Source organism: Enterovibrio qingdaonensis, assembly GCF_028683135.1.
GTDB lineage: Bacteria > Pseudomonadota > Gammaproteobacteria > Enterobacterales > Vibrionaceae > Enterovibrio > Enterovibrio qingdaonensis.
Map to the genome: position 1 here is coordinate 1 of NZ_JAJUBB010000028.1, position 53,922 is coordinate 53,922.

37 protein-coding genes and 1 other annotated feature are annotated in these 53,922 nt (G+C 47.9%); of the genes, 17 read left to right on the forward strand and 20 right to left on the reverse strand.

The features are described from left to right. Positions 1–33: 33 nt before the first annotated feature. The 7 genes from LRP49_RS23010 to xerD all read right to left on the reverse strand — a co-directional run bounded on the left by LRP49_RS23010 (position 34) and on the right by xerD (position 9,866). Positions 34–1,368 (reverse strand): sigma-54-dependent transcriptional regulator, encoded by a 1,335-nt coding sequence (locus tag LRP49_RS23010; RefSeq protein WP_274145712.1) that lies wholly within the window; start codon positions 1,366–1,368, stop codon positions 34–36. 413 nt (positions 1,369–1,781) lie between these two features. Next, a complete protein-coding gene (locus LRP49_RS23015; protein WP_274145714.1) occupies positions 1,782–3,191 on the reverse strand; it encodes an amidohydrolase in 1,410 nt (469 codons plus the stop codon). A gap of 207 nt (positions 3,192–3,398) precedes the next feature. Beyond that, the gene (gene lysS / locus LRP49_RS23020; RefSeq protein ID WP_274145715.1) at positions 3,399–4,913 is read right to left on the reverse strand and encodes a lysine--tRNA ligase; all 1,515 of its coding nucleotides are present in this window, start codon (positions 4,911–4,913) and stop codon (positions 3,399–3,401) included. A 26-nt stretch (positions 4,914–4,939) separates the two neighbouring features. Further along, a protein-coding gene (gene prfB, locus LRP49_RS23025; protein WP_274145716.1) for a peptide chain release factor 2 occupies positions 4,940–6,038 on the reverse strand; the annotation gives its coding sequence in 2 pieces (ribosomal slippage) (positions 4,940–5,962 and positions 5,964–6,038; 1,098 coding nt in all). Between the two features lie 186 nt (positions 6,039–6,224). Next, entirely contained in the window at positions 6,225–7,952 is a 1,728-nt protein-coding gene (gene recJ / locus LRP49_RS23030) for a single-stranded-DNA-specific exonuclease RecJ (RefSeq protein ID WP_274145717.1), read from the reverse strand. A gap of 167 nt (positions 7,953–8,119) precedes the next feature. Continuing rightward, positions 8,120–8,854 carry a bifunctional protein-disulfide isomerase/oxidoreductase DsbC gene (gene dsbC, locus LRP49_RS23035; RefSeq protein WP_274145773.1) on the reverse strand — a complete coding sequence of 245 codons (735 nt, stop codon included), beginning with the start codon at positions 8,852–8,854 and terminating at the stop codon, positions 8,120–8,122. A 115-nt stretch (positions 8,855–8,969) separates the two neighbouring features. After that, the gene (gene xerD / locus LRP49_RS23040) at positions 8,970–9,866 is read right to left on the reverse strand and encodes a site-specific tyrosine recombinase XerD (protein ID WP_420791659.1); all 897 of its coding nucleotides are present in this window, start codon (positions 9,864–9,866) and stop codon (positions 8,970–8,972) included. Between the two features lie 187 nt (positions 9,867–10,053). Between xerD and fldB the strand changes: the two genes are divergently transcribed. Then, positions 10,054–10,572, forward strand: a complete 519-nt coding sequence (fldB, locus tag LRP49_RS23045; RefSeq protein WP_274145719.1) for a flavodoxin FldB — start codon at positions 10,054–10,056, stop codon at positions 10,570–10,572. A 65-nt stretch (positions 10,573–10,637) separates the two neighbouring features. On the opposite strand, the gene brnQ is transcribed toward fldB, so the two are convergent. Continuing rightward, positions 10,638–11,942, reverse strand: a complete 1,305-nt coding sequence (gene brnQ / locus LRP49_RS23050) for a branched-chain amino acid transport system II carrier protein (protein ID WP_274145720.1) — start codon at positions 11,940–11,942, stop codon at positions 10,638–10,640. 296 nt (positions 11,943–12,238) lie between these two features. Between brnQ and LRP49_RS23055 the strand changes: the two genes are divergently transcribed. The 3 genes from LRP49_RS23055 (at position 12,239) to LRP49_RS23065 (ending at position 16,089) form a co-directional block, all read left to right on the forward strand. Beyond that, entirely contained in the window at positions 12,239–12,943 is a 705-nt protein-coding gene (locus LRP49_RS23055) for a tRNA1(Val) (adenine(37)-N6)-methyltransferase (RefSeq protein WP_274145721.1), read from the forward strand. A 112-nt stretch (positions 12,944–13,055) separates the two neighbouring features. Then, positions 13,056–14,309, forward strand: coding sequence for an ATP-dependent RNA helicase SrmB (gene srmB / locus LRP49_RS23060; protein WP_274145723.1), 1,254 nt, complete (start codon positions 13,056–13,058; stop codon positions 14,307–14,309). 235 nt (positions 14,310–14,544) lie between these two features. Continuing rightward, positions 14,545–16,089, forward strand: a complete 1,545-nt coding sequence (locus tag LRP49_RS23065) for an alanine/glycine:cation symporter family protein (RefSeq protein ID WP_274145725.1) — start codon at positions 14,545–14,547, stop codon at positions 16,087–16,089. A 68-nt stretch (positions 16,090–16,157) separates the two neighbouring features. On the opposite strand, the gene yaaA is transcribed toward LRP49_RS23065, so the two are convergent. Both yaaA and LRP49_RS23075 read right to left on the reverse strand, forming a co-directional pair. Further along, positions 16,158–16,931: a peroxide stress protein YaaA gene (gene yaaA, locus LRP49_RS23070; protein ID WP_274145727.1), complete on the reverse strand. Its 774-nt coding sequence runs from the start codon at positions 16,929–16,931 to the stop codon at positions 16,158–16,160. A 111-nt stretch (positions 16,932–17,042) separates the two neighbouring features. Beyond that, complete coding sequence (locus tag LRP49_RS23075; protein WP_274145729.1) at positions 17,043–18,488, reverse strand: alanine/glycine:cation symporter family protein; 1,446 nt, start codon at positions 18,486–18,488, stop codon at positions 17,043–17,045. Between the two features lie 608 nt (positions 18,489–19,096). On the opposite strand from LRP49_RS23075, the gene LRP49_RS23080 reads away from it, so the two are divergent. Beyond that, complete coding sequence (locus LRP49_RS23080) at positions 19,097–19,279, forward strand: DUF3545 family protein (protein WP_274145731.1); 183 nt, start codon at positions 19,097–19,099, stop codon at positions 19,277–19,279. A 147-nt stretch (positions 19,280–19,426) separates the two neighbouring features. Here the strand turns inward: LRP49_RS23080 and LRP49_RS23085 are convergent, their stop codons facing one another. The 3 genes from LRP49_RS23085 to nfo all read right to left on the reverse strand — a co-directional run bounded on the left by LRP49_RS23085 (position 19,427) and on the right by nfo (position 21,733). Beyond that, positions 19,427–19,960 carry a hemerythrin domain-containing protein gene (locus LRP49_RS23085; RefSeq protein WP_274145733.1) on the reverse strand — a complete coding sequence of 178 codons (534 nt, stop codon included), beginning with the start codon at positions 19,958–19,960 and terminating at the stop codon, positions 19,427–19,429. Positions 19,961–20,144: 184 nt separating this feature from the next. After that, positions 20,145–20,825, reverse strand: a complete 681-nt coding sequence (gene ung / locus LRP49_RS23090) for a uracil-DNA glycosylase (RefSeq protein ID WP_274145735.1) — start codon at positions 20,823–20,825, stop codon at positions 20,145–20,147. A gap of 41 nt (positions 20,826–20,866) precedes the next feature. Next, positions 20,867–21,733 (reverse strand): deoxyribonuclease IV, encoded by an 867-nt coding sequence (gene nfo, locus LRP49_RS23095; RefSeq protein WP_274145737.1) that lies wholly within the window; start codon positions 21,731–21,733, stop codon positions 20,867–20,869. A 334-nt stretch (positions 21,734–22,067) separates the two neighbouring features. Between nfo and grcA the strand changes: the two genes are divergently transcribed. Next, complete coding sequence (gene grcA / locus LRP49_RS23100; RefSeq protein ID WP_067420127.1) at positions 22,068–22,445, forward strand: autonomous glycyl radical cofactor GrcA; 378 nt, start codon at positions 22,068–22,070, stop codon at positions 22,443–22,445. Positions 22,446–22,511: 66 nt separating this feature from the next. Here the strand turns inward: grcA and thrC are convergent, their stop codons facing one another. Genes thrC through thrA form a run of 3 tightly spaced genes read right to left on the reverse strand, consistent with a single transcriptional unit; the run spans position 22,512 to position 27,212 of the window. Then, positions 22,512–23,795 (reverse strand): threonine synthase, encoded by a 1,284-nt coding sequence (gene thrC, locus LRP49_RS23105; RefSeq protein ID WP_274145740.1) that lies wholly within the window; start codon positions 23,793–23,795, stop codon positions 22,512–22,514. Continuing rightward, complete coding sequence (gene thrB, locus LRP49_RS23110) at positions 23,792–24,751, reverse strand: homoserine kinase (RefSeq protein WP_274145742.1); 960 nt, start codon at positions 24,749–24,751, stop codon at positions 23,792–23,794. Before thrB ends, thrC begins: the two co-directional genes overlap by 4 nt. A gap of 1 nt (position 24,752) precedes the next feature. Then, complete coding sequence (gene thrA / locus LRP49_RS23115; protein WP_274145744.1) at positions 24,753–27,212, reverse strand: bifunctional aspartate kinase/homoserine dehydrogenase I; 2,460 nt, start codon at positions 27,210–27,212, stop codon at positions 24,753–24,755. A gap of 88 nt (positions 27,213–27,300) precedes the next feature. Continuing rightward, positions 27,301–27,419: a sequence feature (Thr leader region), on the reverse strand. 244 nt (positions 27,420–27,663) lie between these two features. Here thrA and aceK point away from each other — a divergent pair. Together aceK and LRP49_RS23125 are read left to right on the forward strand one after the other, a co-directional pair. Next, complete coding sequence (aceK, locus tag LRP49_RS23120; protein WP_274145746.1) at positions 27,664–29,379, forward strand: bifunctional isocitrate dehydrogenase kinase/phosphatase; 1,716 nt, start codon at positions 27,664–27,666, stop codon at positions 29,377–29,379. A gap of 220 nt (positions 29,380–29,599) precedes the next feature. Beyond that, entirely contained in the window at positions 29,600–30,073 is a 474-nt protein-coding gene (locus LRP49_RS23125) for a hypothetical protein (protein WP_274145748.1), read from the forward strand. A gap of 50 nt (positions 30,074–30,123) precedes the next feature. Here the strand turns inward: LRP49_RS23125 and LRP49_RS23130 are convergent, their stop codons facing one another. Continuing rightward, complete coding sequence (locus LRP49_RS23130) at positions 30,124–30,618, reverse strand: putative 4-hydroxy-4-methyl-2-oxoglutarate aldolase (protein WP_274145750.1); 495 nt, start codon at positions 30,616–30,618, stop codon at positions 30,124–30,126. Positions 30,619–31,448: 830 nt separating this feature from the next. Here LRP49_RS23130 and arcA point away from each other — a divergent pair. Further along, positions 31,449–32,168, forward strand: coding sequence for a two-component system response regulator ArcA (gene arcA / locus LRP49_RS23135; protein WP_274145752.1), 720 nt, complete (start codon positions 31,449–31,451; stop codon positions 32,166–32,168). A gap of 51 nt (positions 32,169–32,219) precedes the next feature. Here the strand turns inward: arcA and arcB are convergent, their stop codons facing one another. From arcB to mnmL, 3 genes are all read right to left on the reverse strand, one after another. Beyond that, positions 32,220–34,565, reverse strand: coding sequence for an aerobic respiration two-component sensor histidine kinase ArcB (arcB, locus tag LRP49_RS23140; protein ID WP_274145754.1), 2,346 nt, complete (start codon positions 34,563–34,565; stop codon positions 32,220–32,222). A 109-nt stretch (positions 34,566–34,674) separates the two neighbouring features. Then, a complete protein-coding gene (locus LRP49_RS23145) occupies positions 34,675–36,420 on the reverse strand; it encodes a sensor domain-containing diguanylate cyclase (protein WP_274145756.1) in 1,746 nt (581 codons plus the stop codon). A 136-nt stretch (positions 36,421–36,556) separates the two neighbouring features. Next, entirely contained in the window at positions 36,557–37,483 is a 927-nt protein-coding gene (gene mnmL / locus LRP49_RS23150; RefSeq protein ID WP_274145758.1) for a tRNA modification radical SAM protein MnmL/YtqA, read from the reverse strand. Between the two features lie 579 nt (positions 37,484–38,062). Here mnmL and gltB (LRP49_RS23155) point away from each other — a divergent pair. The 8 genes from gltB (LRP49_RS23155) (at position 38,063) to LRP49_RS23190 (ending at position 53,888) form a co-directional block, all read left to right on the forward strand. After that, a complete protein-coding gene (gltB, locus tag LRP49_RS23155) occupies positions 38,063–42,610 on the forward strand; it encodes a glutamate synthase large subunit (RefSeq protein ID WP_274145760.1) in 4,548 nt (1,515 codons plus the stop codon). After that, positions 42,603–44,072 carry a glutamate synthase subunit beta gene (locus LRP49_RS23160; protein WP_274145763.1) on the forward strand — a complete coding sequence of 490 codons (1,470 nt, stop codon included), beginning with the start codon at positions 42,603–42,605 and terminating at the stop codon, positions 44,070–44,072. Before gltB (LRP49_RS23155) ends, LRP49_RS23160 begins: the two co-directional genes overlap by 8 nt. A 500-nt stretch (positions 44,073–44,572) precedes the next feature. Next, on the forward strand, positions 44,573–49,039 hold the full coding sequence (gene gltB / locus LRP49_RS23165; RefSeq protein ID WP_274145765.1) for a glutamate synthase large subunit: 4,467 nt from the start codon (positions 44,573–44,575) through the stop codon (positions 49,037–49,039). 11 nt (positions 49,040–49,050) lie between these two features. Continuing rightward, entirely contained in the window at positions 49,051–50,469 is a 1,419-nt protein-coding gene (locus LRP49_RS23170; protein WP_274145766.1) for an FAD-dependent oxidoreductase, read from the forward strand. A gap of 217 nt (positions 50,470–50,686) precedes the next feature. Continuing rightward, entirely contained in the window at positions 50,687–51,388 is a 702-nt protein-coding gene (mtnN, locus tag LRP49_RS23175; protein ID WP_274145767.1) for a 5'-methylthioadenosine/S-adenosylhomocysteine nucleosidase, read from the forward strand. Continuing rightward, the gene (locus LRP49_RS23180; protein WP_274145769.1) at positions 51,388–52,353 is read left to right on the forward strand and encodes a cobalamin biosynthesis family protein; all 966 of its coding nucleotides are present in this window, start codon (positions 51,388–51,390) and stop codon (positions 52,351–52,353) included. The genes mtnN and LRP49_RS23180 overlap by 1 nt, the downstream gene beginning before the upstream one ends. Then, positions 52,350–53,174 carry a vitamin B12 ABC transporter substrate-binding protein BtuF gene (gene btuF / locus LRP49_RS23185; RefSeq protein WP_420791658.1) on the forward strand — a complete coding sequence of 275 codons (825 nt, stop codon included), beginning with the start codon at positions 52,350–52,352 and terminating at the stop codon, positions 53,172–53,174. Before LRP49_RS23180 ends, btuF begins: the two co-directional genes overlap by 4 nt. 102 nt (positions 53,175–53,276) lie before the next feature. Then, a complete protein-coding gene (locus LRP49_RS23190; protein WP_274145771.1) occupies positions 53,277–53,888 on the forward strand; it encodes a TRIC cation channel family protein in 612 nt (203 codons plus the stop codon). Positions 53,889–53,922 lie beyond the last annotated feature (34 nt).

Here is a 53,922-nt window from a genome sequence, read left to right on the forward strand (position 1 = left end):
CCCAACGAGGGCGGCTTTTTATTGGCTGTTCAATTAGCGAAAGCTACGAGGCGCTGGAATCAAACTGTGTTTATTGAGCAAGCGGTACATGGTTGCACGAGACACGCCCAACTCTTTTGCCGCCGCAGATACCTGACCATTATTACTTTCAAGCACAGCTAGCAAAGCATCACGTTCTGACTCTTCACGAATTTTGCGTAAGCTTTGCTTATAATCACCTTGACGTGGTAGGTCGAGGTGCTCAGCTTCAATCACCAAGTTATCTGCAAGAAGTACCGCACGTTTAACCTGATTGATCAGCTCGCGCACATTACCTGGCCAGCTGTAGTTGGTCAGGATCTTATTGCCTTCTTCCGAGAACGTGCGCGCTTGCGTGTTGTATTGGCGAGCAAACTTCAACAGGAAGTGCTCTGCAAGCTCTGGAATGTCTGCGCTGCGCTCTTTCAGTGAAGGGACAGAAATCCGCAGTACATTGAGGCGATAGAACAGATCTTCACGGAAATGCCCTTCAGCCACAGCTTTCTCCAAATCCATATGTGTCGCTGCAATCACGCGGACATCGATTTCTTTCGCGTACTTGTCATCGTGCGACTCCACCGTCCCATCTTGCAGAAGGTGCAGCAGGTTTGCTTGCAGGTTTAGCGGCAAATCACCAATTTCATCGAGGAACAGCGTGCCTTGGTGGGCTTGTTGCACTTTGCCTTCATTAGCACCATCACCAAAGAGCTCGCTCTGAATCAATTTCTCTGGCAATGCGCTACATTTCACCGACACAAATGGGCCTTTCGCACGGGTCGATGCGTTGTGTATCGCCATACCCACCAGTTCTTTACCTGTGCCGCTTTCGCCGTTAATTAAAACGGAGACATCCGTAGGTGCCACACGTCGCACCTGGTCGCGTAGCTTCTTCATGACGGAGGTTTTACCCAGTAAACCCATATCACTGTGATCGCCAAGTTGCGGCCAAACGTGACGCTCCAGCTTCAACATACCCAATTGGTGTCCGATGGTGCTCATCAATTGGCTATCGGGAATTGGAGAGGTAAAGTAATCAATACAGAAGCTGACAATAAATTGGCAGATCGCATCGTTGTTGAGTTGATCTTCACGAATCAGTGCAAGCCAGCGAACTTGTTTATTGCGATTTACCAGCGATGCGACACCATTCAAGCTAAAATCATCGTGGCTTATATCAACTATACCAATACAAGGACCGATATCTTGTAGTAAGGTTTGAGCTGCTCTGAGATCATAACAACGGTGACAACGCCACCCTGCTTGCTCCAGTGTTGCCAACCATGGTTCGTACGTTCCTCCAACTACCACGAGTGAGCTTGGAACTGCCTCAGATCTGAATTGCATACCCATAACGCCTGCCTTTAGTCATCCATTAACGACATGTGTTCAAAATGTTGTGAGTATCATTATATTTTGTAAGACAACGCCGTCTGTCTCATTGTAGATACAACATGAGTCTCATATCTTCACTCATCCCAAAAAAGACACTTTTCTATCATTATTTACTGACGACCACGGCGTGAAGAGATGATTAAAATGCACTGAAAATCAACGCATAAGCAACTCCTCTCCTTTTCTAGCGATACGCAACAAAAAGCGGAACACAATCCATTTCTCATTAATGAGAAAAAATCAAAATGCTCTAAATTTTCTTAGATCATAGACTATGCCCCGATTTCGTGAGGCTATGTAACGGGTATTTAAAAAGAAAACCGCGTCATTATAAGACGCGGTCTTTGGTGTAAGGCAGGGAACAGTAAAGTTTACTGAACGATCTCTCCGCTCTCAATTACGGTTTGTCTCACTTTGTCTGCGAATTGCAACGCTTCTTTGCGCACAGCATCTTCATCAACAGTCTTAATGTCTCGATCTTGCATCAGAACCTGACCATCAACGATTGCGTGTTTCACATTTGTCGCATAAGCAGAGTACACCAACGCAGAGTATGGATTGTAAACCGGCACCATGTTCGGTGCTTTTGTATCGACAACGATGATGTCAGCCAGTTTACCCGTTTCCAGCGAGCCGATTTTGTCTTCCATGTGCAGTGCACGTGCGGCTCCTATGGTCGCCATTTCAATCACTTTGACTGGCGGCATAGCAGCACGGTCTTTATTCACGAGCTTGTGTACTTTCGCCACTTGATTGAACTCGTCAACGGTGCTCAAGGTGTTACCTGACATTGGTCCATCGGTTCCCAGACCAATACGCAGACCGTCGTCAAACATCTGCAGTGCAGGTGATACACCTTTCGCTGACTTGATGTTCGCACTCATGTTGTGCGCGATACCCACATCGTGCTTTTTCAGCAGGGCAATGTCTTCATCATCCACATTGATCACGTGTGCGCCGACCAAATTCGGCGTTAGTGCACCGATGTCAGCCATGTATTCCACAGGCGATTTACCACCGCTGCGCTCAGCAATCACTTCGTTTTCGCGATCCGATTCCGCTAGGTGAATCATCACGGGTACATCATGCTCAAGCGACAGCTTGGTGATCTTTTGCAGTACTTCAGTGGTGTTGGTGTAAGGCGCATGTGGCGCAAATGCGGGAGTAATACGTGGGTGGTCTTTATATTCTTCAATGAAGTTCAGCGCGTACTGAATCCCTTCTTCCGCGTTCGCCGCATCAGCGACCGGAAACTTAATCACGGTTTCGCCCAAGATCGCGCGCATGCCGATTTGGTCAACCGTCTTCGCCACTTCGTCTTCGAAGTAGTACATGTCGGCATAGGTGGTTACACCGCCTTTTAGCATCTCCACGTTACCCAATTGCGCCCCGATGCGCACCATGTCACGGCTCACCAGTTTCTTTTCTAAGGGGAAGATGTAACGGTGCAGACGGTCTGGCACGTCATCGCCCAGTGAACGGAATACGGTCATTGAAGCATGCGTGTGCGTATTAATCAGGCCTGGCATGACGATATCGCCATCCACATCCAATACTTTCTTGGCGTTGTAGTCGTCAGCCAGCGATTCATCACCAACAGCAACAATCTTGTTGCCCTTGACCGCAACCACACCATTTTCGAATACCGTCTTATCGGCATTCATGGTCAGTACGGTCGCATCAGTGATCAACAGGTCAACGTTCTCAGCCGCAAGCACAGCAGAAGACATCATGGTAGCCAGTGCAACACTGGCTGAAAGAAGGGATTTTTTCAGCATCATTTTCTTCATTAATAAGCGGCAAGGAATTGCGCCTGCATGATGCGTTCAGAACACGAAAACCCAAACAAAAATGTTAAATGCGTCGCAAAAAATGTGACATTGAGCAAACGATTGCCAGCAAGGTTTTGCGCATAAAAAAACACCGACAATTGTCGGTGTTTTTGTGTCTCAGCGTTGTCTTACTTCTGTCTCAGAAGCGAGCCAGAATTAGTCTTTCTTCTGGTTTTGAGGACGCATCGCAGGGAACAGAATCACGTCACGGATAGTGTGCGTGTTGGTGAACAGCATCGCCAAACGGTCGATACCAATACCCTGACCTGCTGTTGGTGGCAAACCATGCTCCAGCGCAGTGATGTAGTCTGCATCGTAGAACATCGCTTCGTCGTCACCTGACTCTTTCGCGTCAACCTGTGCTTTAAAGCGCGCATCTTGGTCTTCTGCGTCGTTAAGCTCAGAGAAGCCATTCGCCACTTCACGGCCACCGATGAAGAATTCAAAGCGGTCAGTGAAGAACGGGTTATCGTCGCTACGACGTGCCAACGGAGAAATATCAGCTGGGTAGCCAGTGATGAAGGTTGGCTGAATCAGTTTAGGCTCAGCGGTTTCACCGAAGATTTCTTCCAGCAGCTGACCACAAGTCCAGAACTTCTCTACGTAGATTTCCAGTGACTGCGCAATAGAAACCATCAGATCGCGGTCTTGAACACCTTCTTCAGTCAACGCTTGGATTTCTGCGTGCTCTGGGTTGTAGTGCTTAATCGCATCCAGCATGGTCATGCGCGCATACTTACCGCCGAATTCAACAGTGTGCTCACCGTATGGCATTGCAGAGTGACCCAAAACATCGATTGCAACAGTGCGCAGCATGTCTTCAGTCAGGTCAATCAGATCGTTGTAATCCGCGTACGCCATGTAGAACTCAATCATGGTGAATTCTGGGTTGTGACGTGGAGACAGACCTTCGTTACGGAAGTTACGGTTGATTTCGAATACACGCTCGAAACCACCCACAACCAGACGCTTCAGGTACAGCTCAGGCGCGATGCGCAGGAACATTTCCTGATCCAGTGCGTTGTGGTGCGTGATAAACGGACGTGCAGATGCACCACCCGGGATCACTTGCATCATTGGCGTTTCCACTTCCATGAAGTCTTTTGACTCCATGTAACGGCGGATCGCCGAAATCAGCTTAGAACGGACTTTGAATGCGTTGCGTGAATCTTCGTTCACGATCAAATCCACGTAACGCTGACGGTAACGTGTTTCCTGATCGGTCAAACCGTGGAATTTTTCTGGCAGAGGACGCAGTGCTTTAGTCAGCAGTTGGTACTCTTCCATGTTCACGTAAAGATCGCCTTTACCTGATTTGTGCAGTGCACCTTTCACACCGATGATGTCACCGATATCCAGACCTTGATACTGCTCTTTAAGTACGTTCTGTACATCTTTGGCAGCATAAGCCTGAATACGACCGCTCACGTCTTGCAGTGCCAAAAATGGGCCACGTTTAGCCATCACACGGCCAGCAACGCTGACTTTATGATCCAGAGCTTCCAGTTCTTCCTTGGTCTTTTCGCCAAACTCAGCCTGAAGATCAGCCGCTTTGTTCTCACGGCGGAAGTCATTTGGGTGGCCGTTTGCATTGCAGCTTTGACGAATGTGGTTCAGTTTTGCACGACGTTCTGCAATCAGCTTGTTTTCGTCTAGTAACTGGTCAGTCATAGTGAACCTTTGAATTATCTAAAAAATTACAAACCAGATTTCAGGCTGGCTTCAATAAACTTGTCGAGATCACCGTCAAGTACCGCTTGGGTATTACGGTTTTCGATACCGGTACGCAGATCTTTAATGCGTGAGTCATCCAGAACGTATGAACGGATCTGGCTGCCCCAACCAATGTCAGACTTAGATTCTTCGTTCGCCTGTTTCTCTGCGTTCTGCTTTTGCAGTTCGAGTTCAAACAGTTTTGCGCGAAGTTGTTTCATCGCCTGATCTTTGTTTTTGTGCTGGCTACGGTCATTCTGGCACTGCACCACGGTATTGGTTGGTACGTGTGTGATACGTACAGCAGATTCGGTGGTGTTAACGTGCTGACCACCCGCACCCGACGCACGGTATACATCGATACGCAGGTCAGATGGGTTAATATCGATCGCGATATTTTCATCCACTTCTGGGTAGATGAATGCCGAAGCAAACGACGTATGGCGACGACCGCCTGAGTCAAACGGTGACTTACGAACCAGACGGTGAACACCGGTCTCGGTGCGCAACCAGCCGTAAGCGTACTCGCCGCTGATGCGAACAGTTGCAGATTTCAATCCAGCCACATCGCCTTCAGACACTTCAATCACTTCTGTCTTGAAGCCCTTAGCATCCGCCCAACGTAGGTACATGCGCAACATCATGGATGTCCAGTCTTGCGCTTCGGTACCACCTGAGCCAGCTTGCAGGTCGATATAACAATCAGAACCATCGTGGTCACCGGAGAACATGCGACGGAATTCCAGCTTCGCCAATTTCTCTTCCAGATCACTCAGTTCTGGTTCGATTTCATCGAAGGTATCTTGGTCGCTTTCTTCAATCGCCAGTTCCAAAAGATCAGTGATGTACACACCGCCTTGGTCCAGCAGATCAATGGTTTCTACCACAGCTTCCAACGACGCACGTTCACGGCCCAGTGCTTGCGCACGCTCAGGATCGTTCCATACGTCAGGTTGCTCAAGTTCAGCATTAACTTCTTCTAGACGCTCTTTCTTGGCGTCATAGTCAAAGATACCCCCTAAGGACATTTGCACGGTCTGCAATGTCCGCTAGGCGGTTTTTGATCGGATTGATTTCAAACATGGTCACTTATTTAAGTTCGGAATGAGTTTTAACCGCCGAATTCTACAGAATCGCGGAGAGAATATACAGAGTGTGATAGGGATCAAATGGGAAAAATTGAGAGAAAAGTGTGGAAATAGGGTCAAGCATGAAATTTGGTGCCGATGTGCGGCGATCGCACATCGGCACCGGACTCACGTGACAACCTTAAACGGCCGCCAAGTGCTCTACCATCAATTGAACCGTTCGATTCCCTCGAAACTCATTCACATCAAGGCGATAGGCCAGCTCAACCATTTGTACTGACGGATCGGGCCAGCGGCGAAGGTCAATATTGAACGCAATACCATCGACCATTTGCCCGCCCATTACTGGCTCCAGCATCATTTTCAAATGTTTCCCCCCCACCAGCTTTTGATGCAGCAATTTGAATTTGCCATCAAATAACGGTTCAGGGAAACCCTGCCCCCAAGGTCCGCCACTTCGCAATATTTCTGCGACGTCCAGTGATATTTCATTGGGGAGCAATTCACCATCAGACAGGAGCACACCTTTAAGCTCGTCCTCGCTGATCACATTTCTCACGGCCTCATCAAACAGGCGAGAAAAGCGATCATAATCCACTTCTGCAATGGTTAACCCCGCCGCCATGGCGTGACCACCAAATTTTTTAATTAGCCCAGGGTTTTGAGTATCAATCAAATCCAGCGTGTCACGCATGTGAAGCCCTTGGATAGAACGTGCTGACCCCTTAATCATTCCCTCGCCACCGTCGGCAAACGCAATAACGGGGCGATGGAATTTGTCTTTGATACGCGAAGCAAGAATACCAATCACACCTTGGTGCCATTCGCGTTGGAAGAGTGCTAGCCCGCTTGGCAAACAGGTATCTTCACCGAATTGAAGACGCTCACAAATCGCCATGGCCTCTTCTTTCATGCCCTGTTCAATCTCTTTGCGCGTTTGGTTCAAACCATCTAGCTCACTCGCCATTTGTCTCGCAGCTTGAAGATGCTGACAAAGAAGCAGCTCAACCCCGAACGACATATCATCCAAACGACCTGCTGCATTAATGCGTGGGCCAAGGGCAAAACCAAAGTCACTAGCGACCAGAGTCGACATATTGCGGTTTGCCACTTCGATTAAAGCCTGGATCCCGGGACGACATTTTCCAGCGCGGATTCGCATCAACCCTTGATGCACCAAAATACGGTTGTTGGTATCCAGTGACACGACGTCAGCGACTGTGCCTAAAGCAACGAGGTCCAGCAGCTCCGCCAAATTGGGTTCTGCCATGCCACGCGCCGAAAACCATCCGGACTCACGAAGGTGCGCGCGCAATGCCAACATCAAATAAAACGCCACACCAACACCCGCGAGAGATTTGGACGGAAAACCGCACTCATTGAGGTTTGGATTCACCATCGCATCGGCATCAGGCAGGACATCTCCAGGTAAGTGGTGGTCAGTCACCACCACCTGAATACCCAACGCTTTTGCGGCAGCAACCCCTTCTATTGAGGACACGCCGTTGTCCACGGTCATGATAAGTTCAGCCCCTTTCGCCGCGGCTTGTTCAACAACCTCAGGGCTTAGCCCATAACCATCCTCAAATCGGTTAGGCACCAAATAGTCAACATTCGAACACCCCATCATACGAAACGCCGTTACCGACAATGCAGAACTCGTCGCGCCATCAGCATCAAAGTCTCCAACGATGATGATGCGTCGGTCATTTGCCATGGCCTCTGAAAGTAACGCGACGGCTCTCTCGATTCCGTGCAATGCGTTATAACTCAACAGGCCTTTTGCACTGCGCTCCAACTCACCTTCATTTAAGATGCCGCGATTGGCATAAATGCGCTGAAGTAAAGGCGGGATAGAGCTCGGGAACGCAGCGTTGGGTGACGGCTGGCGACGTTTTATTTCAATCATGAAGACAAGACCTATATCTGACGCCGATTAGGTTTGACGTCATTTCGAATGCGGATTGAGACGATCATTGTAACGGGCCAAATGCAAAGCGAAAGCCCTACTCTTGGATATCAGCGGCGAGAAACAAAAAAGCGCCGGATTACCGACGCTTTCTTAAGCAAGAAGATTTACCCCTTAGCTTCCAATGTTTCAAGTAAACGGTCGGCAGGTACGTAACCACCTAGCATGGTGCCGTCTTCAAGCATAATTGCTGGCGTACCAGTAACGCCCATCGACGTACCTAGAGCCATATGGCGACGCACCAGATCCGTACATTCCTGCGAGTCTTTATCAAACTCACGCGCCTTCGCCAGATTCATCGCATTTGCTTTGTCATCGGCACACCAGATTGCGCTCATCTCGCCGATATTTGGAGAGCGTTCACCTGAGCGTGGGAATGCCAGATAACGCACGGTGATCCCAAGATCGTTATATTGTTGCATTTCACGATGCAGCTTCATGCAATAGCCACACGTCGTGTCCGTGAACACATTCACCACGTACTTTTCATCTTTAGCTGGGTAGACAATCAGCTCTTTCTCAACACCTGACGCATCAAACAACTTCTTGTTGCGTTTGGCCTGAGTGATTTCAGTCATGTTAATGGACTCAGTCTCCGTCGTATGGAAAAGTTGTCCATAAATGAAATACGACCCGTCTTTGTTGGTATACACAACGCCGCCATTCGTGACGACCTCATACATCCCCTCTAAAGGTAGCTTTTCCACCGACTCCACATTCAGCCGATACTTCGCCAACACATTAGCGATCGCCGCGTTATCGGCACCGTCAGCAGCATATACACTTGCCGACAACATGGCTGAAGCCATCACGACACTGCTTAGTAGTCGCTTGAATCTCATCATTACATTTGTCCTGAATAAGGCAAAGCATTCGCTTTGCAGGCAACGGTTAACTTCTCAGACCGGAAAAACAGGAAAAAATCCCGCTTCAGGCAATTTTTTAATGCGAAAAGCATTATGCACGAGGATGATGCTCCTGATGCAACTGTTTTAGTCGCTCTGTGGCTACGTGTGTGTAAATTTGCGTAGTGGACAGGTCACTATGGCCCAGTAGCATTTGCACGACACGCAAATCGGCACCGTGATTTAACAAATGCGTGGCAAATGCATGCCGCAAAACGTGTGGCGATAATAAGTCACTGTCTATGTTTGCCAGTGCAGCATAAAACTTGATGCGGTGCCAAAATGTCTGACGCGTCATCATCCGTCCACGGCGACTCGGAAAAAATACGTCTGAGGTTTGTTCACCCAACAGCACTGGTCGACTGTGCGCGAGATATTGCTCTAACCAATCAATCGCCGCTTCTCCCATCGGCACAAGGCGCTCTTTCCCACCCTTACCAATCACTCGTACAACACCCTGACGCAGACTGACATTCTCTGTGGTTAGGCTGATAAGCTCTGTCACACGCAACCCTGTTGCATACAGCAGCTCCATCATGGCTTTATCCCGAAGTTCGAGCATGTCATCTTCATCCGGCGCGTCCAATAACGCATCCACTTGCTCTTCACTCAAATCCTTGGGCAATCGCTTAGGCAATTTGGGGCTGATCAGGTTGGCAGTAGGATCATCTTCGCGTTGTTTTTCGCGATACAAATATTGAAACAAACGACGCAATGCCGACAGCATGCGCGCTCGGCTAGTTTGCTTATAATCCTGATCAAATAGCCAATGCTGATAGTCCTGCAACGTGCTCGGCGAGACCTTTACTAGCAGAATATTCTTCTCACCTAACCAGTGGCACAGTTTCAGAAGATCGTTTCTGTAAGAAGCCAAGGTATTTTCAGACAGCCCTCGCTCCATCCACATTGCATCTAAAAACTGTTCCACCAATGCCGCGTTTTGTTCCACGATTTCACTCACTTTCAACCACGTTTTCTGTCGTCAAACTACCCTACCCCCAACCGAATGCAAAGCATAAGCGTGTTAAGGTCTTAAGGAATGGAGAGGTTTTATCCAAAACCCCCTGCTTTTTAAGGGTAGAGATAGAACGCGACGAGAGGTAGAATCGCGCCAGAAGCATCAGCAGGATTGAAACATGAAAATAGGTTTGTTTTACGGCTCAACCACGTGTTACACCGAAATGGCTGCGGAAAAAATTCGCGAGATTTTGGGCGACGATCTGGTTGATATTCACAACATCAAAGACACGCCTGTCGCTACAATGAACCAATACGATCTTCTGCTGCTAGGTATTTCCACATGGGATTTCGGCGAACTACAAGAAGATTGGGAAGCGGTTTGGTCAGAGCTGAATGGCTTGCAATTGCAAGGTAAAGTGGCCGCATTGTTTGGTCTTGGCGATCAAGAAGGGTACGCGGAATGGTACCTCGACGCCATGGGAATGCTGCATGACGAGTTGCTACCTACGGGACTAAAATTTGTGGGCTACTGGCCGACAGATGGCTACACCTTTGAAGCCTCAAAAGCCTTGACCGAAGACGGTTCACAGTTTGTAGGTCTTGCATTGGATGAAGACAGCCAATATGAACTCAGCGATGAACGTATCGCCACTTGGTGCGAAAAGGTACTCGTCGAATACCAAGCATTGCTCTAACACCACCGTTAGCAGGCATAAAAAAACCACCGCATGCGGTGGTTTTTTTCGTCTTCGCGTTCGTATTACGCGTGGCTTGATTTGCCTTTGCTTTCGCCTGCAAAGCGCACTGCTACCAAAGCAATCACCGTTGGAAGCAACCACGCCATACCGTAGTTAAACAGTGGCAGTACTTTCAGTGCAGACACATCCATACCGGCAACTTTTGCTGCATCAAACAACGCGAACACCAGCGAAACACCCAGAACGACACGGTAAGCCAACGCAGGGTTCGGCATAAAACGGCGCAGGAAGGTCAGCGCAATCAGTGCGATCGCAACTGGGTACAGTGCAAACAGTACTGGGACAGAAATCGCAATCAGCTGGTTCAGGCCTACGTTTGCCACTACCGCACACGCAATTGACAGAATAACAACCCACTGACGGTAGGTGATTTTAGTCAGGGTGCTGAAGTAATCCGAACACGCTGATACCAGACCGATAACCGTGGTCAAACACGCCAGCACAATGATCGTAGACAGGATGATCTGACCCGCAGGGCCAAACAACGCCATCACGTATGCAGAAAGAATCGCGCCGCCATTGTTCGCGCCCGCAGCAATACCCGTTGCTGTCGCGCCAAGGTAGAACAGTGACACGTAAACAAACGCCAGACCTGCTGCTGCAATCACACCTGCATAGATGAGGTATTGGCAGGTTTTTGCTTGATCGGTAATGCCTTTTTTACGGATAACGTCAACGATCAGCATACCGAACATCAGTGCTGCGAAGGTATCCATGGTGTTGTAGCCTTCAAGGAAACCCGTCGTGAACGCTTGGTCTACGTAAGCACCTTGTGCTGCCGCAACGTCACCTTGTGGGTTAACGACAACAGCGATCGCCAGTACCGCCAATGCTGCGAACAATGCAGGTGTCAGCAACTTACCAATGGTGTCGATAAGTTTGCCTTGAGACAATGAGAAGAACATTGCCACAGCAAAGAAAACGATGGAGAACATCGTCAGTTCAAACTGACCCACATCACCCAAGAAAGGCTTGAAGCCCATTTCATACGCAACTAGACCGGCACGAGGTGCTGCAAAAGCTGGACCGATAATAATGAAGATCAGCACCGCCATCAGAGTTGCAACTGATGCAGGAAGGTCACGCGTTAAGCCTTTCCAGCCACCACCAGCAACGGCAACGGCAATAATACCGATAAGTGGCAAGCCTACTGCGGTAATAAGAAAACCGAACATTGCAGACATGGTATGCTCACCCGCTAGAAAACCTGCCAGCGGTGGGAAGATGATGTTGCCTGCTCCTAGGAAAAACGCAAAGGTCATAAACCCTAGCGCGAGTATGTCGCTAACCTTTAAACTCTCTCTCACTTCTAACTACCTATGTGTGTTTGCATATTATTTCTGTAATCAGCCGGTTAGCCTTTTGGTTATTTTTACTAAGCTTCACCGATTCAGCAGAATAATGACGAAGTTTCACCCTTCAGACAATAGGGCAATTAAAAATAGATGGTTAATCTATTTTTAGCGACTAAATTGAAATTAAACTTCAACTTTACCTATTTATGCCGCATTTAGGAAAGATCATCAAACAAATACATAAAACATTAATGCAACATATTTAACCGTATTTTAAGGTTTTGAACGTTGTGTCTACTGGAGGAAAAGTGAACAAACGCTTTCAATTCAAGCAGTTTACGATTGAAGATAAAGGCTGTGGGATGCCAGTAAGTACTGACGGGGTTATGCTTGGTGCTTGGGCTCAAGCCAACGAGCACAGTTCAATACTTGATATAGGCACTGGAACGGGCTTGCTGGCATTAATGATGGCGCAGCGCTTTCCGTTGTCTAACATTACAGCAATGGACATCGATGCACATGCCGTGCAAACCGCCAGATTCAACGCAGAACAATCTGCTTGGGTCGATCGCATTAAAGTCCTACATCAAGATGTCACCACGTGGAAAAGTTCCACAACATTTGATGTCATCATCTGTAATCCACCTTACTTCAATTCAGGTCTTCAAGCCGATGATACGCGAAGAGCAACAGCGCGACATACCGACACGCTATCGCACGACGGCTTATTAAAAGTCATCGCGTCTCGACTATCACGCAATGGCATCGCGTATTTGATATTACCTTCATATGAGGCAGACCAATTGATCACGAAAAGTCTTCAATACTCGCTTTTTTGCCATCAGGTGCTGAATGTCAAAACAACACCAACAAAATCGGTTAATCGAAAACTGATTGCTTTCTCTACAACTCAAAAATCCGAGATAGAGGAAAAAACACTTATTATTCAATCTGATAATCTTTATACAAATGAATTTGTGGCGTTAACGAAGGATTTTTACCTAAAGATGTGACAGCCTCACTTGAAATTAACGCAATTTCATAGGTAGTAAATCGCGGTAAGCGATGCATCTTGAGATAATTTGGGTATAATCCGCACCCTAACTTTGAGTGGAGAAACTACGCGTGCGAACTTTTGCTGAATTAGAACTGGATCCTCAACTGCTGATGGCCGTGGATGACATGGGCTTTGAGCGACCAACAGCGATCCAGGCTGACGTTATCCCTCATGGTATGGATGGCCGAGATATTCTCGCATCTGCGCCAACAGGCACAGGTAAAACTGCGGCTTTCGTATTGCCATTACTGCAACACTTGCTGGACTACCCACGTCAAAAACCAGGTCCTGCACGCGCTTTGATCCTTACTCCTACACGTGAGTTGGCTATCCAAGTTGCCGATCAAGCACGCGCTCTGGCGAAGTATACCGACCTGAAAATCATCACCATCACAGGCGGTATCTCTTACCAAGAGCACGCGGAAATTTTGGGCAAGACTCAAGATATTGTTGTTGCAACACCTGGTCGCTTGATGGAATACGTCGAAGCCGAGCGTTTTGACTGCCGCGCGATTGAAAGTCTGGTGCTGGATGAAGCTGACCGTATGCTCGATATGGGCTTTGGTCCTGCCGTTGACCGCTTGTCGCATGAGTGCCGCTGGCGTAAACAAAGTATGCTTTTCTCTGCCACGCTGGAAGGTAAAGGCATTGATGGTTTCAAAAATACCCTTCTGACCGATCCGGTTGAAGTGGTTGCTGAGCCACCTCGTCGCGAGCGCAAAAAAATCACCCAGTGGTACTACCGTTGTGACGACATGGCACATAAGAATGCCTTGTTAAAATCTATCCTGGCTGATCAGGCGGAACGTGCGATCATCTTTATTAAGACCCGTGAGCGTCTGGCAGCACTGCGTGAAGAACTGACTAAAGCAAAGATTCCTTGTGCTTGGCTGCAAGGCGAAATGGCACAAGCAAAACGTACGTACGCAGTTGAACGCTTCACCACGGGTGAAATCAATGTTCTTCTGGCAACCGACGTTGCCGCTCGCGGTATTGACGTGCCAGATATTGACCACGTCATCAACTTTGACCTTCCACGTAAAGCAGATGTGTATCTGCACCGTATCGGCCGTACTGCGCGTGCGGGTAAGAAAGGTAATGCAATCTCATTGGTAGAAGCACACGATCAACCAATGATGGATCGCATCTGTCGCTACATGAAAGAAGACGTGAAAGAGCGTTATGTAGAAGCTTTGAAGCCGAAACATAAAAAAGCTGAATTCAAGAAGAAAAAGAAAAAGCTGAGCAAAAAAGAAGTCAAAGGAAAAGTTAAGAAAGCGGTAAAAAAAGCAGCGAAAAAAGCAGCGAAAACAACCGACTAATAGCTTAACCAGCTAGCGAAACAACTAAAAGGAGGCGTAATGCCTCCTTTTTTCGTTTTCAGCGTTTAGTCGCAGCAAATTATGCCAATTGGATAAAGGATAAGCAGTTAAAGATCACGCTCACAATCCGTCACATTGATAACACATAATGTTAACAACAAGTGACGAATTGAGATTATCCTGCGGCAGGATATTAAATGATCTATCCAATATTTCATTTTAGAGGGAACTTTCAATGCAATCTGTTGTTGATTTTTTGAACAGCATTATCTGGAGTCCAGTGCTGATCTATATGTGTCTGGGCGCAGGTTTGTTTTACTCCATTATTACGCGCTTTGTACAAGTTCGTCAGTTCGGCGAAATGACCCGCCTACTCTTTTCAGGCAAAAGCTCTTCCAAGGGCATCTCATCATTTCAGGCATTAGCCGTTTCGCTGTCTGGTCGTGTCGGTACAGGTAATATCGCAGGCGTTGCTGCAGCCATCGGTTTTGGTGGTCCCGGTGCGGTCTTTTGGATGTGGATTGTCGCCTTCCTAGGTGCGGCAACGGCCTACACCGAATCAACACTCGCTCAAATCTATAAAGAAGAAGACAACGGCGAGTTTCGTGGTGGCCCGGCTTACTACATTGAAAAAGCGATGGGACAGAAGTGGTATGCATGGCTGTTTGCTATTGCGACGATTTTCGCCTGTGGTGTTCTGCTGCCAGGCGTTCAGTCAAACAGTATCGGTAATGCCATTGAAGCTGCATTTGGCTCAGGTGACATGATTGAAACAGCGGTGGGAACCTTCAGCGTCGCGAAAATCACAACTGGCGCGTTTATCTCTGTACTGCTTGCCTTCATCATCTTTGGCGGCGTGAAACGTATCGCGAGCTTCACTCAAATTGTTGTGCCATTCATGGCACTGGCCTATGTGATCATTGCATTTGTCATCATTCTTCTGAACATCACTGAAGTACCAGCGATTGTAATGCTGATCGTCAATGATGCCTTCAACCCAATGGCGGGCTTCGGTGCTGCAATCGGTTGGGGTGTGAAACGCGGTATTTACTCGAACGAAGCCGGTCAAGGCACGGGGCCTCACGCAGCAGCAGCGGCAAACGTGGACCACCCTGCACAACAAGGTCTGGTTCAGTCCTTTTCAATCTATATTGATACCTTACTGGTGTGCTCTGCTACGGCGTTCATGATCCTCATTACGGGTGCATACAACGTCCATGGTCCGGGCGAGGCATATATTGTGCAAAACTTAGCCGCAGAGATCAGTGCGAATGGCCCTGTCTTTACGCAACTTGCAGTGGAAAGCACCATGCCTGGCTGGGGCAAACCTTTCATTGCTGTCGCTCTGTTTTTCTTCGCATTCACGACAATTCTGGCGTACTACTACATTGCAGAAACCAATATCGCCTACCTGCGTCGCACCGTGAAAGTGCCGGGCATGATGTTTGTGCTAAAACTGGTTCTCATCGCATCTGTCTTCTACGGCACGGTGAAAGCTGCGGGGCTTGCATGGGCAATGGGTGACATTGGCGTTGGCTTGATGGCGTGGCTGAATATCGTCGGTATCGTGATCATTTTCTTCTTAAGCAAGCCAGCACTGAAGGCTCTTAATGATTACGAGCGTCAACAAAAAGAAGGCGTGGAAGAATACACCTTTGATCCCGTTAAATTAGGCATTAAAAATGCGGACTACTGGGAGCGCAGATTGGCGAGAAGAACTCAGGAGCAGTCGTCAGCATCCGATGACAAACCGGGAGAGCTCGTTAATCCAACGGCATAAATAAAAATAACAAGTACAAAAAAGGTTAGCCTCGGCTAACCTTTTCTTTTTTCGGGTCAAATACTGAATTACTGCTCTTCGCGCTTAAACACCATTTCTTTGTCGTTCGACTCTTCAGGACAGAACCAGTAACCTGCACTATCAAATGCCTTCAGTGCCTCAACCGAATCAATACGGTTGTCGATAATATATCGCGCCATCATGCCGCGGGCTTTTTTAGCGAAGAAACTGATTACCTTGTACTGACCATTCTTACGGTCTTTAAACACGGGTGTGATGATCTTGCCTTTTAGCTTCGCCGGCTTCACCGACTTGAAGTACTCATTAGAGGCTAGATTCACCAATACGTCATCGCCTTGGCCTTCTAGAGCCTCATTCAGAGCATTGGTAATGATGTCACCCCAGAATTGGTACAAATTGGTGCCACGGTCGTTTTCAAGGCGTGTGCCCATCTCAAGGCGATATGGCTGCATCAAATCCAGTGGACGTAACAAACCATATAGGCCTGACAGCATACGCAGATGGTCTTGCGCCCAGCTAAAGTCGTCATCAGACAGCGTTTCTGCTTCTAGTCCCGTGTAGACATCGCCTTTAAAAGCAAGGACCGCTGGACGTGCATTTTCCGTCGTAAACTCGGTAGACCATTCTTCAAAGCGCGCGGCATTCAACCCTGCGATTTTATCGCTGACTTTCATCAAGCCAGAGATATCCGCTGGCGTAAGCGTACGGCACACATCAATCAGCGCTTTTGAATGTTCAACAAACATTGGCTGGGTATAACGTTCAGTGGCCAGAGGTGACTGGTAGTCCAAAGTTTTCGCTGGAGAAACCACAATCAGCATAGTGTCATTCCTTTCAGATAGTTGTCCACAAGGTTACCACTGGAGACAAAAAAAGCCACGCTTGAAGGCATGGCTTTTTCCGATGGCTGCAATAGAGATGACCGAATAGGCCTAACGGCTTTGCTCCGTTTTCTCTTCAGCTTTGCCCCATACACCCGGCTCTATTTGATTGAGCAATTCAGGGTGATTGCGGCTGTTAAATGACGGGACTCTTCCTCGATTTAGCTGCTGGTTGTAATCTTTCGCCAAAGACACCACGGTGCCGGATAGCAGAAGTATTGCAATCATATTCACAATGGCCATCAAACCCATTGACGTATCGGCCATGATCCAAACCACCGGAAGCTCTGCCATCGCACCGAACATCACCATGCCCAAAACAATAAAGCGGAAAATAATCAAACCGAACTTATGGTTATGTTTAAGGAATATCAAATTCGTTTCAGCATACGAATAGTTAGCGATAATCGAAGTAAAGGCAAAGAAGAAGATTGCGACAGCGATAAATATGCCGCCCCAGCTTCCCACCTCACTGGTCAATGCGCGCTGCGTTAACTCGATTCCCGTGATCTCACTGCCAGGCATGTACTCACCAGAAATCAAGATGATAGAAACGGTAGCTGAACAGATAACAATGGTATCAACAAACACACCTAGCATCTGGACGTAGCCTTGAGAGGCAGGATGCGGTGGATACGGTGTGGCACTTGCCGCCGCATTTGGCGCAGAACCCATACCCGCCTCGTTAGAAAACAAACCTCGTTTGATCCCTTGAACCATGCCCTGCGCAATGGTGTAACCCAACGCACCTGAGGCCGCTTCTTCCAAACCAAACGCACTTCGGAAGATAAGCGCGAGAACATCTGGCACTTTCTCAAGGTTGGTAAACATGACGTAGAATGCAAGAGCCAAATAGAGCATTGCCATTAGTGGAACGATTAATTCTGCGGTTCGCGCGATCTTTCGAATGCCACCAAAAATGACAAACGCAGAAATCAACACCAAAGCCATACCCACGTAGAGCGGGTCAAAACCAAAAGCAACGTATGCAGCCTGAGTTATCGAATTGGCCTGTACGGAGTTAAACACTAACCCGAAGGCAATAATAAGCAACACCGAAAAGACAACACCCATCCAGCGCATACCCAGGCCTTTTTCCATGTAATAGGCTGGTCCGCCACGGAAATTGCCATCTTCGTCGCGAGTCTTGTAGAGCTGTGCCAGTGTACTTTCCGCAAATGCGGTTGCCATCCCCAGTATGGCAATGAGCCACATCCAGAAGATTGCGCCAGGACCACCTAACGTCAATGCAACGGCGATACCCGCCATATTACCGGTACCGACACGCGCAGCGAGGCTAGTGCAGAGTGCTTGAAAGGATGAGATGCCTTCGCTGTCAGATTTTCGGCTGTTTTTCATCACACTGAACATGTGTCCAAAGTGACGAAGTTGAATGAAGCCCAATCGTAGTGTGAAAAAGATGCCGCCACCGATCAACAGATAAATGAGCACAGAGCCCCATATCAGATCGTTTAAAAAGTTGATAAGACTTACCACGCCTCCCCCTCTGTACGTATAAACATTATCGCAATGTAAGGATCCCCAAGTTCGAGGGTGCGATGAGATGCAACTGACGTAGTCGTCAGTGAATATAGATGTGGGCATTTCTGGCGTAGATACCCGAAACCCCGAAAATGTGTCGTTTTCGTCAGATTTAATGAGCGTAGCTCACAAATTTCCGCGAATGATGAAGGTTGGTGGATGAAAAATCAATATGAATCCGAGTTCATATCCGTTTTTCATCCCCTCTAAAACCAACAACCAAAATCAGATAAAAAACACATCGTACACACAACAACCCAACAAGAACGCAACACGAGAAAGCAAACATTGTGGCTTGTTTAAAATAGAAAAAATGGTGATGCCTGTTCAAACAATTCTGTGAGGACAGAGAGTTGCCTTCACTTTTATTACGAGCTCTAAACATTCAATAAAAGGGATTTTCACCCCCTTCAGCTGCTTGAAATATAACCATAAACAAAAGAAGGGTGATGTCACTCTCATTAAATATTCACTGAGGTGCAACAAATGAGAAACACTTCAATTTTATTTTAGGGGAGGTTTGATACTTAAATACTGACCGCACGGCAATATGAGGTGAATTTATGGATAGCTTTGCCTTCGAAGATATTTTCGATCAAGACAGAACACAACGCGGTGGACGAAATAAGCAAGTCAAACGCAAGTGGCGAGAAATTGAGGCTCTGAAAGACAGACAGCGCCTTAGAAAAGAGTTGCAAGACATCGATATGGTCGGTGATTTTAACGATAGTGACTTTGATTTTTAACCCTCTGTTTTCTATCAGCCGTTGAACCTGCTGGCGCACACTTTTACGTCAACGCGCCGTAATCTAAAAAGGCACATTGCTGTGCCTTTTATGTTTTCATTGACTGGATTCTCTAAACCGCCGGCTCTTTGAAAGCGGCTTAAACGATCAAGACTTCAGTGCTGATGCCAATTCAACAAACGTGTCAGAAACCTGCTCACCAAACAAGGGGTCGCTTAGCTCAGACTCCCATTGAGTCTGCAAGTAATCCCAGTCATCCTTTGTCAGCTGCTTTTTAATTAACGGAAGAATAGCGCGCTCTTCCAACTCAAGGTGCTCGCGCTGGCTCACCACAAATCGATTGAGCTTTTCTGCAAAAAGATCCAATGGAATAACCGCATCCATCAAAATCATATCCACCGTGTCAGCAAACTCGGCAGTTAACCCAGCCAAGCTATCATGCTCAGCGTCTAGGCGTGCCACCTCTTCCGCACCTTTATATTTATCAACGTAATAGTGATAAATCAGGTCTTCCTTAGGATGGTGATATCTTTCCGCATGCTCTTGTAAATAACGCACGGCATCGCGGATCAGGCTGTAATTCACTGACTTCTCGTTTTTAATTGCAGTGAGATTACGGGCGAGAAGTTTAAGTAACTTACTAATATTATTATGATCTTCATGAATGCTACTGATTAGCATAGCGACTCCCTTCCTTTGATTTTTATTCTCCAATTTCATCAGTCTATCCAGCCCACATCGAGATGACTTGCGCATGGTCATTTTTTGTTCAATTAATTGGATGAAGAATCGCCAAAGAAAAAACCCGCGATCCATTTCACTGAATGCGGGCTCTTTTCACAAAGAGGTCAAGCTAAGACAAATGCTAAGCGTCTAAATCAGGTTGCCAATTAACCGTGACTTTGCCCATTTCAGATAACAACCGATTGGTGGAAGAGAAGTGTTTGCAACCGAGGAATCCACGGTGGGCCGATAGTGGGGATGGGTGCGGTGCCTCAAGAACATGGTGACGTTGGCGATCAATCACACGGCCTTTTTTACGCGCATGTGCTCCCCAAAGTAGGAATACAACACCTTCACAATGTTGGTTTACGGCTTCAATAACGCGATCCGTAAACGTCTCCCACCCCAAATGGGCATGAGAATGCGCATTGCCCTGTTCGACCGTCAATACGGTATTCAACAGCAATACACCCTGATCAGCCCAACTTTTCAAATAGCCATGATTCGGAATCGTGAAACCGTCAATGTCCTGCGCCAACTCTTTGTACATATTAACTAAAGACGGCGGCGGCTTAATGCCGGGTAAAACCGAAAAGCAAAGTCCATGTGCTTGGTTCGGGCCATGATATGGGTCCTGCCCTAAGATCACGACCTTCACATCGCTAAGCTCTGTAAAACGAAACGCGTTGAACACATCTTCTTTAGGTGGGTAGATCACTTTGCCTTGTTCGCGCGCTTCAGTCACAAACGTCATCGTGTCTTTAAAGTAATCCTGTTCTTTTTCCTGACCAATCACGTCTTGCCAGGTGGTTACTTGTGTCATTTGTTTCCCAACTTGCGATTATTGTTTAATAGAGCGAGATTCTACGCGCTTATTGAAGAAGATGCTGTGACTTCGAATTGACGCAGGAGACGGATCTCATCCGCCCATTTCTCAGGCTTTATGGTTTCCAAGATAAGCGGGATACCATCAAATCGACTGTCTTGCATGATCACCTCGAAGCAAGGCAAACCAATTTCCCCCTCTCCCAGTGCATGGTGGCGATCCACGCGACTGCCAAATGGTGTTTTAGAGTCATTCAAATGCATGCCTCTTAAGTATTGAAAACCGACTGTTTTTTCAAACTCCGCAAAGGTTTTTTCAGCCGCACTATGCGTACGCAGATCATAGCCCGCCGCGAACGCATGGCATGTATCAATACACACACCCACTCGCTTTTTGTCTTCCACTTGCGCAATGATTGTCGCGAGTTGCTCAAACGACCAACCCAAGTTTGTGCCTTGCCCTGCGGTATTCTCAATCACGGCCACCACGTCAGGGACTTCTTTATGGGCGAGGTTAATCGACTCAGCAATCAATGCTAAACAGACATCTTCACTGATCTTTTTTAAATGACTACCAGGGTGAAAATTCAACAGTGGCAAACCAAGCTGCTGACAACGCTTCATTTCGTCAATGAACGCCTCTCGCGATTTCAGCAATTTTTCTTCTTCCGGCGCACCAAGGTTAATGAGGTATGAGTCGTGGGGAAGAATCGCCTCTGGTGCAAATCCATGCAGACGACAATTCGCCTTAAAGGTCGCAATGGTTTCGCTTTCTAATGCTTTGGCAACCCACTGTCGTTGGTTTTTAGTAAACAACGCAAATGCGTTGGCACCAATTTGTGCAGCGTTAGCCGGTGCTTTGTCTACTCCCCCCGCGGCAGATACATGTGCGCCAATATATTTCATCTCAATTTACTCCCACTTCGTAACCGACAACATTTTAAGTTACTTACTTTGACGATAAACAGGAATTTCATCGCCTTTCCAATACACCATTTTGTAGTAATAAAATTACAAATGTAATTTTTACCAACGACTTTAAATGTTACCAATATGTACATTTTCAAATAGTTAATATTTTCTTGATTCAGAACAAGAAAATCATTGTTCGAATTTTGCATATTTTGGTTGTAATTTGACTAAAATCAAAATAACCTTACAAACATTACGGTATACAAGTACCCAGCTCATCAAAAGTTCGAAAATTAAAATCATCAAAGCCTATCAAGGGGAAAGAATTATGATCACTGGTATTCAGATCACTAAAGCCGCTAACGACGACCTACTGAATTCAATCTGGCTGCTAGACAGCGAGACCAACGAAGCACGTTGTGTTGCTGCAAAAGCAGGCTTCGAAGCAGACCAAGTAATTCCTGCTGCCGATCTGGGTGAGTACGAAAGCCGCGAAATCGCGATCGAAGTACCTGCTAAAATCGAAGGCGGTCAACACCTGAACGTAAACGTTCTGAAGCGTGAAACGCTGGAAGACGCTGCTAAGCACCCAGAAAAATACCCACAGCTGACTATCCGCGTATCAGGCTACGCTGTGCGTTTCAACTCTCTGACTGTTGAACAGCAACGCGACGTTATCGCACGTACTTTCACTAACTCTCTATAATCGACAGTTAGCACGAATACAAAAAAAACCGGCCAATGGCCGGTTTTTTTATATATGGAGCAGTTGTTAGCCCGCCACTTTCATCAAATACTCGCGGAGCTGTGCAAAATCTGCATCTTGTTCGACAGACAACAAATCCATCACTGCATGTTTTGCAAGTGGTCCTGGCAAAGGAATATCTTGCCCTAAGATATCATCCACCGACTCTTTGAATTTTGCTGGGTGCGCGGTACATAAGAACAAACCAAACTCACCATCTTGAAGTTGCTCTTCCAATACACGGTATGCTATCGCGCCATGCGGCTCACACAAATAGCCAGCATCAAACATCGCCTTCAAGGTTTCTGCCGTTTCCGCATCCGTCACGGCACCTGAACCAAGCTCATTCAAACCCCAACCTTTAATTTGGCACAGCTCTTCAATACGCGGCCAGTTGTTTGGCTGACTAACATCCATGGCGTTAGACAATGTTGGAATGGTTGCTTCTGGTGTCCACTCACCGGTTTTCAGGTAGCGTGGCACGGTGTCATTCACATTTGTGGCTGCAATAAAGCGCTTGATTGGCAAGCCAATCGCTTTGGCAAGCAAACCGGCGGTCAAGTTGCCGAAGTTACCACTTGGTACGGCTACAACCAGATTTTCACGCTGCGCTTTAGTTAGCTGAGAAGCCGCTTCGAAGTAGTAACAGATTTGCGCCATTAAACGGCTGATGTTGATTGAGTTAGCCGAATTAAGACCAATCGCTTTACGCAGTTCAGCATCATCAAATGCGTTTTTCACCATCGCCTGACAATCATCGAATGTACCGTTTACGGCCACCGTATGGATATTGCCACCTAGGGTGCAAAAAAGCTTTTCTTGTAACGGGCTGATTTTGCCTTTCGGGTACAAGATAACAACATTGATGTTTTCCATGCCGTAAAACGCATGCGCAACCGCTGCCCCCGTGTCACCTGACGTGGCCGTTAGAATAGTCACCTTGCCACCATCAGTAACCGCCGCCAGTGATTGCGCCATGAAACGGCCGCCAAAGTCTTTAAATGCTAACGTCGGGCCATGGAACAATTCCAACGCACTGATAGTGTCCGTCACTTTTTCAACAGGAGCAGGGAATTGGAACGCACCATCTACCATGCTTCGAACTGTCTCTGCGGAGAGTTCTTCACCAATAAAGGCAGACAAAATCTCGCTGCTGCGGCTAACAAAATCTTTCGCTAGCAACGCATCAACGTCATCAAATGTTGGGAGTTCACTTGGGAAAAACAGGCCTTGGTTGCGACCTAGGCCCTGCTTTACTGCCTGACCAAACGAGACGTTTTCGTCGTTTTCTTTGATGTTGTATAACTTCATAGTTCACTTCCTGTCACTGTCGACCCGGTGTTATCCAATCGACAGATATGGACAAATCCTTCTTCATTCTGAACGTAATTTTCCTGCAGCCATTTGGCAACGCGCTCCGCCACTGCCTTATCGCTGGTAATGCTAAACAGCGTCGGTCCTGATCCGGAGATCCCTGTAGCCAACGCGCCTGCATCTTCTGCATAGTGTCTTGCCTCAGCAAAACCCGGCAGGAGTTTCTCGCGATACGGTTCTGCGACAACATCTTTAATCATGCTTGCCGCCAGTTCGGGTTGACCAGAGTAACAGCCATGGATGAAGCCTGCCAGATGTCGACCATGATTAATCACATCCTGACGACGATATTGCGCAGGCAAAATTGCACGCGCTTCTGCCGTCGGCACCTTAATTCCCGGGTAGGCCATCACCCAATACCACTCATCAAAACATGGCACTTGCTGGCTGATAATCCCCATTTGTTCGACCATCAGTTGCAGGCCGCCTAAATAACAAGGGGCAACGTTATCGTAATGGAGGCTACCAGAAATCGCGGCTTCCATTTCTCCCATCAATGCGAGCAATGTCGTTTCATCTAACACGTCATCATGGAATTTATTGAGTGCATCAAGAGCAGCAACAATAGAACACGCGCTTGAACCTAGACCTGAACCAATCGGCATGTTCTTTTCTAACGTCATGGCGACATTTCGAATGGGTTCACCACGTTTTTCCAGCTCTCGGCGAAAAACTTGGTAGCACTGAAAAACGATATTCTCTTCTGGGTTTTCTGGCAGCTTATCAACAAAGCTACCCACGCAATCAAGCACAAAGGGGGTCGAACCACCGTCTGCCACTTTTACGCGATCGCCCAATAGTGTGCCGTCGATAGGAGATACTGCCGCCCCTAACACATCAAAACCAACGCTGACGTTACCAATTGATGCGGGAGCGTAAACAACAACACTCATGTTATACCCCCAACTTCCAGCCAAGTGTGCGCATCAAGTCGGCAAAGACACCTGCGGCCGTTACCGCTGTGCCCGCACCATAACCTCTTAGCACCAGCGGAATTGGCTGGTAGTAACGGCTGTAGAACGCCAAGGCATTCTCGCCTTCTTTGATTTTGAACATCGGGTCATCAGCATCAACCGCCTGAATTTTCACTGAGCAGTGGCCTTTATCGATACTGCCGACGTAGCGCAGTACTTTGCCTTCCGCACGTGCATCTGCCGCCAATTTATCGAAATACGCATCTGCTTCAGGCAGTTTCGCCATAAATGCAGCCACATCACCAGAGTCGTCAAAGCCAGGTGGCAGTGCAGGCTCTACATCCACGTCTTCCAACTCAAGATGCATCCCGGCTTCACGTGCAAGAATTAGCAGTTTGCGCGCAACATCCATACCTGACAGATCATCGCGTGGATCCGGCTCAGTGAAGCCGCTGTCACGAGCAACACTGGTCGCTTCACTGAAGCTTTGGCCTTCATCCAGCTTGCCGAAAATATGGGAAAGAGAACCAGATAAGATACCGGTGAATTTTTCCAGCTCATCACCTGCTGCGATCAGGTTCTGCAAGTTTTCAATAACTGGCAGACCCGCGCCTACTGTGGTGTCGTACATAAACTTACGGCGAGTCGCACGCGCAGACTTACGTAATTGCTGGTAGTACGCCATACCTGCGGTGTTCGCTTTCTTGTTTGGCGTAATCACGTGGAAACCCGCTGAAAGGAAATCTACGTATTGATCAGCAATAGATTGGTCCGACGTACAGTCGATAAATACGGGGTTAATGAGGTGATTTTGCTGCACCAAACGCACCATACGTGGCAGGCTGAACGGCTCATCGACTGCCGCTAACTCTTCTCGCCAGCTATTGAGGTCGATACCTTTGCTGTCGAGCAACATGCCACGGCTGTTCGCCAGACCACAAACACGAATGACAATGCCTTGGTCAGCCAGTTTCGCTTGCTGACGTTGCACCTGCTCAACGAGCTCGCCACCTACACCACCAACACCAACGATAAATACATCTAGGTAGTGATTAGAGTTAAAGAGGTTCTCGTGACATGCTTTGACCGCTTCAGATACACGGCTATCTGGAATCACCGCAGAGATTGAACGCTCAGAAGAACCCTGCGCAATTGCTACGATATTCACATTCACTTCTGCTAATGATGTGAAGAATTGAGATGCAACGCCTTTAGCTGTGCGCATCGCATCGCCCACTAGCGACACAATCGCGACGTTGTCGACGAACTCAACAGGCTCCAGCAGACCGTCTTTCAATTCAAGCTCAAAGTTTTCCTGAAGTGCACGCATAGCCAATGGCTTATCTTCCGCTTCAATACAGAAGCTGATGCTGTACTCGGAAGACGACTGTGTGATCAATACAACCGACACGCCAGCCGAAGACATCGCGCCAAACACGCGCGCCGCCATGCCCACCATACCTTTCATGCCAGGACCTGACACGTTAACCATGCTCAGCTTGCTTAAGGTGGTAATGCCTTTCACAGCTAGATTGTCTTCGTGGTTGTCGTTACCAATCAAGGTGCCCGCACCCTGAGGGTTGGCGGTATTTTTGATTAGACAAGGAATGTGAAAGCGAGCAATTGGGAGAATAGTTTTCGGGTGAAGCACTTTGGCACCGAAGTAAGAGAGCTCCATTGCCTCTTGGTAGCTCAGCGACTTCAATAGCTTCGCGTCCGGCACTAATCGTGGATCACAACTGTAAACACCATCTACATCCGTCCAGATCTCACAGCACTCTGCGCGAACACACGCCGCCAAAACGGCAGCAGAGTAGTCCGAACCATTGCGGCCCAAAGTGACCAACTCGCCTTGCTCATTTGACGCGGTGAACCCAGGCATCAAACCGATATGATTTGCAGGAATTGGCTCTTTCTTAAAGCGATCCGAAGACACTTCGATATCAACCATCGCTTCAAGGTAGTCACCTTTTGCCTGAAGATAGTGTACAGGGTCAATCACATACGTATTGAAGCCACGTGCTTTCAACAGCTCTGACATGGTAGCAATCGAGAGACGCTCACCTTTGCTGATGATACGGGCATAAATGTTGTCAGGGCAGAGACCCAGTAGCGCAATACCATGGACATATTGCTTGAGTTGAGCCACGGTGCTGTCGAGGGCTTGATACAGAGACGCTTTATTGAAATCTGCTTCCATGTCTGACAAGCCGTCAAACAGGGCTGAGAAAATGGATTGGATCTCTGCGACTTGCAATTCAGCTTCGCCATGTTTGATTGTATTTTCAATCACGTCGACGAGCGCATTGGTGATCTTAGCTGGCGCAGATAGTACCGCCGACACCTCACTTTGACAGGTATTGCTGGTGATGATTTCTGCTGCGCGACTGAATCTCTCGGCATTTGCTAGCGAAGTACCGCCAAACTTTAAAACTCGCATCCTTTCCTCCAACTCCTTGTTAATACCAACCGGACTAATCGTCTGAAGCCGTGTTGGTATAAATCCTATAATCCAGTAATAATCAGGTTAAAAAAAAGCCCGTACCTTATTGGGGTACGGGCCTTTTTTAAAAATTCAGTGCATGTCAGCCCGCACCCTCACACATGGTGATGGTAATCGTGGTAATAATGGTTGTGGTGCCGACTGCGTTAAGCATGGTTAAAAAACCTTTTGTTTTGCCTTTCTATAACGTTTACAGAATGCAGCCATTAAGGTCAACAAAAATTTAAGTTATCTCTCAAAAAAACGCTGTAATTCGCAACTCTTCATTATCAATTTTAAAAGATGAGAAATACCTTAATTTTCTCCACTTAACCTTGCGCAGTCGTTAGTGGCAAGACATAGTTAATTGAATTGAACAGAAAAACAGCGACACCAAAGGAGGGAACCAATGGCAGTTGCAATGACGGAGTTGGTCGCGCAAACCATATTACAAGGCGCAGATGCAATGTACGGTCGCTTTCTGGATGTCACCGCCGGAGCACAAGAGCGTTTTGAACAGCGTGATTGGAAAAGCGTCCAAAAAGCACTTAAAACACGTATCAGCTTCTACGATCATCATGTTGGGCTCGTCAGCCAGCAACTGAAAACCATGCTGACCAAGCAACATGCCACCCGATCCTTCTTGATGGCAGTAAAAGAAGAATACAGCCGATTGCTTGATGACTACCCACGTTATGACATCGCGGAAAGCTTCTTTAACTCCGTCTATTGCAGAATGTTCGACCATCGCAACATCCGACGGGACAAATTGTTTGTAAACAGTTCCCAAGGCGGCCGTATTCCCAAATACCCAACGCCATTGCTAAAACGCTACCCGTCAAAAAACAGTCTCATTCAAACCGTAGAACGCATTCTTGACGACACGCCTTTCACACTCGGCTGGGTCGACAAGGCCAGAGATATACATCGCATCGTAGAAGCCCTTCAGCATACCTTAGGGCCGCAACTGACGGATGAAGTGATCATTGATATGATCCGTGAGCCATTTTTCCGTAATAAGGCAGCCTACTTGATTGGTCGTATCGATATGGCCAATCAGACGCGTCCTCTTGTGATCCCCATTCTGACGAACTCGCAAAATCAGCTTTATGTCGATGCCTGCATTGTCGACTCCGACGACGTCAGCGTAATTTTCGGCTTCGCGCGCTCATATTTCATGGTTTATGCCCCCGCTCCTGCGACCTTGGTCGACTTCCTCGGCCAGTTAATGCCTCATAAAACACCCTCTCAACTTTACACATCCATCGGGTGTCAAAAACATGGCAAAACAGAACTGTATCGTGAGTTCCTCCTTCATATGGAGCATTCGGACGACCAGTTTGTTGTTGCTCCCGGCATTAAAGGCATGGTGATGTCCGTGTTCACGCTGCCATCCTATGGCTTCGTTTTCAAAATCATCAAAGACAGATTTGCGCCCCAAAAAGACATTACCCATGCCATGGTCAAAGAAAAGTATAAGTTGGTTAAAGAACACGATCGTGTTGGGCGAATGGCGGATACCCTTGATTATCGGAACTATATATTTCCCCGCCATCGCTTCAGTAATGAACTGATAGACGAACTGCTTCAGGTCGCTCCGTCAAACATCAAACTGACCAGCAAAGAGATCCACATACGACACCTCTACATGGAACGTCGCATGATCCCGCTTAACATCTACCTCGAACAAGCTGACGATGCCGAGCTTCGCGAAGCGGTACAGGAATATGGTGACGCCATTAAACAGTTAGCCGCCGCCAACATCTTCGCCGGCGATATGCTGTTCAAGAACTTCGGCGTATCAAGGCATAGCCGTGTCATTTTCTATGACTATGATGAAATTTCTTATCTCACCGAAGTCAATTTCAGACGCATCCCGCCTCCGCGCTTCCCAGAGGACGAAATGGCGGCTGAACCTTGGTATAGCGTTGGTGAGTATGATGTTTTCCCAGAGGAGTTTCGCACCTTCTTGCTGATCAACCCCAAGATACGTGCACTCTTTGATGAGCTGCATGCAGACCTGTTCGATGCAGACTATTGGAAGGAGTTGCAAAACAACATCCAACACGGCCAATTCAATGATGTCTTTCCTTACAGTGACGAGTGCCGATTTACCAATTTATAAAATTGCGAGCAACATAGTGTACCGTCAAAAAAGCACCACTATTCATGCATATAAATTGCTCATATATTAGTCGTCATGAGGTATGGCAATGTAATGCCGGAGCAATGTCACAATACAAAAATTGTGTTCAAAATATGCGCATTCTGCTTTATCCAAAATGAGACAAGTGATCTAAAATAACAATTCAGTCTAATAAAAACGAATCAGGGAAGGAGGCTCAATGAGAAGATTATTGCTTGCCATCACCCTGCAATTAGTGGCTTTTTTTGCAATCGCGCAGGGTTCGTTACCGCTGTATGAATATGTTGAAGAGAACAACAAGCCTTGGTTTTCAAACTCGTTAAAAACAGGAAACCAAAGTTTTGATACGTGGACGATAAGTAGTGGATACCACTATCCCGTTCATGAAAAAATTAACGTGTTTCTTGCAACAGAGTTGACCACAGACTCGGTGATTTCGTCTGGAGCCAAGGGCGTATCGAGTGGGGTCCAGTTTAATGTTAACGAAGCACTAAGCTTTGACAGTAGTATTCAAGCAGAGCGTGTGAATGAAGAGACCATTGGCGTCTTTGGAATGAGCAGCACGTTTAAAATTACTGACACATTAAATCTTGAAGCAAAAGTAGACTATAACTTCAACCAGATGCCTGAAAACTCAACGAATTATCAATTAGGTGTCGGCTACCGTTTCTAGTCGAATCTGGATATAAAAAACCGCCTGCTGTAGGCGGTTTTTTTTGACGGTTAAAGACTGGAAACTGCTTTTAACGGTATCTCGCTAACAACAACACCGTTTTTATCCGCATAAAGGTAATTGCCGGATTCAATAAGAATCCCCCCAATTCGCAAGCTAGCACCAATTTCGCCTTTCCCTTTCTTCTCTGTTTTAATGGGACAAACACCCAAAGCTTTAACCCCCAGAGGCATGCCACTTAAGGCTGCTGCATCACGCACTGCACCATACACAACTACACCATTCCAACCATTTTTGACCGCTTTCTCAGCCAGTAAATCTCCCAACAAAGCGCGGTTGAGATTACCATGCCCATCAATGACTAAAATCCGTCCTTCACCGGGAGATGCTACTAGCTCTCTAACCATGGAGTTGTCTTCGTAGCAGCGCAAGGTTTCCACTTTCCCGCTAAAGATGTGTTTTCCGCCATAATCTTGCCACTGAATTGGCACCCAAGTGACGGTGCCTTCAAACTCATCACACAAATCAGGCAAGAGATCATCCATGTCTTATCCCCTCATAATAACGCCGCGATGGTACATGCCTCTAAACCTAGCAAGGATCTGAAACCTGATCGCAGTTACGTCTTCAAAGTGGGAGATGACAACAGGTGCAAGTTGCTAGGTGGCAAAATTCCTCCGCCATCATTGCTTACAGCAAAACGACCAATAAGTGCCGCCGAAAACGAATGACATGAAAAGTTTAATCTAGCGAAAGATGATAATAATTTAGATTATTATTCCAGTTAAAAACTGAAGATATAAAAGACAACAACAATACAAAGACCTTATAAAGCGAGTAAATACGTGAGGTTTAAACCATAAAAGCTGTGATATCGCCGAAGTTATTGAATCGAAGATATTGACCAAGATCTAGCAAAATGCTCTGATACCCTAACCTTCAATGTCTGCCGTTACACATTGTTCACAGCTGTTGTAATAGTACGAAAAGGTTGAAACCCACTTTTAATAATTACAACGAAATTTACCGCGCGATCACTAATATCGTGGAGTTTTTGAGCGAGATTGACGTATATCAATAAAGCTTAAAAAAAATTGCGTTGATTTATTACTAAATATTGTTAGCACGCTGTTAAATGAATACAATCGTGCTATCCAATGGATTTGCTGACCAAAGAGTCTTGATTGGTAGCATACAGAACGGTGATGCAAATTCGCGTTCACCTTCTCTAAGGATGGCGTTTGATACAGAGAAGTATGTTCGATCGCTGAGAATTACGCTTTTGATATACTTTTCTTGTTTGTAAGTTTTCTTCACAGTGTAATGTTACGCTGTGACTGTTATGCCAGATTTTTTAAGAAATTAGGTAACGCCAATGCAAACCCCTCATATTCTGATTGTTGAAGACGAGCACGTAACTCGTAACACGCTAAAAAGCATCTTCGAAGCAGAAGGTTATACCGTTCTAGAAGCCAATGATGGCGAAGAAATGCACCAAGTGCTTTCCAACAATCAGGTTAACCTGGTGATCATGGACATTAACCTTCCAGGCAAAAACGGCTTGTTGCTGGCTCGCGAACTGCGTGAGCAAGGCGATATGGCTCTGATGTTCCTGACTGGCCGTGACAACGAAGTTGATAAGATCCTGGGCCTTGAAATCGGTGCGGATGATTACATCACCAAACCATTCAACCCACGTGAACTGACTATCCGTGCTCGCAACCTGCTAACTCGCGCAATGAACCAAGGTTCACCGCTAGAAGACAAGCGTTCAGTTGACCGCTATGTGTTCAATGGTTGGGTTCTGGATATCAACAGCCGTTCATTGATCAGCCCAGACAACGAGCAATTTAAACTGCCTCGTTCTGAGTTCCGTGCACTGCTTCACTTCTGTGAAAACCCAGGCAAAATCCAAACGCGCGCAGATCTTCTGAAGAAGATGACTGGACGCGAGCTTAAGCCACACGATCGTACCGTTGACGTTACGATTCGCCGCATCCGTAAGCACTTTGAATCTTTTGGTGATACACCAGAGATCATTGCGACTATCCACGGTGAAGGCTACCGCTTCTGTGGTGAACTGGAAGATTTCTAATCCTTCCTGTTGGCATTTAAAAAAGCCCGCTAATGCGGGCTTTTTTGTTTTTTACTTCTTACTGTAATCGTCTAACCACTGTTTCAGCACGCCCAGATCGTGCGAATAACCATTTTTGATTTCATCAACCCAGTCAGCGATATTCTCCCACCAAGCAGGAAGCTCTGGCGACTGTGCCTGTTGCGCGACTTTTTGGATATGTTTGAGGCCAATAGACCCTGCTGCACCTTTGATTTTATGTGCTTCGCTGGCGATGCCGTCTTGGTCTTTCGCCGTCATATTACTGTCTAGGATCTTGAGGTACTCAGGCATAACCTGCTCAAACATCTCAATGCTCTTATAGACTGGCTCAGCCCCAACAATGTCGACGTAGGAGGTGAGCATTCCTAGGTCAAGCAAAGTATCGACCACCTCGCTACCGATGATGTTCGGCTCTTCGTGTTTAACCTCACCAGAAATAGGACACTGCAACGCCAAGCGTTCGATGACACCAGCAACAGCAACAACACTAATTGGCTTGCTGATTGCGTCGTCCATTCCCTTTTTGATGTATTCGGTCTTGTCCTTAATCACGTTCGCGGTTAACGCTACGAGTGGTGGCAGTGCTTTGCCACTGTCTCTTAAGGTTTTTGCAATATCAAAGCCTGTCATATCCGGCAATTGAATATCGAGCAGCAACAGATCGTAGGTCTGTTGCTCAAACATCGACAGTGCTTCTTTACCATTTCTCGCCACCAAAACAGTATGCCCCAAGCTTTCTAACAGATTCTTGGCAACCGTAATGTTCAGCTCAATATCTTCAACTAAAAGGATCTGAAGCGGACTTTGCTCTTCTTTCACGGTTTCAACGTTTTCAGCATGCTCACAAAGCGGAACCGATAAGGTCAATGTAAAGACACTTCCTTCTCCAACATCGCTGTCGACGGTGATATCGCCATCCATCAACCTTGCCAACTGACGAGATACGGCAAGGCCAATGCCAGTTCCCACCGCATGTAAGTTGTCCTCTCCTTGCTTGACCTGATAGTACATAGCAAAAATTTTGTTCTGCTCTTCCGGCGGAATACCGATACCGCTGTCTTCAATATCGAATTCCAAATGCGCTACGTCATCTTCAACGTCGCAGCGAACTGCCACATTTACAGCACCCTGCTTGGTAAATTTCACAGCATTGCCAACCAGATTCCAAAGAATCTGACGAAGCCTTGTCGCATCGACTTTAATAGAGGAAGGCAAGTCAGTTAGGCGATCTAAGCTAAAACGAAGCCCTTTCTGTTCCGCCATCAAGCCACTGATATTTTCTATTTCAGAAACGAAATCATGAAAATCGACAGGCTGAGGAGAGAGTTCCAAGCGGCTGCGATCAGACTTGTCTAGATCGATAATGTCATTGAAAATATTGCCGAGGGTTATCGCACTGACATGAATGGTTCGCAAGTGCCCCATTTGCTCACCCGTCAGCTTGGTCTCAAGCAGCATGCGGCTCAATCCAACAATGCCATTAAGAGGGGTGCGAAGCTCGTGACTAATGGTTGAAATAAACGCTGTTTTATCTCGGCTCGCTTTTTCCAAGGCATCTTGATAGCGTTTCCGCTCGGTGATCTCACGACCAAAACCGACAATCCCCAGACGTCGTCCATCACGCGCATAAAACGGCAGTTTTCGAAGCTCAAAGTACGCTTTCGTCCCGTCGGTATATTCCAACCACTGCTCATAGGTCAGAGAAACGCTGTTATCAAAGACCTGCTGGTCAGTCTCTACAACTTTACTGGCCACATCCTCGCTGTACACATCCCAAGGTGTCAGGCCAACAAGGTCTTTCTCCTTCTTACCGGTCAGCTCTTCCATTGCCTTATTACAACCAGAGAACTGACCTTTTTCATTGCGGTAGTAGATCAGATCAGGTGATGCATCAATAAATGAACGCAACAGTGCCGTTTGTTCTGCAAGATCGAGTTGCGCTTTTTCACGTTGGTAGACCTCGTTTTCCAGATCTTCCATTGCCTCTTCACGCGCTTCCTCTGCCCGCTTTCGCTCCTCGATCTCTTGATTGAGCTGAGTGATGTTGTCCGTTAACTGTCGATTAAGTTCCATGTCTCGGGAACGCATCTCTTCCAGTTTTGATACAAGTTTTGAAAGGCGCTGACGTGATTCTTCAAGCTGATCAACCACGACAGAAAGAAAATAGACGGCCCAAGGGGTAATGAGTAGGCCAAAGAAAACAGAGCGAATGATGTCACTGTTATGCACAGTGCCATTTAAAAATAACGTAATCCCTATCTGCACCAGCACGGCGAGTGCCACAAGTGCTAATGCCAACAGCATGCTAAAGCGCACAAGTCCCAGCTTAACAAGCAAATCGACATAATATTGCGCTAAGAGTTTAATTTGCTTCATTGAACTTCCCGATCATCACGAACTGAAGACATGATAGCGGTGAGCAACCTGAAGCTAAAGAAAAAGGGAATGAATCTGCGGTTACAGTGCTGCAATCGAGAGAATAATGCTAACTCGCATCGGCCAATTCTTTGTTATTGATGGCGATTTGGTTCCTGCCAGCGTTTTTCGCGCGATATAATGCCTTATCAGCCAATGAGACAAGTTCGCCATAATCTTGGCCGGCTCGAGGCAGGACAGTCGCAATACCTTGGCTTAAGGTTAAACGTTCTGATATTCCCGAAAATTCATGTGTAATGTTGGCCGCGGCCAATTCTGTCGCAATATTTTCCGCCACATGAATCGCGCCACTTTCTGTCGTATTAGGCAGCAAAATCGCAAATTCTTCGCCGCCATATCTTGCTACCGCATCGAGCGGTCTGCGGATGACATGCTGAAAGACATCGGCCACTTTACGTAACGCTGAATCCCCACGTTGATGACCATAGTTGTCGTTATACGGTTTGAAAAAGTCGATATCACAAAGAATAAGCGACAAAGGCTCCCCCTCACGAATGTGTGAGTGCCACATTTTTACCAGTTGCTCATCAAAACTTCTGCGGTTAGCAACCTTCGTTAAACCATCGACAAAACTCAGCTCTTCCAACTCCATGATCGCGTCCGCCAGTTGCTGCTGTGTCGCTTTACGCTCCGTCACATCTCGCGCAATCACAAGCACACCAGACGTTTCATCGGTTGGGTCAACAAATTGGGTCTTGGTCAGTTCATACCACACCATGCTGCCGTCGCGTTTCATCACCAAATCTTCGTATTTAACCGTCTGGCCACTTTCAATAACGGGTTTATCCATCTTCTGATGCTGAGCGAGGATTTCAGGTTCAACGATTTCTTCCGCCAACTCCCCTTCCAAATCATCATGGGGAGAACCCATTGCTTCTGCAAACGCAGGATTACCGCCGAGAAACTCGTAGTGTTTGGTATATATCCCGATAGGGTCGACGCTAGCTTGGAATATTGAGGTCAGTAAGTTGCTGTGCTTTTTAAGTTGTTGCTCAACTTCATGCCTCGCCTGAATCTCTTGCTCCATCACCTGACGCATCATGTGCCAATTGGTCACATCATGGCTAATACTCAAGGTGCCATATATATGATTGTCTGTGTCTCTCAATACGGTTTGGCTGGTTTCTAACAGGCAACTGTCACCATTCGGATTGGTGGTCCAGCTTTGTTGTGTCCGGCGTCCGGCGATGTCTTCACTGGTATTGAAGAAAAGTCCCTCTTCTTCCCGACCTTTCCAGAAGCGATCAAATGCCTGATTTGTCCCTACGACCTTGCCTTCTCTATCTTGGAAGCAAACCAGTTCCGCCAAGGAGTTGATCACGGTACGAAATATTTGGTTGTCATCGTTAACAAAAGGCTCGCTATAAACACTTTCAGACTCAGGCTCTAAAGAAACAATCCACGCATGTTTGCCTTTACACCAAATCGGCAATCCCGAGAATCTGGCGTAGCGAGGAACTTTATGTGAGAAAGATGTGCGAATATCTGCAGTGACATCAATAAACGGAGTGGGCCATCGACGATGGCGTAGCATGTGCGCAATAGCATTTCGCTCCTGCTCACTACGCATGCGAAAGTCACCATGTTCAGTGTCAATATCGTATAAGCGGATAAAACTGCGATTGGCATAAAAAATGCGCCCATCGGTATGGGAGACGATAGCTTTAGGGGAATGAAGATTAGACAGGTAGGATTGCCAGTTTTTCAGCGATACAACACGCTTACGCGATGCCCATAACGCCCCAATTAGAAACCCTACCAAAATCAGTACTATGCCAATTGGCCAGTCAATCATTCAATCATCCTTTGCTATGACCAGTTAATGTTGCTATGCATTTTTGCATCAACATCACGGATTTATCTTGCCACACGCAGATGAAAGAAAACGAACGTGCTCAACTTATTTTGCGAGCTATCAAACGGTAGTCACATTATCCTGAAATATGAAACGGGACTCCTATCAAGGTTCCTTGAGGCCCTTTTTCTGTCAACACTCGCGCCAAACCTGTCATCGCCAACCATCGATTCTCACACCACTGAGGAGCAAGTAATGTTGGTCTACGTGCGCTTGCCGATACTCGGTGATACACAACCTCGGCCGGTGTGCGCAAAATCATTTCTGATGCACTTTCCACATAATCTTCGAGAGAGATTGCTGTCAGGCGGTCTGCACGCCAAGACTTTGCCATAACGCTACCTTCAACAATATGAAGCGGATGCAGTTTAATCCCTTCAACGCCCGTATCAACAACACGTTCGATGGTATGGATGTGGTCATCCTTAGTATCTCCAGGCAAACCAACAATCAAATGTGTACACACATTTAATCCCAACGCACGCGCTTTTCGGGTGATTTTGTCATAGCAGGCAAAATCATGACCACGATTTATGCGCTGCAATGTCTTGTCGTTGGCCGTTTGCAAACCCAGTTCTAACCAAATCTCATATCCCTGATCTTTGTAGCTAGCCAATAGTGCCAGAACCTCATCAGGAACACAGTCAGGTCGAGTGCCAACACAAAGGCCAACGATATCTGCGGTTTTCAGTGCTTCTTCGTACATTGCTTTTAGTTTTTCAACTTCCGCATATGTACTGGTATAGGCTTGAAAATACGCCAAATAGCGTTTAGCGCGGTTGACCTCTTGCGCACGCTGAGAGAGCTGATCGGTAACCGAAAGCTGCTGAGCAGTTTCATCCGCAAAAGATGCCACATTACAGAACGTGCAACCGCCACGGCCTAAAGTGCCATCACGATTTGGACAATTGAAACCGCCGTGGAGCGTAAGTTTGTGAACTTTTTCGCCATACCTGCGTTGTAAATCCTGACCAAAGGTATTCACCAAATGATGCAGTTCCATCGTCTACCGCCTATAAATTCGTGTCGTTCAAAAAAGCGGCGGATTCTAACACTGAAAACCCGTGTAAAAGCTCGATTGCGTCAATGTTGTTTGAAGTATTTCTGCCTAGAAATGAAACTTTACTACATTTCATTCACATCCATTTTTTCACCAAACTCTTATCTTTCCCTGAATATTCACAAGCAAGTGCCCAGATCGATTTTTTATTCATATATTGCGAAAACTTACGCTAACTCAGGTTCTTTTCCTGTTATCAAAAAGCAAGTTTTTATGGTAATTAAATTTCGAAATATGTAGGATAGCTACAGCTGCGCCTAAATTGTGAGCAATAAAATTCGCCAAATTTAGCACTTAACTAGAAGCTTATTTGGTGATTTAAATAAAGCGCAGCATATCTGCATAGAATTGCAGTTAAAGGAGATGGATACAGCTCACCAAGCTGTATCTGGGCTTGGGTACGCGAAAAGACACTTTTTGTCTTCTCTAACTTGGTACCCGCTCAGCCCGTGCCCGCAACAGGTACGGCTAAGGAAGACAAATGCTTCCCCCAGCATTTGTGTCAACTGGAAGGACGTAAACATGACTGATTCAGTGCTACGCACAGAGGGGCTTTATGTGCCCGAAATGGAACACGACGCCTGTGGTATCGGCTTCGTTGCCCACCTCAAAAATAGAAAGTCCCACGCGATAGTAACTCAAGCACTCGACATGCTCGCGCGTATGGAGCACCGTGGTGGCCAAGGCTGCGATCCATGCAGTGGTGATGGTGCAGGTATTCTTCTGCAAAAACCACACGAATTCTTGCTCGAAGAAACGCGTAATCTGGGCTTCCAATTACCTTCTGCCGACAAATACGGTGTCGGTGTCATGCTGTTCCCGAAAGACGAGAACAAACGTCAACAATGTCGTGAAATTTTCGAACGCAACGCAAAAAGACTGGAACTCGAAGTCATTGGCTACCGTGAGTTGCCAACTGACAACTCCATGATTGGTGCCGACCCATTAGAGACCGAACCGCATTTCGAACACGCATTTGTAACGGGTGGCGATCATCTTTCTATTGACGAGTTAGAACGCAAACTGTTCGTTCTTCGTAACTATACCGTTCGTGTATGCCTTGAAAGTGTGTCGAACATTGGCGATGACTTCTACATTAACTCGTTCTCTGCAAAAACTCTGGTTTACAAAGGCCAGCTGACTACTGAACAAGTGCCGCAATACTTCTTAGACCTGCAAAGTGAAACGATGGTCACCGCGTTGGCACTGGTTCACTCACGATTCTCTACCAATACATTCCCGCGTTGGCGCTTGGCTCAGCCTTTCCGTAACATCGCGCACAATGGTGAGATCAATACCGTTCGCGGTAACCTGAACTGGATGAAAGCGCGTGAAGCGTTGCTCGAGTCAAAACTGTTCAGTGAGCAAGAACTCAAGATGCTGCTACCTATCTGCCAAGAAGGCGCATCTGACTCTGCCAACTTCGATATGGCACTGGAACTGCTTACGCTGTCTGGTCGCAGCATGCCGCACGTACTGATGATGATGGTGCCTGAAGCATGGCAAGAGAAGACAGACATGGATCCAAAACTCCGTGCCTTCTACCAATTCCACGCCAATATTATGGAACCGTGGGATGGCCCAGCCTCTCTGTGTTTCACTGACGGTGTAAAAGTGGGCGCAACATTGGACCGTAACGGTTTACGCCCAAGCCGCTATACCGTTACCAAAGACGACTACCTCATCATGGCATCCGAGTCAGGTGTGGTAGACATTGCCCCAGAAAACGTTCATTTCCGTGGCCGTTTGCAACCTGGTCGCATCTTCGTTGCTGACCTTGAGCAAGGCCGCATCATTTCTGATGAAGAAGTGAAAAATGAAATTGCTTCTGCACAGCCTTACCAAGAGTGGGTAGAAAAAAACCTGCTGAAACTGGACAAGCTGCCAGAAGCTGATTCAAAGCACCACCAGCCATCTCCAGAGCGTTTGCTTCACCACCAACAAGCGTTTGGTGTCACCACTGAAGAAGTAAATGAAATTCTGGTGCCTATGGCGAAAGACGGTAAAGAGCCGTTAGGTGCAATGGGAGCAGATTGGCCATTGGCTATCTTGTCTCATCAGTCCCAGCACTTATCAAACTACTTCAAGCAGTTGTTTGCGCAGGTAACCAACCCACCGATCGACCCGATCCGTGAGCGCATGGTTATGTCGCTGAAAACATACTTGGGTAAAGATCAAAACCTCTTGATTGAAAGCCCAGAGCACTGCCGTAAAGTCGAACTGGAAACGCCAGTTCTAAGCAATGCAGAGCTTGAGAAGCTGCGTGCGATTGATAACGACCACCTTCAAGCAAAAACGCTCGATATTGTTTTCCGTGCAAGCGGTGAAAATGGCAAGCTTGAGCGCGCTCTGAAGCGTATTTGTCAGTACGCCGAAGATGCAGTTAATGACGGATATTCCATCATTCTGCTGACTGACCGTGCAGTGAACTCAAACCACGCAGCAATCCCTGCGATGCTGGCTGTTGGTGCCGTTCACCACCACCTGATCCGTAAAGGCCTACGTGCAAAAGCGGACATTGTTATCGAAACGGGCGACGCCCGTGAAACTCATCACTTCGCCACACTCGTTGGCTACGGTGCGAATGCTGTTAACCCGTACCTGGTCTACGAAACTCTGGTCGATTTGCAGCGCACGAAAAAACTCGACCCTAACGCTGATGTGGATGCGTTGTTCGAGAACTACCGTAAGTCTATCAACGCTGGCCTGTTGAAAATCTTCTCGAAGATGGGGATTTCAACCCTTCAGTCTTACCACGGCGCGCAGATTTTTGAAGCACTGGGTATTAGCAAAGCGGTTGTCGACAAATACTTCACCGGTACCGTTTCGCGCATCCAAGGCCTGAGCATTGACGACATCGCCAAAGAAGTGCTGATTCGCCATCGCCTCGGTTACCCAACGCGAGAGATCCCAGTTCAAATGCTGGATGTCGGTGGTGTTTATCAGTGGAAGCAACGTGGTGAGAAACACCTGTTCAACCCTGAAACTATCCATTTGCTACAAAACTCAACGCGCAACAAAGACGTTAAGCAGTTTAAAGAATATTGCCATGCTGTAGACAGCCAAGGTGATGATGCTGCAACGCTGCGTAGCCAGTTCGACTTTGTGAAAAACCCAGCAGGCAGCATTCCGCTGGAAGAAGTTGAGCCTATTGAGAATATCCTGAAGCGTTTCGCTACTGGTGCAATGAGCTTTGGCTCTATCTCTCACGAAGCGCACTCTACCCTAGCAGTTGCGATGAACCGCATTGGCGCGAAATCCAACTCGGGCGAAGGCGGTGAAGACCCAGCGCGTTTTGAGAAGAAAGAAAACGGTGACTGGGAACGCTCTGCAATCAAACAGGTTGCTTCAGGCCGCTTCGGTGTTACCTCTTACTACCTCACCAATGCTGCTGAAATTCAGATCAAAATGGCACAAGGTGCGAAGCCAGGTGAAGGTGGTCAACTTCCAGGCCACAAAGTGGATGACTGGATTGGTCGTACACGTCACTCAACCCCAGGCGTCGGCCTAATTTCGCCACCGCCGCACCACGATATCTATTCAATCGAAGACTTGGCACAGCTGATTTACGATTTGAAAAACGCGAACCGCGAAGCACGTGTGAACGTGAAACTGGTATCGGAAGCGGGTGTCGGTACCATTGCATCAGGTGTAGCGAAGGCAAAAGCTGACGTTGTTCTGATTGCAGGCTTTGATGGCGGTACCGGTGCTTCTCCACTGTCTTCAATCAAGCACGCGGGCCTACCGTGGGAGCTTGGTCTGGCAGAAACGCACCAAACACTGCTGAAAAACGGCCTACGTAACCGTATCGTCGTTCAATCAGATGGTCAGATGAAAACCCCACGTGACCTTGCAGTCGCAACACTGCTGGGCGCAGAAGAATGGGGCGTGGCGACCGCAGCACTGGTTGTTGAAGGCTGTATCATGATGCGTAAGTGTCACCTCAACACCTGTCCTGTTGGTATCGCGACACAAGATAAAACCCTGCGTGAGCGTTTTGACGGCCGCGTAGAAGACATCGTGACCTTCTTCACCTACATGGCTGAAGGCCTACGTGAAGTCATGGCAGAGCTGGGCTACCGCACCATTAACGAGATGGTTGGTCAATCTCAGCACCTCAAAGTACGTAGCGATGTGGGTCACTGGAAATACCAGAACCTCGACCTGAATGTTGTTCTTCACAAAGAAGAGCCACGTGAAGGCGACGGCATGTACTGCCAGACTGAGCAAAACCATGGTCTTGAAACCGTGCTGGATCGCCGCTTGATTGAAGCTGCTTCAAGTGCGCTTTATGAAGGCCGCAAGGTGGATGCTGAGTTCGCTATCGTTAACACGGACCGCAGCGCGGGTACCATGTTGTCGAATGAGATTTCGAAAATCTACAAAGACCAAGGCTTGCCTGAGCAAATGAATGTGAAATTCAAAGGCTCTGCAGGTCAAAGCTTCGGTGCATTCCTTGCGAAAGGCGTGAAATTCGAAGTTGAAGGCGACGCGAACGACTACTGGGGTAAAGGGTTATCTGGCGGTACCTTGGTGCTTTACCCAGATGCGAAGAGCGACATCATTGCCGAAGACAACATTGTTGTTGGTAACGTGTGTTTCTATGGCGCAACCTCAGGTGAGTCATTCATCCGCGGTGTTGCTGGTGAGCGTTTCTGTGTACGTAACTCGGGCGCGAAAGTGGTTGTTGAGGGTATTGGCGACCATGGCTGTGAATACATGACGGGCGGTGTCACTGTCGTATTGGGTCAAACAGGCCGTAACTTTGCTGCTGGTATGAGTGGTGGTGTGGCATATATCTGGGATCAGTTCGAAGACTTCGAGTCCAAATTGAACCCTGAGCTGGTTGACTTGGATCCATTGGATGCAGAAGACGTTGAGCTGCTGACAGAGATGGTTACAAAACACCTAGCTCTGACAGGCAGTGCCGTTGCTAAAACCTTCTTGTCTAACCTAGACGAGAACCTTAAGCGCATCGTGAAAGTCATGCCGCGCGATTACAAAGCTGTGTTGCTAAAACGCAAGGAAGAAGCCGAAAACAAGGAAGAAGTGGAGGCTGTAAATGGGTAAGCCAACTGGATTTTTAGAATTTGGCCGTGAACTCCCGGGCAAAAAGGACCCATCTGTTCGTATCCAGGACAACAAAGAGTTTGTTCTGAACGAAGAGTTTGGGGAGAAGATTAACGAGCAATCATCACGCTGTATGGACTGTGGTGTACCTTTCTGTCACAACGGGTGTCCGATCGGTAACATCATCCCTGAGTTCAACGATGCGGTGTATCGTGATAGCTGGGAAGAAGCGTGGAATATCCTAAGCTCAACCAACAACTTCCCAGAATTCACTGGCCGTGTGTGTCCAGCTCCTTGTGAAAGTGCATGTGTATTGGGTATTAACCAAGACCCAATCACGATCTGTAACATCGAGAAAACCATTGTTGAAACGGCATACCGTGAAGGGTATGCCAAACCAAAAACACCGACGTCTCGCACAGGGAAGAAAGTGGCAATCATCGGTTCTGGCCCTGCAGGTCTTTCTGCGGCAGAACAGTTAAACAGTGCTGGTCATTCCGTCACTGTGTTTGAGCGTGATGAGAAAGTTGGCGGCTTGCTGCGTTTCGGTATTCCTGACTTCAAGTTAGGCATGGATGTTATCGACCGTAAAATCAACTTGATGGCAGAAGCAGGCATTGAATTCGTCGTTAACGCACATGTCGGTAAAGATGTGAATGCTCAGCAAATCCGCCAAGACTATGACGTGGTTCTGCTGACCGGCGGTTCAACCGTACCTCGCGACCTGCCAATCCCTGGTCGTGACTTTAACGGTGTTCACTTTGCAATGGAGTTCCTTGGTCAAAACAACCGTCGTGCAAACGATATGGATTTGAAGACCGAGGAAATTCACGTCAAAGACAAACACGTGGTTGTTATCGGTGGTGGCGATACTGGCTCTGACTGCGTGGGCACATCAAACCGCCACGGTGCGAAGAGCATTACTCAAGTCGAAATCATGCCGATTCCACCTGAGAAGCGCCCAGCGAACATGCCTTGGCCTCAGTATCCAATGATCATGCGTACTTCAACGTCTCACGAAGAAGGTTGTGATCGTCATTGGAACATTCTGACCAAAGAGTTCATCGGTGATGACGCAGGTAATGTGAAAGCCCTGCGTATCGCTGACATCGTTTGGAAAGATGCTGCACCTGGCGAACGCCCAAGCTTTGAAGAAGTTGCAGGGTCTGAGCGCGTGATTCCTTGTGACAATGCCTTCTTGGCGATGGGTTTCTTACACCCAGAACCACATGGCGTACTCGCGCAACTTGATGTGGCTTTGGATGACCGCGGAAACGTGGCAACCAACGACTTCCAAACTAATCAAAAAGGTGTATTTGCTGCGGGTGATATGCGTACTGGCCAGTCTCTGGTTGTACGTTGTATCAATGAAGGTCGTGAGTGCGCGCGCTCCATTGATGCGTATCTGATGGGCAACACCAACCTTGAAGCAAAAGCAGATTCACTGATGCTTTCCGCATAATTATAAGTAAGTGTTATCTTCCAGTTTTGCCAGCCCATCAGGGCTGGCTTTTTTATTCTATATTCCAAACAGTTAACCTTTCACACCGCCACCGTGCATCCGCGACTTTTTAGGCGAATTAAACCGGATCGGCGTTAGTCGCGGTTAATCCCAACTAAAAGATCAAAAAACACCACCAACCGATAAGGTTAATCTCTGCGACAGAGTTAAAAAAATCACCACAAAATCCTGCCTACATACTACCTTTTCGACATATATAGCTGTTTATTCGCAAAGTTAATGTAATGTGACGAAATTTGACCTCTTTGCAAATAATGGATAACGTGAAGGGTCGAGAAGAAAATATGCGCTTTATTACTCGCGCATCTTCACCTCAGCATCAATGCTGAACAGTGAGAACATCATTACCCAAGATAATAAAATCAATCATAATCTAAATGCCAGGAAGGCATAGAAACACTGCAGTCACTGCTTGGAGCAGTCGCAAGGGAGAATTGCAAATGTCGCTGTACGACCCTACGCTGGAGAAAGACAATTGCGGCTTTGGCCTCATCGCGCATACCGAAGGTGAAGCCAGCCATAAGCTCGTCAGAACAGCCATTTCCGCACTAGACCGAATGACCCACCGAGGTGCAATTAATGCCGATGGGAAAACGGGTGATGGTTGCGGCTTATCACTTCAAAAGCCTGATTCATTTTTCCGTATCATCGCAGAAGAAAACGGCTGGACGCTCAGTAAGCTTTACGGCGTCGGCATGATTTTTCTCAGCAACGATCCCGCAAAAGCACAGCGCGCAAAAGACGTATTTGCGCAGGAAATCGAAGCTGAAACGCTATCAATCGTAGGTTGGCGTGAAGTCCCGACCAACGCAGATGTATTGGGTGAAATAGCACTAAGCTCAGTGCCGCATATTGAACAAGTATTCATTAATGGCCCCGCAGGTTGGCGCGCACGCGATTTAGAACGCCGCCTTTATATTGCCCGACGCCGCGCTGAAAAAGCCCTTAGTGATGATCCTGATTTTTACGTCACAAGCCTCTCTACACGTACCATTGTGTACAAAGGCTTGTGTATGCCTGCAGACCTGCCCCGTTTCTACCTCGATTTAGCAGACCTGCGGTTAGAGTCTTCAATTTGTTTGTTCCACCAGCGCTTTTCCACCAATACCACGCCGAAATGGCCTCTGGCTCAGCCTTTCCGCTACTTGGCGCACAATGGTGAAATCAACACCATTGAAGGTAACAGACAATGGGCACGCGCCCGTGCTTACAAGTTTAACTCTCCGCTGCTGCCCGATTTGAAAGAGGCAGCACCCTTTGTCAACGAAACCGGTTCAGACAGTTCAAGCCTCGACAATATGCTCGAAGTTTTCCTCGCTGGCGGCATGGATCTGTTCCGCGCCATGCGCATGTTGGTGCCACCCGCTTGGCAAAATCATCCAGATATGGACCCAGATTTACGCGCTTTCTATGACTTTAACTCCATGCACATGGAGCCATGGGATGGCCCGGCCGGTATCGTCATGTCAGACGGTCGCTATGCTGCATGTAACTTGGATAGAAACGGTCTACGTCCAGCGCGCTACGTGGTGACCAAAGACAAGCTCATCACCTTAGCATCGGAAATCGGGATCTGGGATTACGCGCCGGATGAAGTGGCCGAAAAAGGCCGAGTGGGGCCGGGTGAACTCTTGGTTATCGACACCTTCGAAGGTGAAATCTGGCGATCGGCCGATATCGATAACGATCTTAAAAGTCGCCACCCTTACCGCGAATGGCTGGATGCAAACGTTAAACGCCTAACGCCATTCGAAGCTTTGTCATCAGAAGACAACGCCGGTCAGCGCAGTATGGATGATGATGAACTCCATACTTATCAGAAAATGTTTGGCGTTTCCGGCGAAGAGCTTGATCAGGTGCTTCGTGTCCTTGGTGATATTGGCCAAGAAGCAACGGGCTCTATGGGGGATGACACCCCGATGGCAGTGCTGTCGTCGAAAGAGCGAAACATCGCGGATTACTTCCGCCAGAAATTTGCACAGGTAACCAACCCGCCGATCGATCCATTACGAGAAAATCATGTCATGTCGCTCGCAACCTGTATCGGTCGTGAAGTGAATGTATTTTCCGAAACAGACGGACACGCGCAACGCGTCGCGTTTAAAAGTCCGGTTCTGCTGTATTCTGATATGGTGCAGTTGTTGGAGTTAGATGATGAGCACTATCAAAACAGCATCATCGACATCAACTTTGACCCAAAAGAGAAAGATCTCGAGCACGCAATTATCGACCTGTGCGATCAGGTTGAGCGTGTTGTCCGCGACGGTACGGTGTTGATTGTTCTGTCTGATCGAGGCATATCAAAAGACAAGTACCCTATCCCAGCAGCAATGGCCGTTGGCGCCGTCCAAAAACGCCTTGTCGACAATTCACTGCGCTGTGATGCCAATATCGTTGTAGAAACAGCCTCTGCACGAGACCCTCATCAGTTTGCGGTTCTTCTCGGATTTGGCGCAACGGCTGTTTACCCTTACCTCGCCTACGAGTCGATAGGAAAAATGGTTGAAAAAGGCATCATCACCAAGTCCATGAGTGATGCCATGGTGAACTTCCGAAACGGTATCAATAAAGGCCTGTTCAAGATCATGTCTAAGATGGGGATTTCAACCATCGCTTCATACCGTTGTTCCCAGTTATTTGAAGCCATTGGCCTTAACAGTAAGGTGGTCGAACTCTGCTTCAAAGGCGTTGCCAGCCGCATCGAAGGCGCGGACTTTAGCGACTTCCAGCAAGATTTATACAATCTCTCGCGTCGCGCTTGGCTCAAACGTAAACCTATTGAGCACGGCGGTTTACTGAAATACGTTCATGGTGGTGAATACCACGCGTACAACCCAGATGTGGTTAATTCGCTGCAATCGGCGGTGAAATCAGGCGAAGCGTTGGATTACAAAACGTACGCAGAAACCGTGAACAACCGCCCAGCCTCTTCCCTTCGCGATCTCATGGCGTTGAAACCCATCGAAACACCGATTGCACTGGAGAAGGTTGAGCCCGCCAGTGAGCTATTTAAACGTTTTGACTCCGCAGCCATGTCCATTGGCGCATTGAGCCCTGAAGCGCACGAAGCACTGGCTATCGCCATGAACCGCTTAGGTGGCAACTCGAACTCAGGAGAGGGCGGCGAAGACCCACGCAGATTTAACTCTGAGCGCAACTCACGCATTAAACAGATTGCATCAGGTCGGTTTGGTGTAACACCACACTACTTAACGAACGCTGACGTTCTACAAATCAAAGTGGCACAAGGAGCGAAGCCCGGTGAAGGTGGTCAGCTACCCGGTCATAAAGTCACGGCTGAAATTGCTCGTCTTCGCCATTCGGTGCAAGGCGTCACGCTGATTTCACCACCGCCTCACCACGATATTTACTCGATTGAGGACTTAGCGCAGCTTATTTTTGACCTCAAGCAGGTCAACCCAAATGCGCTGGTTTCCGTCAAGCTCGTGTCTGAGCCTGGCGTAGGCACCATTGCTGTCGGCGTGGCAAAAGCCTATGCCGACCTCATCACCATCTCTGGTTACGACGGCGGTACAGGTGCCAGCCCACTAACATCAGTGAAATACGCGGGCAGTCCGTGGGAGTTGGGATTGGCGGAAACGCAGCAGGCATTGGTGTCTAACGGCCTTCGCCACAAAATTCGCCTTCAGGTGGATGGCGGCTTAAAAACCGGTTTGGACATTATCAAAGCGACCATTTTGGGGGCTGAAAGCTTCGGCTTTGGTACGGCCCCTATGGTGGCTCTTGGCTGTAAATACCTGCGCATTTGCCATCTAAATAATTGTGCAACGGGCGTTGCCACTCAAGATGACACCTTGCGCCGCGAGTACTTCAAAGGCCTGCCGGAGCAGGTGATGAACTTCTTTAAAGGCCTTGGCGAAGAAGTCCGAGAACTGATGGCGCAACTGGGCGTGGAGAAACTCACCGACCTGATTGGTCGTACCGATCTGCTCGAAGCGGTCGATGGCTTTACGGCGAAACAACTCAAACTGGATCTCTCTGACATTCTCGAGAGCCCGAAACCTGTTGGGAATAAGACGGTTTACTGGAGCGAACCCAATGCACCCTTTGATAAGGCAGCTCTCAACCACAAACTGTTAGAGACCTTTGAAAGTGCGATCGAACAACGCCGTCCGGCGAGTGCGTATCTGGATATTCGCAACACGGACCGTTCGGTAGGAGCATCGCTCTCTGGAGCCATCGCCAAGCGTTATGGCAACCAAGGTATGGCAGCCACACCACTCGACATTCACTTGCAGGGAACTGCTGGGCAATCTTTTGGGGTGTGGAACGCAGGAGGCGTTAACCTTACGCTGACAGGCGATGCCAACGACTATGTCGGTAAAGGCATGGCGGGCGGTAACATCGTCATCAAATCACCGGTTGGCTCTGCATTTAACTCACACGAGTCCACCATTATCGGTAATACCTGCCTTTACGGTGCAACGGGCGGCAAGCTTTTCGCTTCAGGTAAAGCGGGTGAACGATTTGCCGTTCGAAATTCTGGCGCACTCGCTGTGGTGGAAGGTGCTGGTGACAATGCGTGTGAATACATGACAGGCGGCATCATCGCCATTCTTGGTCATACTGGCGTGAACTTTGGCGCAGGCATGACAGGAGGCTTTGCCTATGTACTTGATGAAAGCGGTGATTTTGAAGGCCGAGTAAACCCTGAATTGGTTGAAGCTCTGTCTTTAGACAAACTCACCATTCATCAAGAACACCTCCGTGGACTCATTGATCAACACTTCGAGCTAACAGGCTCGTGTCGTGCACAGGAAATCCTTGCCGACTTTGAACAATGGATCAGTAAATTCTATCTGGTGAAACCGAAAGCAGCGGATGTACGCTCACTGCTGGGTCACCAAAGCCGAAGCGCAGCAGAGTTGCGCGTTCAGGCGCAGTAACGGAGGACCTTATGAGCCAGAACGTATACCAATTTATCGACGTGCAACGAATCGACCCGCGTAAGAAGCCGATCAAAGCGCGCAAAACTCAGTTCATTGAAATCTATGAACCGTTTAATCACAAGCAAGCTTCCGCGCAAGCAGACCGTTGTTTAGATTGCGGCAATCCTTACTGTGAATGGAAGTGCCCCGTTCATAACTACATCCCGCAATGGCTGAAGCTTGCCAACGAAGGGCGCATCATCGAAGCGGTGGAACTGTCACATCAAACCAACAGTCTGCCCGAAGTGTGCGGCCGCGTGTGTCCGCAAGACCGTCTCTGTGAAGGGTCATGTACCCTGAATGATGACTTCGGCGCAGTTACTATTGGTAACATCGAAAAGTACATTACCGACAAAGCCTTCGAGATGGGCTGGAAACCCGACATGTCCGGGGTGGAATGGACAGACAAGAAAGTCGCCATTGTCGGAGCTGGCCCTGCAGGTCTTGCCTGTGCAGATGTGCTGGTAAGAAACGGCGTCAAACCCGTTGTCTTCGACCGTTACCCAGAAATTGGTGGCCTGCTAACTTTCGGTATTCCGTCCTTTAAGTTGGAAAAAGACGTAATGCGTAATCGCCAACGCGTTTTCACCGAAATGGGCGTAGAGTTTCAACTCAATACCGAGGTCGGCACCGATGTCACCATGGAAGACTTGCTCAAAGACTATGATGCGGTGTTCCTTGGAGTCGGCACTTACAAATCGATGCGTGCAGGTCTAGAAAACGAAGATGCGGAAGGGGTATTTGATGCCCTGCCGTTTTTGATCGCAAACACTTACCGCGTTATGGATCTGGACCAAGCGACTGCACCAGATTTTATCGACATGGCTGGCAAGAAAGTGGTCGTACTCGGGGGCGGTGATACCGCCATGGACTGTGTACGTACGTCCATTCGTCAAAATGCCAAAAGCGTCGTTTGTGCATACCGTCGAGATGAAGAGAACATGCCGGGCTCGCGTCGTGAAGTGAAAAATGCACGTGAGGAGGGTGTGAATTTCATGTTCAACCTCCAACCTCTCGGCATTGAACTTGATGCAACAGGCAAAGTCAGTGGCGTGAAAGTCGTGAAAACCGAACTGGGTGAACCCGATGATGCGGGACGCCGTCGCCCACAGCCGGTGGAAGGCAGTGAGCACATTCTGCCAGCGGACGCAGTCATTATGGCGTTTGGCTTCCAACCACATCAAATGACGTGGCTTGAGCCATTCAATGTAGATTTAGACCAATGGGGGCGCATTAAAGCCCCTGCGCAAAGTGCGTTCTCCTACCAAACCACCAACGAAAAGATTTTCGCAGGTGGTGACGCAGTGCGTGGTTCCGATCTCGTTGTAACAGCCATAGATGAAGGCAGAAAAGCAGCTGAAGGTATTATGGACTTCTTGAACGTATAACCGACATTTGCGATCGTATCGCGATCTTTATACTTCCGTTCACCTAAAATCCTCTCCCCTGTGAGAGGATTTTTTATGGTTGCCGTCGAAGCATATATAGGTCACACAAACTTACTTGAATCGGTCAAAAAACGCAGCTGGCCCTCAGAGTTATTATCCGTCAAAGAAGTCTGCGTGATACACTCTGTGCATTGACACAAACTCAACGAGAACATAGATGAAAATCGGTATTATCGGTGCAATGGAGCAGGAAGTAACCCTGCTAAAAAACCTGATGAACAACTGCCAACTTCAAGAAATTGCGGGCAGTAAATTCTACACGGGCGACCTAAATGGTGTAGATATCGTTTTGCTGCAATCTGGTATTGGTAAAGTCGCTGCTGCACTTAGCACCGCTGTGCTGCTTGACCGTTTCAAACCTAACATGGTCATCAACACGGGTTCTGCTGGCGGTTTTGATTCAAGCCTGAACCTAGGTGACGTGGTTATTTCTACTGACGTGGCTTACCACGATGCAGACGTCACTGCTTTTGGGTACACCATGGGTCAAATGGCAGGTCAGCCAGCAACCTTTACATCAGATGAAAAACTGATGGATATTGCTGAGCAAGCACTGGCAGCGATGGAACCCGCACCGCACGCGGTTCGTGGTCTGATTTGTACGGGCGATGCGTTTGTTTGCACTGCAGAGCGTCAAAACTACATCCGTACCCATTTCCCTGCTGTTGTAGCAGTAGAAATGGAAGCGGCTGCAATTGCACAAACTTGTCACCAGTTCAAAGTGCCGTTTGTGGTCGTTCGCGCTATCTCGGACGTTGCAGACAAAGAATCACCAATGACATTTGATGAGTTCCTGCCACTGGCAGCGAAAAGCTCAAGTGACATGGTTGAAAAAATGGTTGAGCTGCTGAAAGCATAATGACCGAGCTCCCCACACCGTTTGGTGCACTTTTGGACCATTCGACCCTGCTGGCCATGTGGGGAGCACTTATTTTGCATTGGTTCTACCCTATTCCTGCCAACATCACGCCACTTGGACTGTGGCGACGAGTGGCAGTTGCCATCGCGGAAAAGGTAAACCATCTTGAAGACCCACCTGCACAACAAAGGCTCGCTGGCACTCTCTCTTTAGCCATAATGTGGCTTACCATTGCCGTGCTATTGATAGCACTGAAGCAACTCGTTTGGACCGTTTGGTTGTTTGATTTGCTTTTGCTTTGGTTTGCGCTGGGATGGAAGCCTATTTCTGTCGCGGCATACAATGTCGAGCAGGCTCTCAATAGAGACGACAAACCCACTGCTCGCACTTATCTGTCAAAGATATTGAATCGCGATACGTGCTCGTTATCTCAAGTGGGTATTGCTAAAGCCGGTTGTGAAACCCTTCTTGCAGGCTATGCCCGTGGCCTCATTGGTGTGCTTTTTTGGTATGCCATCGGCGGCGGTATTGCGGCCTTCCTTTATGCTCTGATCGTGCAACTTGCACGCTGCTGGCCAACGCGACGCCAAGAGTATGCTGACTTTGGCCTTGCTACCGCGGCATTTCTTACGGTGTTGGATTGGCTTCCAAATCGCCTTTTTGCCCTGTTGATCGCTGCAGGTCTTCGATTCAATCACGCAATTGAAGCTATCAGGCTCAATGGAAATCAATGGTCAGCCAATGGCATAGGATGGCTTCTCGCATCATCTGGTGCCAAGTTTCAAGTAGCTCTTGGTGGCCCTGCAATCTATGACAATGACAAAGTGTCGCGCCCGACACTCGGCGGGATCATCACCCCATCCTCTTTACATCTTGCAATGCTGAACCAACAGCTCAGGCAAAAAGCCCTTATTTGGATTGTCATTCAAAGCTTCTTCATGTGGTTCGCACACGGATTTTTATGATGTTTCGTTTTTTGGTTTTACTTTTGTGCCTGCCTACACTGGCAGTCGCCGCACCTCTTCGCGTTATCAGCCTTTCTCCTCACACCACAGAACTCGCCTATGAAGCGGGCCTTGGAGAGAACCTCATCGCCGTCAGTGCGCACAGTGACTACCCGCCGGAAGCTCTCGAACTTGAGCAAGTCGCCAACTACCGGGGGATCAACATCGAACGCGTCGTGACACTAAAGCCTGATTTGGTACTAGCCTGGAAAGGCGGGAATCCAGACAAGGAGCTCGCAAAATTGGAGCGTCTTGGTATCGACGTATTTTATTCCAACCCGCATTCGCTGTATGACGCCGCAGACAACATTGAAAAGCTTGGTCAGTGGTCTAGTGATCCTGAGAAGGCAAAAAGCCGGGCCGACGCTATTCGCTCCGCCCTAAAAAATATTGAAACGGCGCAGCAAGGCAAGCCAAAGGTGCCTTACTTTTATCAGCTCAGCGACACCCCGCTACTTACCAACAATGCTGATCACTGGCCACAGCCTTTGTTTAATCTGTGTGGTGGAGAAAATATTTTCGGCAACAGCCCAGCCCCTTATCCCCAAGTCAGTGTTGAGCAAGTGGTCGTTAGAAAGCCGCAAGCCCTATTCTATCCAAACACAAAAGCAAAACCTGATGCACTATGGTCAACATGGGCCGATTACGTTCCCGCGGTTAAAAATGACCATATTTATGCCATTACTGGAGATTGGCTGAACCGTCCAACCCCGCGCGCCCTTAAAGCGGTAGATCAAATTTGTAAGGCAATGGACAAAGTAAGAAGCGATCTCGGTCACTAATTCGAAATTCTCACTCCAAACAAGTGATTACTTCGGATTGCTAGGGCATATCTTTGACGTAAAATCGCGCCGCTTTTACGTTTTGAGATGAGATAATCCATCATGCTTTTATATCTTCTGGATATGTTCGGCACTGTCGTGTTTGCAGTATCGGGTGTATTACTGGCTGGTAAGCTCCGCATGGACCCATTTGGGGTTGTCGTGCTTGCTATGGTGACTGCCATTGGCGGGGGAACAATCCGAGATATGGTTCTTGGAGCGACGCCAGTGTTTTGGGTCAACGAACCCGAATACCTTTGGGTAATCCTCATTACTTGCGTACTGAGTATGTTACTGATCCGCCATCCTAGACGCCTACCGTGGTATGTATTACCAGTGGCTGACGCCATCGGCCTTGCCGTATTTGTCGCTATCGGTGTAGATAAAGCACTAAGCTACGGTGCCTCTCCGATTGTCGCGATCATTATGGGCGTTCTAACGGGCTGCGGCGGCGGTATTCTGCGTGACGTGCTCGCCAGAGAAATTCCTATGGTTTTGAGAACAGAAGTCTATGCCACTGCCTGTATTGCTGGCGGTATCATGCATACATTGGTATTGGCATCAAATGCTGGCGCAGAGTTCGCGTCAATCACCGGGATGATCACCACACTGGGCATTCGACTCGCAGCTATTCGCTGGCACCTTTCTCTTCCTACTTTTGCCCTAAGCAAATAAGCGAACGAATGACAAAAACGCACTGCCTTTACAG

What these genes read in the sequence shown, in the direction of transcription:
- LRP49_RS23010 (WP_274145712.1), bottom strand. Translation starts at nt 1,368, where the DNA reads ATGGGTATGCAATTCAGATCTGAGGCAGTTCCAAGCTCACTCGTGGTA.
- LRP49_RS23015 (WP_274145714.1), bottom strand. Translation starts at nt 3,191, where the DNA reads ATGATGCTGAAAAAATCCCTTCTTTCAGCCAGTGTTGCACTGGCTACC.
- lysS (WP_274145715.1), bottom strand. Translation starts at nt 4,913, where the DNA reads ATGACTGACCAGTTACTAGACGAAAACAAGCTGATTGCAGAACGTCGT.
- recJ (WP_274145717.1), bottom strand. Translation starts at nt 7,952, where the DNA reads ATGATTGAAATAAAACGTCGCCAGCCGTCACCCAACGCTGCGTTCCCG.
- dsbC (WP_274145773.1), bottom strand. Translation starts at nt 8,854, where the DNA reads ATGAGATTCAAGCGACTACTAAGCAGTGTCGTGATGGCTTCAGCCATG.
- fldB (WP_274145719.1), top strand. Translation starts at nt 10,054, where the DNA reads ATGAAAATAGGTTTGTTTTACGGCTCAACCACGTGTTACACCGAAATG.
- LRP49_RS23065 (WP_274145725.1), top strand. Translation starts at nt 14,545, where the DNA reads ATGCAATCTGTTGTTGATTTTTTGAACAGCATTATCTGGAGTCCAGTG.
- yaaA (WP_274145727.1), bottom strand. Translation starts at nt 16,931, where the DNA reads ATGCTGATTGTGGTTTCTCCAGCGAAAACTTTGGACTACCAGTCACCT.
- LRP49_RS23080 (WP_274145731.1), top strand. Translation starts at nt 19,097, where the DNA reads ATGGATAGCTTTGCCTTCGAAGATATTTTCGATCAAGACAGAACACAA.
- LRP49_RS23085 (WP_274145733.1), bottom strand. Translation starts at nt 19,960, where the DNA reads ATGCTAATCAGTAGCATTCATGAAGATCATAATAATATTAGTAAGTTA.
- ung (WP_274145735.1), bottom strand. Translation starts at nt 20,825, where the DNA reads ATGACACAAGTAACCACCTGGCAAGACGTGATTGGTCAGGAAAAAGAA.
- nfo (WP_274145737.1), bottom strand. Translation starts at nt 21,733, where the DNA reads ATGAAATATATTGGCGCACATGTATCTGCCGCGGGGGGAGTAGACAAA.
- grcA (WP_067420127.1), top strand. Translation starts at nt 22,068, where the DNA reads ATGATCACTGGTATTCAGATCACTAAAGCCGCTAACGACGACCTACTG.
- thrC (WP_274145740.1), bottom strand. Translation starts at nt 23,795, where the DNA reads ATGAAGTTATACAACATCAAAGAAAACGACGAAAACGTCTCGTTTGGT.
- thrB (WP_274145742.1), bottom strand. Translation starts at nt 24,751, where the DNA reads ATGAGTGTTGTTGTTTACGCTCCCGCATCAATTGGTAACGTCAGCGTT.
- thrA (WP_274145744.1), bottom strand. Translation starts at nt 27,212, where the DNA reads ATGCGAGTTTTAAAGTTTGGCGGTACTTCGCTAGCAAATGCCGAGAGA.
- aceK (WP_274145746.1), top strand. Translation starts at nt 27,664, where the DNA reads ATGGCAGTTGCAATGACGGAGTTGGTCGCGCAAACCATATTACAAGGC.
- LRP49_RS23125 (WP_274145748.1), top strand. Translation starts at nt 29,600, where the DNA reads ATGAGAAGATTATTGCTTGCCATCACCCTGCAATTAGTGGCTTTTTTT.
- LRP49_RS23130 (WP_274145750.1), bottom strand. Translation starts at nt 30,618, where the DNA reads ATGGATGATCTCTTGCCTGATTTGTGTGATGAGTTTGAAGGCACCGTC.
- arcA (WP_274145752.1), top strand. Translation starts at nt 31,449, where the DNA reads ATGCAAACCCCTCATATTCTGATTGTTGAAGACGAGCACGTAACTCGT.
- arcB (WP_274145754.1), bottom strand. Translation starts at nt 34,565, where the DNA reads ATGAAGCAAATTAAACTCTTAGCGCAATATTATGTCGATTTGCTTGTT.
- LRP49_RS23145 (WP_274145756.1), bottom strand. Translation starts at nt 36,420, where the DNA reads ATGATTGACTGGCCAATTGGCATAGTACTGATTTTGGTAGGGTTTCTA.
- mnmL (WP_274145758.1), bottom strand. Translation starts at nt 37,483, where the DNA reads ATGGAACTGCATCATTTGGTGAATACCTTTGGTCAGGATTTACAACGC.
- gltB (WP_274145760.1), top strand. Translation starts at nt 38,063, where the DNA reads ATGACTGATTCAGTGCTACGCACAGAGGGGCTTTATGTGCCCGAAATG.
- LRP49_RS23160 (WP_274145763.1), top strand. Translation starts at nt 42,603, where the DNA reads ATGGGTAAGCCAACTGGATTTTTAGAATTTGGCCGTGAACTCCCGGGC.
- gltB (WP_274145765.1), top strand. Translation starts at nt 44,573, where the DNA reads ATGTCGCTGTACGACCCTACGCTGGAGAAAGACAATTGCGGCTTTGGC.
- LRP49_RS23170 (WP_274145766.1), top strand. Translation starts at nt 49,051, where the DNA reads ATGAGCCAGAACGTATACCAATTTATCGACGTGCAACGAATCGACCCG.
- mtnN (WP_274145767.1), top strand. Translation starts at nt 50,687, where the DNA reads ATGAAAATCGGTATTATCGGTGCAATGGAGCAGGAAGTAACCCTGCTA.
- LRP49_RS23180 (WP_274145769.1), top strand. Translation starts at nt 51,388, where the DNA reads ATGACCGAGCTCCCCACACCGTTTGGTGCACTTTTGGACCATTCGACC.
- btuF (WP_420791658.1), top strand. Translation starts at nt 52,350, where the DNA reads ATGATGTTTCGTTTTTTGGTTTTACTTTTGTGCCTGCCTACACTGGCA.
- LRP49_RS23190 (WP_274145771.1), top strand. Translation starts at nt 53,277, where the DNA reads ATGCTTTTATATCTTCTGGATATGTTCGGCACTGTCGTGTTTGCAGTA.